At 63.7% G+C, this 57,671-nt stretch carries 30 protein-coding genes and 1 pseudogene (1 of these 31 running past the window's edge); 4 read left to right on the top strand and 27 right to left on the bottom strand.

The genetic code is table 11. The annotated features are described in order from the left end of the window. The 3 genes in view from REH59_RS08820 to REH59_RS08810 are tightly spaced (at most 12 nt apart) and all read right to left on the bottom strand, a layout consistent with a single transcriptional unit that may run on beyond the window. Positions 1-8,779: the 5' portion of a non-ribosomal peptide synthetase gene (locus REH59_RS08820; protein ID WP_320450484.1), read on the bottom strand. The gene continues 1,520 nt to the left of window position 1, outside the view; the window shows 8,779 of its 10,299 coding nt (coding positions 1-8,779); it begins with the start codon at positions 8,777-8,779; its stop codon lies beyond the left edge, outside the window. 12 nt (positions 8,780-8,791) lie between these two features. Continuing rightward, positions 8,792-12,181 (bottom strand): non-ribosomal peptide synthetase, encoded by a 3,390-nt coding sequence (locus REH59_RS08815; protein WP_014859541.1) that lies wholly within the window; start codon positions 12,179-12,181, stop codon positions 8,792-8,794. Continuing rightward, entirely contained in the window at positions 12,181-27,873 is a 15,693-nt protein-coding gene (locus REH59_RS08810; protein ID WP_265536622.1) for a non-ribosomal peptide synthase/polyketide synthase, read from the bottom strand. The genes REH59_RS08815 and REH59_RS08810 overlap by 1 nt, the downstream gene beginning before the upstream one ends. 248 nt (positions 27,874-28,121) lie before the next feature. Between REH59_RS08810 and REH59_RS08805 the strand changes: the two genes are divergently transcribed. After that, entirely contained in the window at positions 28,122-29,318 is a 1,197-nt protein-coding gene (locus tag REH59_RS08805) for a PepSY-associated TM helix domain-containing protein (RefSeq protein WP_003254197.1), read from the top strand. Then, positions 29,315-29,857 carry a hypothetical protein gene (locus REH59_RS08800; RefSeq protein ID WP_004573639.1) on the top strand — a complete coding sequence of 181 codons (543 nt, stop codon included), beginning with the start codon at positions 29,315-29,317 and terminating at the stop codon, positions 29,855-29,857. The genes REH59_RS08805 and REH59_RS08800 overlap by 4 nt, the downstream gene beginning before the upstream one ends. A 27-nt stretch (positions 29,858-29,884) precedes the next feature. On the opposite strand, the gene REH59_RS08795 is transcribed toward REH59_RS08800, so the two are convergent. The 11 genes from REH59_RS08795 to sdhC form a co-directional block, all read right to left on the bottom strand. Next, complete coding sequence (locus REH59_RS08795; RefSeq protein WP_003254200.1) at positions 29,885-30,634, bottom strand: DUF599 domain-containing protein; 750 nt, start codon at positions 30,632-30,634, stop codon at positions 29,885-29,887. A gap of 235 nt (positions 30,635-30,869) precedes the next feature. Next, positions 30,870-32,183, bottom strand: coding sequence for a branched-chain amino acid transport system II carrier protein (brnQ, locus tag REH59_RS08790; RefSeq protein WP_003254201.1), 1,314 nt, complete (start codon positions 32,181-32,183; stop codon positions 30,870-30,872). 403 nt (positions 32,184-32,586) lie between these two features. Next, positions 32,587-33,471 (bottom strand): succinate--CoA ligase subunit alpha, encoded by an 885-nt coding sequence (sucD, locus tag REH59_RS08785; RefSeq protein WP_003254203.1) that lies wholly within the window; start codon positions 33,469-33,471, stop codon positions 32,587-32,589. Then, on the bottom strand, positions 33,471-34,637 hold the full coding sequence (sucC, locus tag REH59_RS08780; RefSeq protein WP_003254205.1) for an ADP-forming succinate--CoA ligase subunit beta: 1,167 nt from the start codon (positions 34,635-34,637) through the stop codon (positions 33,471-33,473). Before sucC ends, sucD begins: the two co-directional genes overlap by 1 nt. 171 nt (positions 34,638-34,808) lie before the next feature. Further along, positions 34,809-36,245 carry a dihydrolipoyl dehydrogenase gene (gene lpdA / locus REH59_RS08775; RefSeq protein WP_003254207.1) on the bottom strand — a complete coding sequence of 479 codons (1,437 nt, stop codon included), beginning with the start codon at positions 36,243-36,245 and terminating at the stop codon, positions 34,809-34,811. A 93-nt stretch (positions 36,246-36,338) separates the two neighbouring features. After that, positions 36,339-37,562: a 2-oxoglutarate dehydrogenase complex dihydrolipoyllysine-residue succinyltransferase gene (gene odhB, locus REH59_RS08770; protein ID WP_003254209.1), complete on the bottom strand. Its 1,224-nt coding sequence runs from the start codon at positions 37,560-37,562 to the stop codon at positions 36,339-36,341. A gap of 42 nt (positions 37,563-37,604) precedes the next feature. Further along, positions 37,605-40,436 (bottom strand): 2-oxoglutarate dehydrogenase E1 component, encoded by a 2,832-nt coding sequence (locus tag REH59_RS08765; RefSeq protein WP_014859260.1) that lies wholly within the window; start codon positions 40,434-40,436, stop codon positions 37,605-37,607. 246 nt (positions 40,437-40,682) lie between these two features. Next, positions 40,683-41,387, bottom strand: coding sequence for a succinate dehydrogenase iron-sulfur subunit (locus REH59_RS08760; protein ID WP_003254212.1), 705 nt, complete (start codon positions 41,385-41,387; stop codon positions 40,683-40,685). An 11-nt stretch (positions 41,388-41,398) separates the two neighbouring features. Beyond that, positions 41,399-43,171 (bottom strand): succinate dehydrogenase flavoprotein subunit, encoded by a 1,773-nt coding sequence (gene sdhA / locus REH59_RS08755; RefSeq protein ID WP_014859261.1) that lies wholly within the window; start codon positions 43,169-43,171, stop codon positions 41,399-41,401. Positions 43,172-43,174: 3 nt separating this feature from the next. Further along, entirely contained in the window at positions 43,175-43,543 is a 369-nt protein-coding gene (gene sdhD / locus REH59_RS08750; RefSeq protein ID WP_003254214.1) for a succinate dehydrogenase, hydrophobic membrane anchor protein, read from the bottom strand. After that, positions 43,537-43,923, bottom strand: coding sequence for a succinate dehydrogenase, cytochrome b556 subunit (gene sdhC / locus REH59_RS08745; protein ID WP_008091902.1), 387 nt, complete (start codon positions 43,921-43,923; stop codon positions 43,537-43,539). Before sdhC ends, sdhD begins: the two co-directional genes overlap by 7 nt. Positions 43,924-44,275: 352 nt before the next feature. Here sdhC and gltA point away from each other — a divergent pair, with 352 nt between their 5' ends. Further along, the gene (gene gltA / locus REH59_RS08740) at positions 44,276-45,565 is read left to right on the top strand and encodes a citrate synthase (protein WP_003254218.1); all 1,290 of its coding nucleotides are present in this window, start codon (positions 44,276-44,278) and stop codon (positions 45,563-45,565) included. A gap of 175 nt (positions 45,566-45,740) precedes the next feature. Here gltA and REH59_RS08735 read toward each other — a convergent pair whose 3' ends face one another. The 9 genes from REH59_RS08735 to REH59_RS08695 form a co-directional block, all read right to left on the bottom strand. Continuing rightward, the gene (locus REH59_RS08735) at positions 45,741-46,346 is read right to left on the bottom strand and encodes an START domain-containing protein (protein WP_128573559.1); all 606 of its coding nucleotides are present in this window, start codon (positions 46,344-46,346) and stop codon (positions 45,741-45,743) included. A gap of 33 nt (positions 46,347-46,379) precedes the next feature. Then, a complete protein-coding gene (locus REH59_RS08730; RefSeq protein WP_003254220.1) occupies positions 46,380-46,634 on the bottom strand; it encodes a YkgJ family cysteine cluster protein in 255 nt (84 codons plus the stop codon). A 129-nt stretch (positions 46,635-46,763) separates the two neighbouring features. Further along, complete coding sequence (locus tag REH59_RS08725; protein ID WP_128573904.1) at positions 46,764-47,198, bottom strand: hypothetical protein; 435 nt, start codon at positions 47,196-47,198, stop codon at positions 46,764-46,766. Between the two features lie 64 nt (positions 47,199-47,262). Then, the gene (locus tag REH59_RS08720) at positions 47,263-48,705 is read right to left on the bottom strand and encodes a PLP-dependent aminotransferase family protein (protein WP_003254223.1); all 1,443 of its coding nucleotides are present in this window, start codon (positions 48,703-48,705) and stop codon (positions 47,263-47,265) included. 171 nt (positions 48,706-48,876) lie between these two features. Further along, the gene (locus REH59_RS08715; RefSeq protein WP_003254225.1) at positions 48,877-49,689 is read right to left on the bottom strand and encodes an OmpA family protein; all 813 of its coding nucleotides are present in this window, start codon (positions 49,687-49,689) and stop codon (positions 48,877-48,879) included. Then, the gene (locus tag REH59_RS08710; protein ID WP_014859265.1) at positions 49,686-50,039 is read right to left on the bottom strand and encodes a DUF4398 domain-containing protein; all 354 of its coding nucleotides are present in this window, start codon (positions 50,037-50,039) and stop codon (positions 49,686-49,688) included. Before REH59_RS08710 ends, REH59_RS08715 begins: the two co-directional genes overlap by 4 nt. Before the next feature lie 9 nt (positions 50,040-50,048). Further along, positions 50,049-50,870, bottom strand: coding sequence for a substrate-binding periplasmic protein (locus tag REH59_RS08705; protein ID WP_320450483.1), 822 nt, complete (start codon positions 50,868-50,870; stop codon positions 50,049-50,051). Positions 50,871-50,945: 75 nt separating this feature from the next. Further along, on the bottom strand, positions 50,946-51,887 hold the full coding sequence (locus REH59_RS08700; protein WP_004573654.1) for an electron transfer flavoprotein subunit alpha/FixB family protein: 942 nt from the start codon (positions 51,885-51,887) through the stop codon (positions 50,946-50,948). Position 51,888: 1 nt separating this feature from the next. Further along, the gene (locus REH59_RS08695; RefSeq protein WP_003254232.1) at positions 51,889-52,638 is read right to left on the bottom strand and encodes an electron transfer flavoprotein subunit beta/FixA family protein; all 750 of its coding nucleotides are present in this window, start codon (positions 52,636-52,638) and stop codon (positions 51,889-51,891) included. Positions 52,639-53,191: 553 nt separating this feature from the next. On the opposite strand from REH59_RS08695, the gene REH59_RS08690 reads away from it, so the two are divergent. Further along, entirely contained in the window at positions 53,192-54,856 is a 1,665-nt protein-coding gene (locus REH59_RS08690; RefSeq protein ID WP_003254233.1) for an electron transfer flavoprotein-ubiquinone oxidoreductase, read from the top strand. 71 nt (positions 54,857-54,927) lie between these two features. Here REH59_RS08690 and REH59_RS08685 read toward each other — a convergent pair whose 3' ends face one another. The 4 genes and pseudogenes from REH59_RS08685 to REH59_RS08670 form a co-directional block, all read right to left on the bottom strand. Continuing rightward, positions 54,928-55,329 carry a type II TA system antitoxin MqsA family protein gene (locus tag REH59_RS08685; protein WP_003254235.1) on the bottom strand — a complete coding sequence of 134 codons (402 nt, stop codon included), beginning with the start codon at positions 55,327-55,329 and terminating at the stop codon, positions 54,928-54,930. Between the two features lie 2 nt (positions 55,330-55,331). Continuing rightward, positions 55,332-55,627: pseudogene (locus REH59_RS08680) on the bottom strand (type II toxin-antitoxin system MqsR family toxin). 94 nt (positions 55,628-55,721) lie between these two features. Continuing rightward, positions 55,722-57,047, bottom strand: coding sequence for an MFS transporter (locus REH59_RS08675; RefSeq protein WP_014859269.1), 1,326 nt, complete (start codon positions 57,045-57,047; stop codon positions 55,722-55,724). A gap of 72 nt (positions 57,048-57,119) precedes the next feature. Then, positions 57,120-57,599 carry a hypothetical protein gene (locus REH59_RS08670; protein ID WP_012051716.1) on the bottom strand — a complete coding sequence of 160 codons (480 nt, stop codon included), beginning with the start codon at positions 57,597-57,599 and terminating at the stop codon, positions 57,120-57,122. Positions 57,600-57,671: the final 72 nt, after the last annotated feature.

The following is a 57,671-nucleotide window of genomic DNA, read 5'->3' as shown; positions in this document are numbered from 1 at the left end:
CACCGAAGGCCAGCCCATCGCTCACCCTGGAACGCAGCGGCAATACATTGACGAAGAAGCCGATCAGGCCTTCCAGTTCGCTGTGCTGGCGGCCTGCGGTGTCGGCCCCGACCAGTACGTCGTGGGCACCGCTGGTCTGGTGCATCAACCACTGGAACGCCGCCAGCAGCGTGCTGTACAGGGTCACCCCGGCCTTGGCCGCGAACTGGCCAAGCGCATCGGTCAATGCCGGCGACAGGCTAAAGTCCACCGCACCGCCGGCATGGGAGGCCTGCTCGCTGCGCGGCTGTTCCAGTGGCAGCTCAAGGCGGCCGGTATGGCCCGCCAAGGCCTGTTGCCAGTAGCTTGCCTGGCGCTGCAGCTCACCCGCCTGCTCGAGGGCCTGCTGCCACAAGGCAAAGTCTGAATACTGCAGCGGTAACGGCGCCAGAAGGTGGGTCTGCCCTGGGGCGCTGTGACGGTAGATTTCAACCAGGTCGCGGACCAGCACGCCCATCGACCAGCCATCGGAGATGATGTGGTGCATGGTGAAGAACAGCACATGTTCCTGGTCTGCCAGGCGCGCCAGACGGCAGCGCAACAACGGCGCATGCTCCAGTGCAATCGGTGTGCTGGCGTTGGCCAGGGTGGCTTCGGCAATGCACCGTTGCTGCTCCTGCGGGCTGAACCCGGACCAGTCGTCGAGGGCGATATCCACCTCGATCCGGTCGGCAATCAGCGCCAGCGGATCACCCTCGTCGTCCTGCACGTAGGCCGTACGCAACACTTCATGTCGCTGCGCCAGCGCGTTCAGGCTGTTGCGCAACACCTCGACCTGCAGCGGCCCTTGCAGGCGCAGGGCCAATGGCATGCCGTAAGCAGCGCTGCCCCCGGACAATTGCTCGGCAACCCACAAGCGCCGCTGCATCAACGACAACGGTGCGGTGGCTTTTTCTCCATGGGCCAATAGCTCGACACCGTGCGCGGTCGCAGCCTTGCCAGCGCCGCCGAGCGCTGCCAGCAGGCGCTCCAGCACCGGGTGATCGAACAGGTCACGCAACGTCACTTGCACACCCGGCAGCTTGCGCATCCGCGATACCGCCTGGGTCGCCAGCAACGAGTGACCACCCAGCTCGAAGAAGTGGTCGCCAAGGCCCACCCGCTCAAGGCCGAGCACCTCCTGCCAGATACCCGCAACGTGCTGCTCGAGCGGGGTTTGCGGCGCCCGGTAGGCCTGCTGCAGGGCGCTGTTGTCGGGCTTGGGCAAAGCCTTGCGGTCGAGCTTGCCGTTGGCCGTCACCGGCCAGGCCTGCACCTGCAGGATGTGCGTTGGCACCATGTAGTCCGGCAGGCTGCCCTTGAGCTGTTCGCGAAGGCTGTCGCGCAGTTCGGCGGCGTCCACTGCCATGCCCTGCTCTTCGGCCAGTACGTAGGCCACCAGCTGCTGGCCATGCCCGCTGTCCTGGGCCAGCACCACCGCCTCGCGCACCTGCGGGTGCTCCAGCACCCGTGCCTCGATTTCACCCAGTTCGATACGCAGCCCGCGCACCTTCACCTGATGGTCGATGCGCCCGCAGTACTCGATCACCCCGCTGTCGCGGTAGCGCGCCAGGTCGCCGGTGCGGTACAGCCGCTGGCCGTGGCTGCCGAACGGGTCGGGCACGAAACGCTCGGCCGTCAGCGACGGGCGACGATGGTAACCACGCGCCAGGCCCTGGCCACCGAGCATCAGCTCGCCCATGGCCACCTGCGGCAAGGCTTCGAACGCCGGGCCAAGGATGTGCGTGTACAGGTTGGCGATCGGCTGGCCGATCGGCACACTGTCACGACCCTCGTCGACACAGGTCCAGTGGGTGACGTCGATCGCTGCCTCGGTCGGCCCGTACAGGTTGTGCAGGCGGGCACCGGGCAGGTGGCTGAACACCTGCTGCTGGGTGTCCACCGCCAGCGCCTCGCCGCTGCAGATCACCTGCCGCACGCTGTGGCAGCGCTGCAGGCCCGGCTCGCGGACGAACACCTGCAGCATCGACGGCACGAAATGCAAAGTGGTGACCTGGTGGCGGTCGATGGTGTCGATCAGCCGCTCCGGCTCGCGATGCTCCCCCGGCGCCGCCAGGGCCAGCCGTGCACCGGTCATCAGCGGCCAGAAGAATTCCCACACCGACACGTCGAAGCTGAACGGGGTTTTCTGCAACACCGTGTCGGCGCTGTCCAGCGCATACGCCTGCTGCATCCACGCCAGCCGGTTGTACAGCGCCAGGTGGCGGTTGCCGGCGCCTTTCGGCCGCCCGGTCGAGCCGGAGGTATAGATCACGTAGGCCAGGTTCTCCGGGTGCAGCCGGCACGCCGGCACCTGCCGCGCGTAACCGCCCAGCTCGCCGGGCTGGTCCAGCAGCAGCACCTGCCCGGCAAACGCCGGCAACTGCTCGCGCAAGTGCGCCTGGGTCAGCAGCAGCTCAATGCCGCTGTCTTCGAACATGTAGGCCAGCCGCTCGGCCGGGTAGTCCGGGTCCAGCGGTACATAGGCGGCGCCGGCTTTAAGGATCGCCAGCAGGCCAACGACCATTTCCAGCGAGCGCTCGGCGGCGATACCCACCAGGCTTTCCGGGCCGACGCCCTGTTCGATCAGCTTGTGCGCCCATTGGCTGGACAGCTCGCTCAACGCCCGGTAGCTCATGCGCTGGTCGCCGAACAGCAGTGCCGTGGCGTCTGGCTGGCGACGCGCCTGCGCCTCGAACAGCTGGTGCACGCGCCAGTCGCCGGGGTAGTCGGTGGCGGTGTCGTTAAGGTCATGCAGCACCGCTTGCGTCTGCTGCGGGCTCAGCATCGGCAACTCGCCCAACGCCGTTTCGGCGCTGCTCTCAAGCATCTGCTGCAACACCTGCAACAGGTGCTCGCCAAGTTGCTCGGCCAACCGGGCACTGAACCGTGCCCGATCGGCTTTCAACTGCAGCGACAGGTGCGTACCCAGGTTAACCACCAGCGTCAGCGGGTAGTTGGTCTGTTCGTGGTTCGCCACCTCACCAAACACCAGGCTGCTGGTGGTATCGGCCTGCAGCGCTTCGGACACCGGGTAGTTCTCGAACACCAGGATGCTGTCGAACAGCGCTTCGCCGCCCTGCCCGGCCCAGCGCTGGATATCGAACAATGGCGTGTGATCGTACTCACGCAGGGCGATGTTCAGCGCCTGCACGGTGTCCAGCCAATCACCCAGCGCTTGCTCCGGGCGTGGGCTGGCAATGACCGGCAAGGTATTGATGAACAGGCCGATCTGCTGCTCGATGCCCTTGAGTTCGGCCGGCCGCCCAGCCGTGGTCGCACCAAAGGCGACGCAGGCCTGGCCGGTATAGCGCTGCAGCACCAGCAGCCAGGCCGCTTGCACCACGGTATTGACGGTGACCCTGCGCTCACGGGCAAAGGCGTCCAGGCGGGCGGTCTGCCGGACATCCAGTTGCTGTACCCGCTCGACCTGCCCCTGCCCTTCACTACCGGCTGCCCAGTCCGTGGCCCTGGCCAGCAAAGTGGGTGCATCCAGGTCTTGCAACTGGCGGGTCCAGAACGCCTGGCGGGCTGCGCCATCCTGGCGCTGCAACCAGGCAATGTAGTCACGGAAGCGCCCCGGCCCTTGCTCCGGCACGCTGCCGTGGTAGCGCTGCAGCACCTCGCCCAGCAGCCGGGTATTGCTCCAGCCGTCCATCAGGATGTGGTGGCTGGTGTAGATCAGGTGATAACGCTGCGCGTCCAGGCGAATCAGGGTCAGGCGCAACAGCGGCGGCCGGACCAGGTCGAAGCCGGCCGCGCGGTCTGCAGCAGCGAACGCCTCCAGCGCATCGGCAAGGTCGTCACGGCCACGCCAGTCATGCACCGCGAACGGCAATTGCGCCTCACGCTGAATGATCTGCAACGGGCTGGCCAGCTCACCCCAGATGAAGCTGCCACGCAGCAGGTCATGGCAGTCGACTGCCGCTTGCCAGGCAGCACGGAAGCGCTCGGGATCCACGCCAGTCACATCGACCCGCAGCTGGTTGATGTAATCCCCGCCCTGCTGCAGCAGCGTATGGAACATCATGCCTTGCTGCATGGGTGAAAGCGGGAAGATGTCTTCGACCATCGCTGGCGGCAGCGGCAGGCTGTCGAGCTGGGCCTGGGTCAGGCCGGCCAGCGGAAAGTCCGACGGCGTCATGCCGGCGTGTTCGCGCTGGCAGCAGTGTTCGACCAGGGCGCGCAGCTCGTGGCTGTATTCATCGGCCAGGCGCTGTACGGTGGCGACTTCGAACATGTCGCTGCTGAAGGTCCAGCCCAGGCTCAGCTCACCGGCGTAGACCTGGCCATTGAGCGTCAGCCAGTTACCCAATGACGCGTCCAGGCTTTGCTCATCGCCTTTGGGGTCTGCGCAGGGCACCAGCAGCGCCTGTTCATCGGTCGCCAGGTGGCCATCCAGCTGGCCCAGATAGTTGAAGGTGATGCGCGGCACCGGCAAGGCACGCAGGCACTCACGGCTGGCAGCGTCTGCCAGGTAGCGCAGCACACCATAGCCAATGCCCTTTTCGGGCACGGCGCGCAGCTGTTCCTTGACCTGCTTGATCGACCCATCCAGCGTTGCCGCCGGGCTCAGCCGCAGTGGGAACAGGCTGGTGAACCAGCCGACCGTGCGGCCCAGGTCGAGGTTGTCGAACAGCGCTTCGCGCCCGTGCCCTTCCAGCTCGATCAGGGTCGAGGGTTCGCCGCTCCAGCGGCAGATTACCCGCGCAAGCGCAGTCAGCAGCAGGTCGTTGACCTGGGTACGATAAGCGGCCGGGGCCTGCTGCAACAGCTGTCGGGTCAGCGCCTCGTCCAGGTGGCTGTAGACCGTGTGGGCGTACCGGTTGCTCAGGGTGCCAGCGCTGTTGTCCTGCGGCAGGCTGCCGCTGGCATGGCTCAACTGCGCCTGCCAATAGCCCAGTTCGGCCTGCAACGTGTCGCTGCCGGCGTAGGCCTGCAGCTGTTCGGCCCAGGCCCTGAAGGCACTGGTCTTGGCGGGCAACTGTGGCACCTGCCCGGCCGCACACTGTTGGTAGGCCCGGTGCAGGTCCTCCAGCAGAATACGCCAGGACACCCCATCGACGACCAGATGATGGATCGCCAGCAACAGGCGCTGACTGCCGTCCGCCAAGGTTGCCAGCACCGCGCGCAGCATCGGCCCATCGGCCAGGTTGAGGCTGCGCTGGGCCTCGGTGCCCAAAGCCTGCAGCTCACCGGCATCGGCCAGTGTCGCGCACCATAGCAAAGGTGGCTGTACCGGCCCGGCAGGCCGGTAGCTGGCCTGCCACTGCCCATCAACCTCGACGAAGCTCAGGCGCAGGCTGTCGTGGTGCGTGACCAAGGCCTGCAGCGCCTGCTCCAGTGCCTGTGCATCAAGCACTTGCAGCGGGCGGAACAGCACCGACTGGTTCCACTGCTGGCGGTCGGCAATGGCTGTGTCGAAGAAGGCATGCTGCACCGCCAGCATCGGGGTTGGCCCGTGCAATGGGCGCTGGTCGGCCTGTGCCGCACACCCCACCTGGGCGACTGCAGCCAGGTCTTGTACCGTCTGGTGCTGGAACAGGTCCTTGGTGGTGAAGCGGATGCCCGCCTGGCGGGCGCGGCTGACCACCTGGATCGAGACGATCGAGTCGCCACCGAGGGTGAAGAAGTTGTCGCTGCGGCCGACCCGCTCCAGCTTGAGCAGGTCCTGCCAGATCGCCGCGATCTGCTGTTCCAGCGGACCTTGCGGTGCACTGTAGGCCTGCTGCAGGGCGCTGTTGTCGGGCTTGGGCAAGGCCTTGCGGTCGAGCTTGCCGTTAGCCGTCACCGGCCAGGCCTGCACCTGCAGGATGTGCGTCGGCACCATGTAGTCCGGCAGGCTGCCCTTGAGCTGTTCGCGAAGGCTGTCGCGCAGTTCGGCGGCGTCCACTGCCATGCCCTGCTCTTCGGCCAGTACGTAGGCCACCAGCTGCTGGCCATGCCCGCTGTCCTGGGCCAGCACCACCGCCTCGCGCACCTGCGGGTGCTCCAGCACCCGTGCCTCGATTTCACCCAGTTCGATACGCAGCCCGCGCACCTTCACCTGATGGTCGATGCGCCCGCAGTATTCGATCACCCCGCTGTCGCGGTAGCGCGCCAAATCCCCGGTGCGGTACAGCCGCTGGCCGTGGCTGCCGAACGGGTCGGGCACGAAACGCTCGGCCGTCAGCGACGGGCGACGATGGTAACCACGCGCCAGGCCCTGGCCACCGAGCATCAGCTCGCCCATGGCCACCTGCGGCAGGGCTTCGAACGCCGGGCCAAGGATGTGCGTGTACAGGTTGGCGATCGGCTGGCCGATCGGCACGCTGTCACGCCCTTCGTCGACACAGGTCCAGTGGGTGACGTCGATCGCTGCCTCGGTCGGCCCGTACAGGTTGTGCAGGCGGGCACCGGGCAGGTGGCTGAACACCTGCTGCTGGGTGTCCACCGCCAGCGCCTCGCCGCTGCAGATCACCTGCCGCACGCTGTGGCAGCGCTGCAGGCCCGGCTCGCGGACGAACACCTGCAGCATCGACGGCACGAAATGCAAAGTGGTCACCTGGTGGCGCTCGATGGTGTCGATCAGCCGCTCCGGCTCGCGATGCTCCCCCGGCGCCGCCAGGGCCAGCCGTGCACCGGTCATCAGTGGCCAGAAGAACTCCCACACCGACACGTCAAAACTGAACGGGGTTTTCTGCAACACCGTGTCGGCGCCGTCCAGCGCATACGCCTGCTGCATCCATGCCAGCCGGTTATACAACGCCAGGTGGCGGTTGCCGGCGCCTTTCGGCCGCCCGGTCGAGCCGGAGGTGTAGATGACGTAGGCCAGGTTCTCCGGGTGCAGCCGGCACGCCGGCACCTGCCGCGAGTACCCGTCCAGTTCGCCGGGCTGGTCCAGCAACAGGACCTGCCCGGCAAACGCCGGCAGCTGCTCGCGCAGGTGGGCCTGGGTCAGCAGCAGTTCGATGCCGCTGTCTTCGAACATGTAGGCCAGCCGCTCGGCCGGGTAGTCCGGGTCCAACGGTACATAGGCGGCACCAGCCTTGAGGATCGCCAGCAGGCCAACGACCATTTCCAGCGAACGCTCGGCGGCGATACCCACCAGGCTTTCCGGGCCGACACCCTGTTCGATCAGCTTGTGGGCCCACTGGCTGGACAGCTCGCTCAACGCCCGGTAGCTCATGCGCTGGTCGCCGAACAGCAGTGCCGTGGCATCCGGCTGGCGACGCGCCTGCGCCTCGAACAGCTGGTGCACGCGCCAGTCGCCGGGGTAGTCGGTGGCGGTGTCGTTAAGGTCGTGCAGCACCGCTTGCGTCTGCTGCGGGCTCAGCATCGGCAACTCGCCCACCGGCTGTTGCGGCTGGGCTACCACACTGTGCAGCAGATGCTGCCAATGCTGCCCCATGCGCTCGACGCTTGGCGCGTCGAACAGGTCGGTGGCGTAGGTCAGCGATGCCCACAGGCCATCCGCGGTCTCGACCGTGTCCAGGGTCAGGTCGAACTGGGCGTTCACTTCTTCCCACGCCAGCACTTCCACGCTCAAGCCTGGCAGCTGTGTGGCCCCTGGCAGCCGGCGCTCGGCGCTGCGATGGTTGAACATGACCTGGAACAACGGGCTGCGGTTCAGGCTCCGTTCGACCTGCAGCGCATCCACCAGTTGCTCGAAAGGCAAGTCCTGATGCGCCTGGGCCTCCAGCGCACTGGCCTTGACCTGCTGCAACAGGCGGACGAACGGCTGGTGCGTATCGATGTCGGCCTTGTGCACCTGGGTATTGACGAAGAAGCCGATCAGGCCTTCGGTTTCCTTGCGCGTGCGGTTGGCGACCGGCACGCCGACGCGGATGTCCGACTGCCCGGTGTAGCGGTGCAACAGGCACTGGAAGGTCGCCAGCAACAGCATGAACAGGGTCACCCCTTCGCGCCGTGCCAGTTGCCGCAGGCCATCGGCCAGTGCCGGGCTCAGTGGCAGGTCGATGCGGGCGCCACGGTAGCTGCTGTGCAACGGCCGCGGGCGATCAGCGGGCAGCGCCAGCACAGGCTGCTCACCGCCCAGCTGGGCGGTCCAGTAGGCTAGCTGGCGCTGCCGTTCGCCGCCATCCATCCATTGACGCTGCCAGGCGGCATAGTCGGCGTACTGGATCGGCAACGCCGGCAGGCTGGCTGGCTGGCCGCTGCTGTACGCGCGATACAGGTGCACCAGCTCCTGCACCATCAGCGCCAGCGACCAGCCATCCGAGACAATGTGGTGCTGGGTGATCAGCAACACATGATCGTCCGGCCCCAGGCACAGCAGGCTGGCCCTCAGCAGCGGGCCCTGGGCCAGGTCGAACGGCTGGCGGATTTCTTCGGTGATACAGGTGCGCAGCCGCGCCGCCCGGTCCTCGCCGGGCGCCAGGGCCAGGGTGTGCTTGGCAATGCTCACCGGCGCGGGGGCATGGATCACTGGTGTGGTGCGCTCACCGTCAGTGGCGAAGGTGGTGCGCAGCGACTCGTGGCGCGCCACCAGCGCATCGAAGCTTTGCTGCAGGGCAGCCAGGTCCAGTGCGCCGCGCAGGTTCAGCGCACTGGGCAGGTGATAGGCGGCGCTGTCTGGCTCAAGGTGCCAAAGAAACAGCTGCCGCTCCTGGGCGAAGGACAGCGAAAGCGGCTCGGTCGGATCGCGTCGAAAAACAGGTGCCACGCTGTACAGATCGACACCTTGCTGCTTGAGCAGCACCGCCAGCGCCTTGCGTTGCTTTGCCGACAGTGTTGCTACCGATTCGATTAACTTTTGCACGCCCTTCCCCTGTCAAGAGATCAGATTTTCCAGATCTTCGGCTGATAGACGTTTGAGGGCCTCCAAGGATTTAGCCAAGGCATCGTTGACCGCCTGGGTGTGCGGCTGAGCACCAGCGATCTCGGCGCAGTAGGTTTGCAGGTCGTGGGTGGTGAACAGCGCCTTGACCGCTGTTTCCAGCTTCAACTGCTCACGCAGGCGCACGGTGACCTGGGTGGCCAGCAGTGAATGCCCGCCGAGGTCGAAGAAGTTGTCGGCAAGGCCGACCTGATCGACGTGCAGCACCTCCTGCCAGATCTGCGCCACTTGCTGCTGCAGCTCACTCTGGGGTGCCAGGTAGGCCACCCGGGCGACACTCAGGTCAGGGGCTGGCAGGCGGTTGCGGTCAAGCTTGCCATTGGGGGTGTGGGGGAAGGTTGCGACGAACGTCGTCCAGGTCGGCACCATGTACTCCGGCAACGCGCTGCGCAGTTGCCGCTTCAGCGCCTCGCCCAGTGCCTCCCGCGTTTGCGCATCGTCGACCACGGCCACGTCCTGCGGCACCAGGTAAGCCACCAGCTGCTGGCCACCAGGCCCTGGCCGGGCGACTACCGCCGCTTCGCGAATGGCGGGATGACGCGCCAGTTGTGCCTCGATTTCACCGAGTTCGATACGATAGCCACGCATCTTCACTTGCTGGTCGATTCGCCCGAGGTATTCCACCACACCCTCGGCCCGGTAACGCGCCAGGTCGCCGGTGCGGTAAAGCCGTTCACCGTTCCCGGCGAACGGGTCGGGGACGAAACGCTCGGCGGTCAGCCCTGGCCGCTGGTAATACCCGCGCGCCAGCCCCGCCCCGCCAATCAGCAGCTCGCCGGCAACGCCAACAGGGACTGGCGCCAGGTCCTCACCCAGCAGGTAGAGCCGGGTATTGTCCAACGGCCTGCCTAGCAACGCCTGCGGCCTGGCGGGCTGCAAGCGGTGCAGCGCCGACCAGATGGTGGTTTCGGTCGGCCCGTACAGGTTCCACAACGGCCCGCCCAGGGCCAGCAGCCGCTGGGCCAGGTCATCGCTCAGCGCTTCGCCGCCACACAGCTTCGTGCAGCCGGCCAGCACCTCGCCGCGGCCGCTGTCTAGCAGCATGCGCCAGGTCGAAGGGGTGGCCTGCAGCACGGTCACTGACTGCTGCGCTACCAGCTCCAGCACCCGCTGCGGGTCCTGTGCGGTATCCGGACCGGCCAGGACCACGCAGGCGCCCTGCACCAGCGGCAAGTACAACTCCAGCCCGAAGATATCGAACGAGAACGTGGTCAACGACAACAGGCGATCGCCGGTAGCCAGCCCCGGCGCCTTGGCCATGCTGGCGATGAAGTTGACCAGCGCGCCGTGGGGCACCATCACCCCTTTTGGCCTGCCGGTGGAGCCCGAGGTGTAGATCATGTAGGCAAGGTGCTCGGCCGACAGCTGCGGCTGCGGGTTGTGCACACCGTAGGCTGCCACGTTGCAGCCACTGCCCAGCGGGTGCTCGGGCGCCAGCAACAGGCACTGGACCGTGGCCGGTATCGGCAGGCGTGCCTGGAGCGACGGCTGGGTCAGCAGCAGCCTGATGCCGCTGTCCTCCATCATGTAGGCCAGCCGCTCGTCCGGGTAGTGGGGGTCCAGCGGTACATAGGCACCCCCGGCCTTGAGCACGGCCAGCAAGGCGACGAGCATCTGTGGCGAGCGTTCGAGGGCCACCCCGACTTTGACGTCCGGCCCCACGCCGCCTTCGATCAGGCGCCAGGCCAGGCGGTTGGCGTGTTCGTTGAGTTGCTGGTAGCTCAGCGTCTGGTCTTCGAACTGCACCGCCGGTGCATGCGGCGTGGCATGGGCACGCTGCTCGATCAGGTGCTGGATACAGGCGTCGGCAACCGGCACCGCCGTGTCATTCCAGGCTTGCCCGATCACGTCCAGCTCGCTGTCGCTGAGCAGTGGCAACGCAGCGATTCGCTGACCCGCGTCGGCCACGATGCCGTCCAGCAATTGCAGCCAGTGCCCGGCCATGCGCGCCACGGTCGTGGCATCGAACAGATCGGTGGCGTAGTTGAGCGAGGCGCCGATCTGCCCTGGCGCTTCGAAGGTTTCCAGGGTGAGGTCAAACGGCGCGGTGCGCGTTTCACCAGGCAAAGCCTCGATACGCAGCGCTGTGTCGCTGGCAGCCTGCTGGCCATTGCCCTGGCGCTGGTGGTTGAACATGACCTGGAACAACGGGCTGTGGCTCAGGCTGCGCCCCGGCTGCAAGGCTTCGACCAGTTGTTCGAACGGCAGCTCTTGATGGGCCTGGGCGTCGCTGGCGGCCTGGCGGGCTTGCTGCAACAGCGCGCGGAAGGTCTGCTGCGGCTCGAATTGCGCGCGCAGCACCTGGGTGTTGACGAAAAACCCGATCAACCCTTCGGTTTCTACCCGGTTGCGGTTAGCGATGGGCACACCCACGCGAATGTCCTGCTGCCCGCTGTAGCGCTGCAGCAAGGCCTGGAACGCGGCCAGCAACAGCACGAACAAGGTCACCCCTTCGTGGCGGGCCAGGTCTTGCAGGCGTTGGCACAGTTCGGCCGGCAAGCTGAAGTCGTGCCGTGCGCCGCGGTAGCTCATCAGCCCCGGGCGGGGCCGATCGGTCGGCAGTTCCAGCACCGGCTGCTGGCCACCCAGTTGCGCTTGCCAATAGGCCAGCTGCCGCTCGCGCTCACCGGCCTCCATCCAGCGCCGTTGCCAGATGGCATAGTCGGCGTACTGGATGGGCAGCGGCCGAACAGCCACGGCATGCCCTTGGCAGCAGGCACTGTAACCCTGCAGCAGTTCATCGACCATGACCTTCAGCGACCAGCCGTCAGCGGCGATGTGGTGCACCACCAGGCTGAGCACATGGTCCTCGGCCGCCAGGCGCAGCAACGCCACGCGCAACACGGGGCCGTGTTGCAGGTCGAACGGCTGCTCCCGATGGGCTTCGACGAAGGCCTGAATCTGCGCCTGCTCATCGCCCACACCGCGCTCACGGCATTCGATCGCTACCGTCAGCTGTGGGGCGATTTGCTGGCGTGGGCCACCGTCGCGGCTGTCATGGGTGAACGTGGTGCGCAAGCTCTCGTGCCGCGCCAGCAGCGCATCGAAACTGCCTTGCAAGGCCTGCAGGTTCAGCGGGCCATGCAGGCGCAGGCTGACCCCGATGTTGTAGGCAGTGCCCTGAGGCTCCATCTGCCACAGGAACCATTGGCGCTCCTGGGCAAACGACAACGGCACCACGGTGGTGTCGTCGCGCACCAGCGGAATGGGCAGGTTGGCCGGGGATACGCCCTCTTCAAGCATTTTCTGCAGGTATTGGCGACGCTTTTCCAGCGGCAGATTGATGAAGCGCTGAGCAATTTTCGTGGCGACTGCGGTGTCCATCACACCTCCTCCATTTCGTCCAGCAGAGCCGACAGCTTGCTGAGTGTTTGTGTGTCCGCCGGCGCAGATGCCTGGGCCAGCTGTTCGGCGAAGCTCGCCAGGGTCGGGTGCTGGAAAATCAGTTGCGGGGTCAGGCTCAGGCCGAGTTCCAGTTGCACCCGCGATACCACGCTCACGGCCAGCAATGAATGGCCGCCCAGTTCGAAGAAGTGGTCGTCCAGGCCCACTTGCTCAAGCTTGAGCACGTCCTGCCAGATGGCTGCCAGCTGCTGTTCAAGCTCGCTGCGCGGGGCGCGATAACCGTGCTGCAACAGGCTGGCATCGGCCTTGGGCAAGGCCTTGCGGTCGAGCTTGCCGTTGGCCGTCAGCGGCCACCGGTCGAGCAGCAGCAGGTGCGCCGGGACCATGTAGTCCGGCAGCGCTTCCTTCAACTGTTCGCGCAGCTGCGCGCGCAGCCCGGCCTGCTGCTCCAGTGCTACCTCGGCAGCGGGGATCAGGTAGGCCACCAGCTGCTGGCCGGTCGCGCCTTCCTGGGCCAGCACCAGGGCCTCGCGCACCTGCGGCTGGGCCTGCAGGCGGGCTTCGATTTCCCCCAGCTCGATGCGGAAGCCGCGGATCTTCACCTGGTGGTCGATGCGCCCGGCGTATTCGATCACCCCGTCGGCGTGGTAGCGCGCCAGGTCACCGGTGCGGTACAGGCGCCCGCCAGGGGCACCGAACGGGTCCGGCACGAAGCGCGTGGCGCTCAGGTCGCTGCGCTTGAGGTAGCCGCGCGCCAGGCCAGCGCGGCCCACGTACAGCTCGCCGATGCAGCCTTTGGCTACCGGGTTCAGGTCGCCGTCGAGCACATACCAGGACAGGTCGGGGATCGGCACGCCCATCGGGCTGCTGGCCGCCTTGCCCAGGTCAGCCAGCGACAGCGGCCGGTAGCTGACATGCACGGTGGTTTCGGTGATGCCGTACATGTTCACCAGCTGCGGCTGGCGGTCGCCGAAGCGTTCGAACCACGGTGCCAGGCTGTTGACGTCCAGCGCCTCGCCCCCGAACACCACGCTGCGCAGTGCCAGTGGCCGCTGCGGCTCGGCCGTGGTGGCCACCGCCATCAGTTGCTTGAACGCCGACGGGGTCTGGTTCAGCACCGTGACCTGTTCATCGGCCAGCAACTGGTAGAAGGCCTCGGGTGAACGGCTGGTGTGCTGCGGCACAATCACCAGGCGCCCGCCGTACAGCAGGGCGCCGAAGATTTCCCACACCGAGAAGTCGAAGGCATAGGAGTGGAACAGGCTCCACACGTCGTCGCTGCCGAAGCGGAAGTCGGCGTCGGTGGCCGTGAACAGGCGCAGCACGTTGCGCTGCGGCAGCAGCACGCCCTTGGGCTTGCCGGTGGAACCGGAGGTGTAGATCACGTAGGCGAGGTTGTCCGGGCTGACCGTGACCGGCGAGCAGGCCAGCGGGTCGGCCTGGGTGCTGTCATCGTTGCTTGCCAGGCTGAGCACGCGCACGCCTGCCGGCACCGGCAGGCTGGCCAGCACCTGGGGCTGGGCCAGCACGCGCTGCAGGCCGCTGTCTTCGATCATGTAGGCCAAACGGTCGGCCGGGTAGGCCGGGTCCAGCGGCACATAGGCACCGCCAGCCTTGAGGATGGCGAAGATGCCAACGACCATGTCCAGCGAGCGCTCGGCAGCCAGGCCGACCAGCACGTCGGGCCCGACCCCGTCGTCGACCAGGCGCCGGGCCAGGGCGTTGGCACGCTGGTTGAGCTGGGCATAGCTCAGGGCCTGGCCCTCGCAGGTGACAGCGATGGCATCGGGGGTGCGCTGCACCTGGGCCTCGATGCGGCTGTGCAGGGCCTGGTCGGCCGGGTGCTCAGCGGGGGCCGGGTTCCACTGGGCGAAGGTGGCCTGCTGCTGTTGCGCATCGAGCAGCGTCAGGCTGCCCAGCGCCTGGTGCGCCGAGGCCTCGACAATCTGCTCCAGCAACTGTCGCAGGTGGCCAGCCAGTTGCTCGACCTGCACGGCAGCGAAACAGCCACGGTCGTAGCCGAAGGTCACCGACAGCGTCTCGCCCTGGTTGACCGCCAGGGTCAATGGGTAGTTGGCCTGCTCATGGTTGTGCACTGCATCGAAACGCAGCCCCTCGGGTGCCGTTTGCTGGAGGATCTCCGAGACCGGGTAGTTCTCGAACACCATGATGCTGTCGAACAGCCCCTCGCCGCCGTGACCGGCCCAGCGCTGGATCTCGAACAATGGCGTGTGTTCGTGTTCACGCAATTGCAGGTTGAGGCTTTGCAACGCTTGCAGCCATTGCACCACGGGTTGTTCCGGGCGCGGGCTGGCAACCACTGGCAAGGTGTTGATGAACAGCCCGATGTGCGCTTCGACGCCGCGCAGCTCGGCAGGACGGCCTGCTACGGTGACACCGAATGCGACCGCCGCCTGCCCGGTATAACGCTGCAACAGCAACAACCAGGCCCCTTGCATCAAGGTGTTGAGCGTGACCTTGTGCTGCCGGGCAAAATCGCTGAGCTGGCGGGTTTGCTGGCGATCACGCAGCAAGACAACCTGCCCCTGCCCGGCCACGTCGGCTTCGGCCAATGGCTGGCCGGTCGCCAGGCTGCGGCTGAGCAGTGTGGGCTGTTCCAGGTCCGCCAGGCGGGCTTTCCAGAACTGCTCGCTGGCCTGCGCATCCTGGCGCTGCAACCAGCCGATGTAATCGCGGTAGCGCCCTGCCGGCGCCGCTGGGCGAGGCTCGCCGCGGGCCTGGGCGCCGTATTGTTCGAGTACCTCCCCCAGCAGCTGCGAATAGCTCCAACCGTCCATGAGGATGTGGTGGTTGGTATCGATCAGGTGGTAGCGATCGTCGCCAATGCGGATGACCTGGATGCGTTGCAGCGGCGCCTTGCCCAGGTCGAACCCGCGCAGGCGTTCGGCGTTGGCCAACTGGTCGAGCGCGGTGGGCAGCTCCCGCCGCTCGCGCCAATCCTGGTACACCAGCGCCACGGCCAGGTGCTTGTGGATCACCTGCAACGGTTGCTGCTGGCCCTGCCACAGCACACTGGCGCGCAGCACCTCGTGACGGTCGTAGACTGCCTGCCAGGCGGCCCGCAGCCGTTCGGCATCCAGCCCCTGCACATCGGCACGCATCTGGTTGATGTAGTCACCGCTGCCCTGCTCGTACAGCGAGTGGAACAGCATGCCTTGCTGCATCGGCGACAGCGCGTAGATGTCTTCGACTTGCGCCGCCGGTACCGGCAACGCATCGAGCTGGGCCTGGCTCAGGCCCGCCAGCGGGAAGTCCGAAGGTGTCATGCCCTGTTCACCGGCCTCGTTGGCCTGCAGGCAATGCTCGACCAGGCTGCGCAGCTCGCGCCCGTAATCGTCCGCCAGGCGTTGCACGGTCTGTTCGTCAAACAGGTCGAGGCTGAACGTCCAGCCCATGCGCAGCTCGCCGCCATAGACCTGGCCATTGAGGCTGAGCCAGTTTTCCAGCGGCGCGTCAGCGCTCTGCTCGGCGCCGACGCCCAGCCGGGAAGGTTGCAGCAAGGCATCACCGGCGCCATCGAAGCTGGCGTCGAACTGCCCCAGGTAGTTGAAGGTGATGCGTGGTGTTGCCAGGCCTTGCAGGGCCTGACGCTGCTCGTCACTGCCAAGGTAACGCAGCACACCGTAACCCAGGCCTTTGTTGGGGATGGCGCGCAACTGCTCCTTGACCTGCTTGATCGACGCGCCCAGCTCGCCCTCGACGCGCAGGCACACCGGGTACAGGCTGGTGAACCAGCCGACGGTTCGGCTGAGGTCAAGGTCGGCGGACAGTTCTTCGCGGCCATGCCCTTCCAACTGAATCAGCGTCGCGGCCTGGCCGCTCCAGCGACCCACCACGCGCGCCAGCGCAGTCAGCAGCAAGTCGTTGACCTGAGTACGATAGGTGGCCGGAGCCTCTTGCAGAAACTGCCGGGTCACTTCGCGGTCAAGTTGCGTGCTGACCGTGCGCGCACGTCGGCGTTGTTGCCCGGCGCCCGGGTGGTCGCAGGGCAGCTCGGCGTGGTCGTGCTGCAACTGCGCCTGCCAGTACGCCAGCTCGCTGCCAAGCCCTGCGCTGCCAGCATAGGCTTGCAACTGCCCGGCCCAGTCCCTGAGCGAACTGGTCTTGGCCGGCAGCACCACCGTTTGGCCCGCCACGCATTGACGATAGGCACGCTGCAAGTCTTCCAGCAGAATTCGCCAGGACACCCCGTCGACCAACAGGTGATGGATCACCAGCAACAAGCGCTGGCACTCGCCCGGTTGCGTTACCAGCACCGCACGCACCAGGTCGCCACTGCCCAGGCACAGGCTGGCCTGGGCCTGGTCGCACAGTGCCTCCAGCGCCTGCGCATCGGCACAGTCACGCTGCCACAACAGCGCGTGGCGCACGTGCGCTTCGCCGAAGCTGGCGCGCCAGCCCTGTTCGCTTTGGTCGAACTTCAGGCGCAAGCCGTCATGGTGTACCACCAACTGGTGCAGGGCGTGTTCCAGCCGGTCGGCATCCAGCGGCTGCAGGGCGTCCAGCAGCACCGACTGGTTCCAGTGATGGCGCTCGGGAATAGCCAGCGCGAAGAATTCGGCCTGGGCCGGCAGCAGGTGCAGCTCACCGCTGACCGGGCCCTGGTCGATCTGCTGCTGAGCGGCACCCCGCCGAGCGACACGCGCCAGGCCCTGCACCGTCTGCTGCTCGAAAACATCCTTGGGGCTGAAGGCGATGCCGGCCTGGCGGGCGCGCCCGACCACCTGGATGGAAACGATCGAATCGCCACCCAGTTCAAAGAAGTTGTCGTCCAGCCCCACCTGCTCAAGCTTGAGCACGTCCTGCCAGATCGCGGCCAGCTGCTGCTCCAGTTCACTGCGCGGGGCAACATAGGCCTGGCGTGCCTGACTCATGTCCGGCAGCGGCAGCGCCTTGCGGTCTACCTTGCCGTTCGGCGTCAGCGGCAGGCGCGCCATCAGCACCCAGTGCACGGGTACCATGTAGTCGGGCAGACGGGTTTTCAGGCTGGCTTTGAGCTGTTGCTTGAGCGCGTCGGCAGCCACAGCGTCATCCGCCACACAATAGGCCACCAACTGCGGCCCGTTGGCGCCGGGCTGGGCCATCACCACCGCCTCGCGTACCTGATCGCTGTCGAGCAACGCGGCTTCGATTTCGCCCAGCTCGATACGGAAACCGCGGATCTTGACCTGGTGATCGACCCGGCCGACGTATTCCAGCACGCCGTCGGCACGGCGCCGGGCCAGGTCGCCAGTGCGGTACAGGCGCTCGCCGGGCGCCCCGCAAGGGTGCGGAATAAAGGCCTGGGCAGTACGCAGTGGGTCGCCGACATAGCCACGGCCCACGCCGGTTCCTGCCACGCACAGCTCTCCGGTGACGCCCAGCGGCGCCAGCTCCAGCGCGGCGTCCAGCACATACAGGCGGTTGTTGTCGGTGGGGCTGCCAATGGGCAGGTACACGCCTTGCGTGCTCGCCAGGTCGACGCGGAAGAACGCCACGTCATCGGAACATTCGGCCGGCCCATAGGCATTGACCAGCCCGACATCGGGATAGCGCTGCAACCATTGACGAGCGAGCTCCGGCGCCAGCGCTTCGCCAGTGGGCAGCATCCAGCGCAGCGACGGCACGGCAATGGCCGGGGCCTGGAACATACCCTGGATCAACGACGGCACACTCTCGAGCACACTGATGCGCTGCTCGCGCACGTGCTGCAGCAAGGCTTCGGGATCATGGGCCAGTTCGTTTGGCACAATCTGCACACAGCCGCCAAACAGTGGCGCTGCAAGGAACTGCCACACGGAGATGTCGAAGCTCTGCGACGCAGTCTGGGCGATCACGTCGTCCGGCCCCAGGCCCAGGTAAGGCACCTTGCTCAGTTGGTTGTTGAGCATGCCCGCCTGCTCGACCATCACCCCTTTGGGCTGCCCAGTCGAGCCCGAGGTGTAGATCACGTACGCCAGGTGCTGCGGGCCACTGTAGCGCTGCGGATCGTGCTCGGCGCTGCCAGGCCGGTCGAGGGTTTCCAGCACCAGCAGCTGCGGCCGCCGTGCTTCGTCCAGTGCGTCCAGCAAGGCCTCGGCCTGCGCCTGGCACGCCTCGGTGCAGAGCAGCACCGGGGTGCGGCTCAAGGCGACAATATGGCTCAGGCGTTGTTGTGGCAGGCCAGGGTCCAGTGGCAGGTAGCCGGCGGCGGCCTTGAAGGTGCCCACCATCATGCCCAGCAGCTCAAGGCTGCGCTGCGCCAGCAATGCCACTGGCTGGTCAGGCCCGACCCCCAGCGCAATCAGCCCATGGGCCACACGGTTGGCACAGCGGTTGAGCTCGCTGTAGCTGTACTGCCGGTCGCCGCAGCGCGCAACGACCGCCTGCGGGGTACGGGCCACCTGCGCTTCGAACAGCTCGGCATAACTGTGCTGCAGCGGGTAATCGGCAGCCGTTTGGTTGACGTGCTGCAACAGCCCTTCGCGGGTGGCAGGGGCTACCAGGCAGAACGCGCCCAGGCAGCTGTCCAGCGGCAAGCTCAGGCACTGCTGCAGCACATGCTGGAAGTTGTCCGCCAGCGCAGCCAGCGCCGGGCGCTGCAGATGCTCCAGCGCATGGCTGTAGTGCAACTGCAAGGTCTGCCCTTGGCTGATCGACAAGGTCAGCGGGTAATGCGTCTGTTCGCGGCTGTAGACCTCGCCGAAGCTCAAGCCTGCCGGGGCACCCTGCTGCAGTGCTTCGGAAACGGGGTAGTTCTCGAAGACGAGGATGTTGTCGAACAGGGCCTCGCCGCCCTGCCCGCTCCAGCGCTGGATGTCGAACAGCGGAGTGTGTTCGAACTCGCGCATGGCCACGTTCTGCGCCTGCAGCTGCTGCAGGAATTGCGCGAACGGCAGCTGCGGGGCCGGGCTGGCAGTGACCGGCAAGGTGTTGATGAACAGGCCCACCTGCTGCTCGATGCCCTTGAGCGCCGCCGGGCGCCCGGCAACCGTGGCCCCGAACGTGACGCTGTCCTGCCCGGTATAGCGTTGCAGCAGCAACAGCCAGGCACCCTGCAGCAAGGTGTTGAGGGTGACCTTGTGTTGGCGCGCCAGTGCCACCAGCTGCCCGGTGGTGGCGGCATCGATCACCTGCACATGCTCGGCGTAGCCCTGCCCGGCTTCGGCCTGGGCCTCGTAGGCAATGGCCTGCGCCAGGCGGGTGGGCCCTTGCAGGTCGCGCAGACAGTCTTTCCAGAACGCTTCACCGGCAGCGGCGTCCTGCCGGCCCAGCCAGCCGATGTAATCGCTGTAGCGGCTGGTGACCGGTGGCAATGCCGAGGGCTGACCGTCGCCCAGCAGGGCGTACTGGTGCAGCACTTCGCCCAACAGCTGGGAGTTGCTCCAGCCATCCATGAGGATGTGATGGCTGGTATAGAGCAAGTGCTGTCGGGCCGGACCGGTGCGCACCAGCGCCAGGCGCAGCAACGGCGCCTGGCTGAGGTCGAAGCCCTGCTGGCGCTGGTCGAGTGCCAGTTGCTCGAGGGCAGCCTCAAGGCCTTCGCGCCCCTGCCAGTCGTGCACCACGAACGGCAGTTCAACGTGTTTGCGTACCACCTGCAGGGCCTGCTCGTGTTCCCAGTGGAACTGCGTGCGCAAGATATCGTGGCGCTGCAGTACAGCCTCCCAGGCACGGCGGAAACGCTCGACATCCAGGCCGTCGACATCGACGCGCATCTGGTTCACGTAATCCCCCGCCTGCTGCTCGTACAAGGCGTGGAACAGCATGCCCTGCTGCATCGGCGCCAGCGGATAGAGGTCGGCGATCTCGGCCGCGGGCACTGGCAGTTGGTCCAGCTGGGTCTGCGACAGGCGCGCCAGCGGGAAGTCGGACGGCGTTACACCGCACACCCCCGGTGTGCAGCAGTGCTCGATCAACGCCTGCAACTCGCGGGTGTAATCTGCGGCCAGGCGCTCAAGGGTGGCGCTATCGAACAGCTCGCGGCTGAACGTCCAGCCCAGGCTCAGCTCACCGCCGTACACCTGGCCATTGAGGCTCAACAGGTTGCCCAGCGGCGCCTGCGCGTCGTGATCGGCGCCCTTGTCTTCCTTGGCCGGCACGAACAGCGCTTCGGCCTGATCGAAGCTGCCATCGAACTGGCCCAAGTAGTTGAAGGTGATTTCCGGCAGCGGTGCATGGCCCAGTTGCTGGCGCGCCTCGGCGCTGCCCCATTGGCCCAGCACCCCGAAACCGATGCCGTTGTCGGGAATGCTGTGCAGGTGCTGCTTGACCTGCTTCAAGGTGTGGGAAAGCTCACTGGGCACCGCCAGCGTCAGCGGGAACACCGTGGTGAACCAGCCGAGCGTGCGGCTGAGGTCCAGGTCGTCGAACAGTGCTTCACGGCCATGACCTTCCAGCAGCACCGACACTTCGTCGCGCCCGGTCCAGCCTGCAATCACCCGCACCAAGGCTGCCAGCAGCAGGTCGTTGACCCGTGTGCGGTAGGCGGCCGGCGCCTCGCGCAGCAGCCGCTCGGTCCATGCCCGGTCCAGGCGGCTGTAAACCGTGTGGGCGTGGCACTGCTGATTGGCTGCGGCCAGGTCGCTGACCTGCCGACGTGGCAGTGCGGCGCGCCCCTGCAACTGCTCGCACCAGTAGCCAAGCTGGCCCTGCATGTGCGCTGCATGCCCCCACAAGCGCTTGGCCCATGCCTGCATGGAATGGCTCTTGGCGGGCAGGTTCGGCTGGTTACCCGCAAGCACGGCAGCGTAGGCCTGTTGCAGGTCCTCCAGCAGGATGCGCCATGACACCCCATCCACCACCAGGTGATGAACGACCAACAGCAAGCGCTGGCTGCCGTCCGCCAGCGTTGCCAGCAAGGCACGCAGCAATGGCCCGTTTTCCAGGTCAAGGCTGCGCTGCGCCTGCTCTACCAAGCTTTGCAACGTACCTTCGTCGGCCACCGCGGCCTGCCATAGCAGCGCCGCCTGGGCGCACTGGGCAGGGCTGCGGTAGCGCGCCTTCCAGCTGTCATCGGCGGGCGCAAAGCTCAGGCGCAAGGCATCATGGTGCTCGACCAGGGCGTGCAGGGCCTGGTCCAGGTCAGCAGCGTTCAAAGGCTGCCGTGGTTCAAGCAGGATCGACTGGTTCCAGTGGTGACGTGCCGGAATCTCCTGGGCAAAGAACAGCTGGTGCACCGGTAGCAGCACCTGCTCGCCACTGAGCGGCCCCTGGTCGGCTTGCACCTCGCATGCGCCGACCTGGGCAACGCTGGCCAGTGCGGCCACGGTCTGATGCTCGAACAGATCACGGACACTGAACAGCAGGCCGTCCTGCCGCGCCCGACTGACCAGCTGGATCGAGATGATCGAGTCGCCCCCGAGCTCGAAGAAGTTGTCACTCACGCCCACCTGCGGCAGCTTCAGCACGCGCTGCCACAACGCGGCAAGACGTTGCTCCAGGGCATTGCGTGGCGCCACGTAGGCCTGCTGCAGGGCGCTGAAGTCGGGTGCCGGCAGTGCTTTGCGGTCGAGCTTGCCGTTGGGCAGCAACGGCAGTTGCTCCAGCACCAGCCAGTGGGTCGGCAGCATGTAGTCCGGCAGGCTCTGGCGCAGCGCCGCCTTCAGCTGCTCGCGCTGCTCGGCCGGCCCGTGTGCGGCAATGCTATCGGCCAGCACCAGGTAAGCCGCCAGCTGCTTGCCGCTTGGGCCGTCGACGGCTACCACCACGGCCTCGCGCACCTCGGCGCAGGCCAGCAGGCACGCCTCGATTTCGCCCAGTTCGACACGGAAGCCGCGGATTTTTACCTGGTTATCGATCCGCCCCAGGTAATCGAACTGCCCGTCGGCGCGCAGGCGAACCTGGTCACCGGTGCGGTACAGGCGCGCACCCTCGGTGCCAAACGGGTCGGGCACGAAGCGCTCGGCCGTCAGCCCCGGGCGCCCCAGGTAGCCGCGGGCCAGGCCGGCACCGCCCAGGTACAGCTGCCCGGCCACGCCTGCTGGCAGCAGGCCCAGGGCGGCGTCCAGCACACACGCACTGCGCTCGCCGACAGGCTGGCCGATCGGTGCATAGGCGCTGTCGCAATGATCCCCGGCGCGGGTACGCCAGACCATCGGCGTGACCACGGTCTCGGTGGGGCCATACCCATTGATCATCACCTGGGGTTGCAGGCTTTGCTGCACCCGCTCGTAAGTCGCCCGCGGCATGGCATCGCCGCCAAAGCTGTAAAGACGAACCGGTGGAGGGTTACCGGCATGCGCCGCATGCTCGGCCAGCTGTTGCAGGTAGGCCGGCGGGAATCCGGCCATGGTCACCCCATGCCGGCGTATCTCCTCGTAGGTGCGCTCGGGGCTCCACAGCTCATCGTCGCGCAGCAGCAGGCTGCCACCCATGACCAGCGAGGTCAGCCAGCGTTCATGAGCACCGTCGAAGGCAAACGACAGGAAATGCAGCTCACGGTCCGCCGGGGTCATTTCGTACCATTGGCCAGTGGCCAGGCAGTGCATGGCCAGCGGCCCGTGTGCGACCGCAACGCCTTTGGGCTGGCCGGTAGAACCCGAGGTGTAGATCACGTAGGCCAGGTTTTGCGGGTTCAATGCCACGGTGGGTGCATGGTCGGCGCCCGGCTGCTCAACCCGTTGGTCGAGCAGCAGCGTACGCATGCCGGCCTGCACGTCCAGGCCCGGCAGCACCCGGCTGTGACTGAGCAACAGGTCGATGCCGCTGTCCTGCATCATGTAGGCCAGGCGCTCTGCCGGGTACTGGGGGTCCAGCGGCAGGAACGCGCCCCCGGCCTTGAGAATGCCCAGCAAACCGACAACCATGTCGAGCGAACGCTCCAGGGCGATGCCCACCAGCACGTCGGGGCCGACACCCAGCGCCCGCAGGCGGTGTGCCAGCTGGTTGGCCCGGGCCTCAAGCTGGCCGTAGCTCAGTTGCTGGTCGCCGATCAGCAGCGCTACCGCTTGCGGTTGGCGCCGGGCCTGCTCGGCAATCAGCTGGTGAACCGCCGCCGGCGCGGCCGCGAGCCCCGCCTGTTGCCAGCCCTGCAACAGTGCCGCCTGCTCCTGGGGCGCCAACAACGGCAGCTCGCCGACAGCCTGGGCTGGGTCGGCAGCAAGGCCGCGCAGCAAGTTGCACCAGTGCTCAGCCATGCGTTGCAGGGTAGCGGCTTCGAACAGCTCGGCAGCGTAGAGGAACGACACGTTGATCGCCGCGTCGGTCTCCAGCGTTTCCAGGGTCAGGTCGAATTGCGCGGTGCCACCCTGCAGGGTCATTTCCTCGGCATGCAAACCTGCCAGGCTGGTGCTGCCAACCTGCTGGCCGGCAATGCTGAGGTGGTTGTACATCACCTGGAACAGCGGGTTGCGGTCCAGCGAGCGTTGCGGGTTCAAGGCCTCGACCAGGCGGTCGAACGGCAGGTCCTGATGCGCCTGGCCGGCCAGCGCCGTGGCCTTGACCTGGCTGAGCAGCGCCGCGCCGCTCATGGCCGGGTCGACTTCGACGCGCATGACCAAGGTATTGACGAAAAAGCCCAGGACGTTTTCCAGCTCTTGCCGGCTGCGGTTGCTCACCGGTATGCCGATGCGCACATCGGGTTGTTCGCAGTAGCGTTGCAACAACAGGGCAAAAGCCCCGAGGAACAGCTGGAACAGGGTCAGCTCATGCTCACGCGCCAACTGCCGCAAGCGCTGCGCCAGTTCGCTGTCCAGGGCGAACGCGACGCGCCCCAGCCGGTGGTCTTTCAGCGCGCTGCGCGGGTGGTCGATTGGCAGTTCCAGGATGGGCTGCTCGCTTCCCAGCTGCCCGCGCCAGTAGTCCAGCTGGCGCTGGAGCTCGCCCTGGTCGAGCCAGTGCTTGTGCCAGGCGGCGTAATCGGCGTACTGGATCGGCAGCCTGGCCAATGCCGGCGCCTCGCCCCGGTGCAAGGCCTGGTACAGGGCAACGAACTCACGCACCATCACGCTCATCGAACCACCATCGGAAATGATGTGGTGCAAGGTGACCACCAGCAACTGGTCCTGCTCGCCCAACTGCAGCACCTTGGCGCGCCACAACGGGCCGGTGCCCAGGTCGAACAGCCGCTGGGTCTCGGCCAGTACCTGAGCCTGTATGTGTGCCAGCTCGGCCGTTGCCGGCAGTCGGTCCCAGGTTAGCGGTAATTCACCCGCAGGCTGAATGCGCTGCAGCAACACGCCATCGCGCTCGACGAACGTCGTGCGGAAGGCTTCATGGCGTTCGCAGAGGATCGCGAAGGCCTGGGTCAATGCGGCGCGATCCAGTTCGCCACGCAGGCGCACGACCATAGGTGTGTGGTAGGCGGTGCTGTGCGGCTGCATCTGCCAGAACAGCCATTGCCGCTGCTGGGCATGCGACGCGACCAGGGGCTGGTCACGCGGCACCGCGGCGATCGGCTCGACGTGCTGCGCGCCAGCGCCCAGTACCTGTTCGGCAAAGCCCTGTAGCGAGTTGCTTTCGAAAAGGCTGCGCAACGGTACGTCACGCCCCAGGATGCGCCGGACCCGGGCGATGATCTGCGTCGCCAGCAGGGAATGCCCACCCAGGGCGAAGAAGTTGTCGTCAAGCCCGACCTGGGCAACGTTCAGCACGTCCTGCCAGATCAGCGCCAGCTGCTGCTGCAAGGTGGTCTGCGGGGCACGGTAGGCCTGTGCCGGGCCTTCGTCAGGCACCGGCAAGGCACGTAAATCGAGCTTGCCGTTGAGTGTCAGTGGCATGCCGGGCAATGCCATGAAGCGGCTCGGCAGCATGTAGTCCGGCAACTGCCTGGCCAGCGCCGCTTGTACGTCGGCAAGCACCTGCGGGGCGTCGGCCTGGCTGTCGGGCACCACGTAGGCAACGATACGGGCCGCGCTGCCGGTGCCGTGGATAACGGCCACGGCGTCGTGCACACGGGGCTGGCGCTTGAGGGTGTCGGTGATTTCACCCAGTTCGATGCGGTAACCGCGAATCTTCACCTGATGGTCGACCCGCCCCAGGTAATCGACCTGGCCGTTCGCCAACTGCCGCGCCAGATCGCCGGTACGGTACACCCGGCTACCGGCGGCCCCGAACGGGTTGGGCACGAAGCGTTCGGCGGTCATCGCCGCGCGGCGGTGATAGCCTCGCGCCACCCCTGCACCGGCAAGATACAGTTCGCCCTGGCAACCGGTGCTCAGCGGTTGCAGCGAAGCGTCCAGCACATAAGCCTGCATGTTGGCCAACGGCCGCCCAAGCGGCGCACGCCCCGTCGCCGGTGGCGCCTCGACCGCATCAGCGAGCGCGCCCACGGTGGTTTCGGTTGGGCCGTAATGGTTGAACAGCGTGCAGTGCGGGGCCAGCTGCGCCAGTTGCGCCATCAGCCCGGCGGGGCAAGCCTCGCCGCCCAGCACCAGCGCACGCTGCGGCAGTGCCCGGGCCGGGTGCGGGCCATCGAGCAATGCCTGCAGGTGGGAAGGGACAATTTTCAGCACGTCCACGGCGTGTGCGTGCATGTAGGCGGCGAAACGCTCGGCGTCCAGGCTGATGTCCAGGGCAATCACATGCAGGCAGCTGCCGCTGCACAGTGCGCCGAACAGGGTGGTATGACCAAGGTCGGCCGCCAGCGTGGAAACCACCGCCATGCTCGCGACCCGGCCCAGCGCCAGGCGCTGCAAGGCCGCCTGCACGTAGTTGGCCAGGGCGCCATGGCTGATGGTGACACCCTTCGAACGCCCGGTAGAGCCCGAGGTATAGATGACATAGGCCAGGTTATCGGCATTCAGCTGTGCAGGCGGAGCCGTCGTACTGAAGCGCGCCAGCTCCTCTGCTGCCTGGTCGAGCACCAGGTAGCGCACTTGTGTGTCCTGCGGTAGACGGGGCAGCAGCGCCTGCTGGGTCAGCAGCAGTTGAACACCGCTGTCGTCGAGCATGTAGGCAAGCCGCTCTTGCGGGTATTCGGGGTCGAACGGCACATAGGCACCGCCGGCCTTGAGGATGGCCAGCAGGCCAACGATCATCTCCACCGACCGTTCGACTGCAATACCCACCCGTACTTCAGGCCCGACGCCCCACTCGATCAGTTGGTGTGCCAGCCGGTTGGCATCGGCATCGAGTTCGGCATAGCTCAGCTGCCGGTCGCCGAACACCAGTGCCGGGGCCTGCGGCTGCTGCGCCACCTGCGCGGCGAACAGCGCAAGTATGTTGTCGACGGCGAACTCGTTGGCGGCCGGTTGGCTGGCCTGCAGCAGCCGCTGCCGCTCGCCGGCACCCAGCAGCGGTAAATCGCCGATGGCCGCCAGCGGGTCGGCGGCCATGGCCTGCAACAGGTTCAGCCAATGGCTCGCCATACGTTCGATGGTGGCCGGGGCGAACAATTCGCGGGCATAGGTGAAGGCGGCCTGCACCTGGCCATCGCGCTCCACGGTATCGAGGGTGAGCTCGAACTGGACACTGCGCTCGTGGCGCTCCAGCACGTGCAGCTCAAGGCCTGATTCGCTGCGCAAGGCGCCGATGTCGGCGACGTTCGCCTGATGGTTGTGCAACACCTGGAACAACGGCGTATGGCTGAGGCTGCGCTCGACTTGCAGGCCTTCGACCAAACGCTCGAACGGCAAATCCTGGTGGCTCTGGGCCGCGCGGGTGGTTTCGCGGATATCGGCCAGCAATTGGGCGACGGACATCTGCGGGTCGAGCTCGGTGCGCAACACCTGGGTGTTGACGAATACGCCAATCAGCCCCTCGACTTCTTCGCGATTGCGGTTGGCGACCGGCACCCCGACACGGATGTCCTGCAGGCCACTGTAATGTTGCAAAAGCAGCTTGAAACCGGCCAACAGCACACTGAACAAGGTGACCCCTTGCTGACGCGCCAGGCCCGCCAGGCGCTCGCTCAGGCCCTGTGGCACCGCGATGGGCAGGCGCTGGCCCTGGCGGCTGGCATGCCGCGGGCGCGGGTAGTCGGCAGGCAACTGCAATACCGGGTGCTGGTCGCCCAGCTTGGCCTGCCAGTAAGCCAGCTGTCGCGCCTGCTCCCCGGCCTCCAGCCAACGCCGCTGCCACAGCGCATAGTCACTGTACTGGATCGGCAACTCAGGCAGCACCGGCACCTGCCCGCGAACCAAGGCGTCGTAGCCGTGGACGAATTCCTGGATGAGCACGTTCATCGACCAGCCGTCGGCGACGATATGGTGCAGGGTCAACAGCAGCACATGCTCCTGTGCCGCCAGCTTCAACAAGCGTACGCGAAACAGCGGGCCCTGCTGGAGGTCGAAGGGCAAACCGGCTTCGTCCCGCACCGCCTGCGCGACGGCGGCGTCGCGGGCTTCGGCGGCCAGCGCCTGAAGGTCGTGTTCTTCAATGACGATGGCCGCTGGCTGCACCACTTGCACCACGTCGTCACCCTGGGTCTGGAACACAGTACGCAGGGCCTGGTGACGCTGCAGTACCTGCTCGAACGCGCGCTGTACCGCCGAGGTGTCCAGCGCCCCTTTCAGCACCACCGCACTGGGCAGGTTGTAGGCGGCACCGTGTGGGTCCAGTTGCCACAGAAACCACATGCGCTGCTGGGCATAGGACAGTGCATGGCGATCGTCGACGGCGACGTCTGCAGGGATCGGAAATTGTGAAAAGTCGATACCCTCGCTGGCCAGGGTTTCGAGAAACAGCCGCCGCTTTTCCACCGGCAGCTCAATGAAACGGCGGGCGAGCTTCAGGGACTTCTCAACATTCATCGGGTTTCATCCGTGCACATGGGTTTCGAGTAACAACTCGGCTATCCCTACGAAACGGATGGAACACCGGGAAAATTAACCCGTCACGGCCACCGGCAAAGGCAGGCTCAGCGGGGGCCTGGGGTTCGCCATGACAGACGGTTTTCCGGTTTGCCTGCCCTCGCGCGTCATAAGGGTACCGGCGGGATTTTCCTCATACCGCGAGGGATCGACGCGCAAGCCCCCCAAACCACAAGGCACCGGCCCCTATGTCCAAAAAGTCACGCTCGAAACTCTGGTTCCTGGTTCACAGCTGGCTGGCCCTGCCCATCTGGTTCTTCGTGCTGATCGTCTGCTTCACCGGCACCCTGGCAGTGGTCAGCCAAGAGCTGGTGTGGCTGGCCAAACCGGAGATACGCGCGGCGAAGCCGAGCGATGATGCGCCACTGCTGACTTACGACCAGGTGCTCAAGGCCCTGCGTGAAGCCCGCCCCGATCTGGATGTGCAATACATCATGCGCCCGGACGAGTCGCACTTCGCGCTGCAGGTGCAGGTGGTGCAACCGGACAACACCACCCAGAACCTCTACGTGAACCCCTATACAGGCAAGATCCAGGGCATCAGCCCTTCCTTCGACTTCCGCCAGTTCACTCGCGCCTTGCATGGCTGGTGGCTGGTACCTTTCGGCAACGGCTACCCGTGGGGGTGGTACCTGGTCTCGCTGCTGGGCTTGCCGATGCTTGCCTCGCTGGTCACCGGCCTGGTCGTCTACAAGCGCTTCTGGAAAGGCTTTCTGAAACCTACCCTGCGCTTTCGCCAAGGTGCGCGCATCTTCTGGGGTGACTTCCATCGCCTGAGCGGTATCTGGTCGATCTGGTTCATTGCCGTGATCGCGATCACCGGCACCTGGTTCCTGATCCAGGCGTTGCTGGCCGACAACCACATCTCGATCTCAAGCCGCGACGTCCCCGCCGTGGTGGCCCGCGAGGACGTACCGCTGCTGCAGGCTGGCGAAGCGCCCCGGCTGGTCAGCCTGGAGCATGCCATCGAAACGGTGAAGGCGCAGATCCCCGGCTTCGAGGCATCCTTCGTGCGCCTGCCCGGCAATGCCTATGACACCTTCAACATCCGTGGCCGCGGCTGGTACCCGCTGATGTTCCAAAGCGCCAGCATCAACCCGTACACAGGCGTGGTCGCCACCTCGCACACCCTGGATGATCGCACGTCGCTGGAGTTCGTCACCGAATCCATGCGCCCGTTGCACACAGGCGACTTCGGCGGGCTGTGGGTCAAGATGATCTGGTTCGTTTTTGGCCTGGTGCTGACCTTGATGGTGCTCAGCGGCCTGTTGATCTGGAGCAAGCGCACCGCACAGGCCACTGCAGCCGCACTGAAACGCAAGCCGCGCAGCGCACCAACGGCCAACGCCGCGCAAGACGCCCACCTGCCGGAGACCGCCCGATGAGCCGAGCCACCACCACCGACGCACCTTCGGCCTCACGCCGCCTGTGGCTGAAATGGCGCTTTCACCTGAACATCCTGCTGATACTCATCCCCTTGGGGTTCATGCCCAGGTATTTTGCCGACCAGGCGTTGTTCAAAGGTGAAGCCGGGCTGGGTGAGCGTGAGGCGGGTGTGGTCGCAGTGGGCCCATGGAGCCTGCGCCTGGCCGAATTCCGTGCGTCGGCGCCCCGCCAGGAAGGCCCGGCCGGGTATTTCAAGAGTTTCAGTGCGGCGCTGTGCAACCACTGTATCGGCGAAGTGAAGGCCACCTACCTGCGGGTGGGTAAGCCACGCAGCCTGCGCGCGGCCGGGAGCATCTTCTTCGGTTCACCCTACAGCATGGGCGCTTCCGTCCCGGTTCCGGCCAAGACCCGACCCAACGCTGAATTGTGGATCACCATGGAAGGCTGGGATGGCAGCGTGCACCAGGCTTCGATTCCCCTCAGCCAGGCCTCGCCGGCGACAGTTGCCTGGCTGCAGGCGCAGGTTGGCAGCCGCTAGACAACCCGGCGGCGCCCCCTGATCGGGTCAAGCGTTGCCAGCGGCGCTTTCCTTGCCCGCGTCCGTGGGGGCGCTTTCAGTGGGCGTGAAGACCATCACTTCCAGTACATCGGAATGGAACTCCCGGCGGTACAGGATCAATACCACGCCCACACTCACCACCATGAATAGCCAAGGGCTGATGAACCAGGTCAGCATGGCCATGCCGAAGTAATACGAGCGCAGGCCGAAGTTGAACTGGTTGGCGGCCAGTGACAGCACCCGCGCCGCGCGGGAGGCGAACGCCTTGCGCTCCAGCTCATTGACCAGCCGTTCGCCGATCATCGGCGCCGACCCCACCAGCACGGCGGCAAAGTTGTATTGGCGCATGCACCAGCTGAACGTGAAGAAGGCATAGACAAATACCATGGCCAGGCACAGCAGCTTGATCTCCGACATGCCCTGGGATGTTTGCTGAACCAGCGGCAGGTCGGCCAGCAACGACAGTGCCCGGTCGGAGGCACCGAGCACGGTGAGGATGCCAGCCAGAATGATCAGGGTGCTGGAGGCAAAGAACGAAGCGTTACGCTCCAGGTTACCGATCACGCTGGCATCAGCGATGCGGTTGTCGCGCAGCAGCATGCGGCGCATCCAGTCTTCGCGGTACAAGTGCAGCACACTGGCCAGGCACGCGGTGTCGCGCCCCTTCCAGATCGCATAGCGGGTATAGCCACCCCAGCACAGGGCGAACCAGGCGATGGCCAGCAGGTTGTTGAGGTTGCTTTGGATGAAGTTCATGCAGGGTTACCGAAAGGGCCATGTGCCTAAAGGATAGGGACCGGATTTCGACGCTGGCAAGCGGCAAAAGGCACACCTGCACCCTGAAAAATGCATTACCTGCTGCGAAGCGGCCGAAACAGGCAAACAGCAAAAAGCCCCGCATCCTTTCGGAGACGGGGCTCTCTTGTTTTCACCCTTGGCGGGCACCCTTCGGCTTGTGGCCGGTGCCGCCCTCAGGCTTTGACTTGTCCGGTCAGGCCAGCGCCTCGCGCGGCTTGCCGAGCATGCGGTCGCAGGCCACGGCACCCACCAGGGTCACCACCGAAGGTACCAGCCAGGCCATGCCGGCATCACTCAATGGCAGGTGCGCCATGAAGTCTGGCAACACGTGGGCAAGGCTGCTGCCCTTGATCGCATCGACCATGCCGAACAACAGCGATACCAGCATCACCGGTGCCAGGATGCGCGTTGGCGAGTTCCACAGGTCTTTCACGAAGCTCAGGCCAACCACCACGATGCACGGCGGATAGATGGCGGTGAGCACCGGGATCGAGAACATGATCAGCTTGGTCAGGCCAAGGTTGGAAATCAGCAGCGAGAAGCCGGCGAGGATCACCACCAGCGCGCGGTACGACAGCGGCAGGATCTGGCTGAAGTACTCGGCGCAGGCACAGGTCAGGCCAACCGCGGTTACCAGGCAGGCCAGCGCGATCAGCACGGCCAGGAAGCCGCTGCCCAGGGAGCCGAAGGTGTGCTGTACGTAGGCATGCAGCACCGCCGCACCGTTGGTGGCGTCCGCCGCGATGTCGTGGCTGGTGGCACCCAGGCGGAACAGGCTGATGTAAACCAGGGCCAGCCCGACACCGGCGATCAGGCCGGCGATGATGGCGTAGCGGGTAATCAGCCTCGGCGACTCGACACCGCGCGAGCGAATGGCATTGACAATGACGATACCGAACACCAGGGCACCCAGGGTATCCATGGTCAGGTAGCCATCGGAGAAGCCCTTGGAGAACGCAGCGGCGGCATAGGCAGGCTGTGCGTCACCGATGGTACCGGCGGGCAAGGCGAAGGCAGCGATGCCCAGTACGGCCAGGGCAATGATCTTCAACGGTGCCAGGAAGCGGCCCACGGTGTCGAGCAACTTGCCAGGGTACATGGACACGGCCAGCACGACGATGAAGTACACCAGGCTGTAGATGAACAGCGCCAGCGGGCTTTCACCGGTCAGCGGTGCAACGCCCACTTCGAACGACACGGTCGCGGTACGCGGGGTGGCGAACAGTGGGCCTACCGACAGGTAGCACACAGCAGCCAGCAAGCCACCGAAGAACTTGCCGATCGGGCTGCTCAGGGCATCCATGCCGCCACCGACCTTGGCCAGGGCGACCACGGTGATGACCGGCAGGCCGACGGCAGTCACCAGGAAGCCCAGTGCAGCCATCCATACATGCGGGCCAGACTGCAGGCCGACGATAGGCGGGAAGATGATATTGCCTGCACCCACGAAAAGCGCAAACGTCATAAAGCCAAGCGCCAGGATATCCTGGCCTTTGAGAACTTTCATTTAAGGTAGTACCACACTGCTGAAATCGGGATTCGAGAGGGGATTTCCCTTTGGGTAAGGGGAAATGCTGCCCGGCTTGATAGGCCAGACCCGTTTAGCGTGTCGTTCCCTTTTGGGGTACGGGCACAGAGTGAACGCGTAATGTAACTGTTTTGTCAGTCAAACGCACTGGCACAGTGCTGCTTGTCCGATGTGCGTACATGTTTGTCGTCTGCGCGACCGAGGACAGCAGGCATTATCCTCGGATTGAAACATTCGTCTGCGTGAAAATTCCTATTAAACCTGTCGAAGAATCTCTATCGCCAGCACCGGCCTCTTCGCGGGTAAACCCGCTCCTACGAACCCCACATACGACAAAGGCCACCCGAAGGTGGCCTCTGTGCGCGTGGGGGGTGTAGCAGTATTACTTCTTGGCTTCCCAGCCAGTCAGCTCGGCCAGGGCCTTGCCGATGTCAGCCAGCGAACGCACGGTTTTCACACCCGCGTCCTGCAGGGCGGCGAACTTCTCGTCCGCAGTACCCTTGCCACCGGAGATGATGGCGCCAGCGTGGCCCATGCGCTTGCCCGCCGGTGCGGTAACACCGGCGATGTAGGAAACGACAGGCTTGGTCACGTGGGCCTTGATGTAGGCCGCGGCTTCTTCTTCAGCCGAACCGCCGATCTCACCGATCATCACGATCGCTTCGGTCTTCGGGTCTTCCTGGAACAGCTTCAGGATGTCGATGAAGTTGGAGCCCGGAATCGGGTCACCGCCGATGCCGACGCAGGTCGACTGGCCGAAGCCGGCGTCGGTGGTCTGCTTCACAGCTTCGTAGGTCAGGGTGCCGGAACGCGAAACGATACCGACCTTGCCTGGCAAGTGGATGTGGCCTGGCATGATGCCGATCTTGCACTCGCCCGGGGTGATGACACCTGGGCAGTTAGGGCCGATCAGGGTCACGCCCAGCTCGTCGCACTTGACCTTGGCATCCAGCATGTCCAGGGTAGGAATGCCTTCGGTGATGCAGACGATCAGCTTGATGCCGCCAAAGGCAGCTTCCAGGATCGAGTCTTTGCAGAACGGAGCCGGTACGTAGATGACCGAAGCGTCAGCGCCGGTAGCTTCCACGGCTTCCTTGACGGTGTTGAACACCGGCAGGCCCAGGTGGGTGGTGCCACCCTTGCCTGGGGTTACGCCGCCGACCATCTTGGTGCCGTAGGCAATGGCCTGTTCGGAGTGGAAAGTACCCTGCGAGCCGGTGAAGCCCTGGCAGATGACTTTGGTATCTTTATTGATCAGGACGCTCATTACTTGCCCTCCGCAGCTTTGACAACTTGTTGAGCAGCGTCGGTCAGGCTGGTTGCCGCAATGATGTTCAAACCGCTTTCTGCCAGTACTTTAGCGCCCAGTTCGGCGTTGTTGCCTTCGAGGCGAACGACGACCGGAACTTTAACGCCGACTTCTTTCACTGCACCAATGATGCCTTCGGCAATCATGTCGCAGCGAACGATGCCGCCGAAGATGTTGACCAGAACGGCCGCGACATTGCTGTCGGACAGAATGATCTTGAACGCTTCGGTAACGCGCTCTTTGGTAGCACCACCGCCAACGTCGAGGAAGTTGGCCGGCTTGCCGCCGTGCAGGTTGACGATGTCCATGGTACCCATGGCCAGGCCGGCACCGTTGACCATGCAGCCGATGTTGCCTTCAAGGGCAACGTAGTTCAGTTCGAACTTGGCAGCGTGGGCTTCACGGGCGTCGTCCTGCGACGGGTCGTGGAAGGTTTTCAGCTTCGGCTGACGGTACATGGCGTTGGCGTCGATGTTGATCTTGGCATCGAGGCAGTGCAGGTCGCCATCGGCCTTGATCACCAGCGGGTTCACTTCCAGCAGCGCCAGGTCATGATCCTTGAACAGCTTGGCCAGGCCAACGAAGATCTTGGCAAACTGTTGAACTTGCTTGCCTTCCAGGCCCAGCTGGAAAGCCAGCTCGCGACCCTGGAACGGCTGAGCGCCGACCAGTGGGTCGATGGTGGCCTTGAGGATCTTCTCAGGCGTTTCGTGAGCGACTTTCTCGATGTCCACGCCACCTTCGGTGGAAGCCATGAACACGATACGGCGGCTCGAACGATCGACTACAGCGCCCAGGTACAGCTCTTTGGCGATGTCAGTGCAGGATTCGACCAGAATCTTGGAGACGGGTTGACCGTTGGCATCGGTCTGGTAGGTAACCAGATTCTTGCCCAACCACTGTGCAGCGAACGCCTTGGCGTCTTCCTTGCTGCGAACCAGCTTTACGCCGCCCGCTTTACCGCGACCACCCGCGTGAACCTGGGCTTTTACAACCCACTCGTTCCCGCCGATCTTGTCGCAGGCTTCTGCAGCTTGCTCAGGGGTGTCGACTGCGAAACCCTTGGAAACTGGCAGGCCGTATTCAGCGAACAGCTGCTTACCCTGATACTCGTGAAGATTCATGCTTTTTACCGTCTTCGTTAGGTACTGCGCTTCGGCGCTGCGCCATCAGTGGCGCCGCACCACCTGTGACCGTTGACCCCGGGTTTCCCGTGTGATCCGGTCCGGCGGACTTTCCGCGGTGAGTCATGCACGCAAGACTCACGACGGGCAGCCCGCCGTGGTTTCTTATAATTAACGCTTCTTACGGTTGGCCACGTGAATGGCGCCGCCATTCACCGCCAGCGCTGCTTCATGCAACGCTTCGGACAGGGTTGGATGGCTGAAGACCATCATGCCCAGATCCTCGGCACTGGTGCCGAATTCCATTGCGATTGCGCCCTGCTGCACCAGTTCGGCAGCCGATGGGCCAATCACGTGAACACCCAGAACGCGGTCGGTCTTGGCATCGGCGATGACCTTGACGAAACCACCGGTGTCGTTGGCAGCCATCGCACGGCCGCTGGCCGCGAACGGGAAGGTGCCCACGTTAACCTCAACGCCCTCGGCCTTCAAGGCCTGTTCGGTCTTGCCGACCCACGCGATTTCCGGGTGGGTGTAGATGACCGATGGGATCAGGTCGTAGTTCATCTGGGCCTTGTGGCCCTTGATGCGCTCAACGACCATGATGCCCTCTTCCGAAGCCTTGTGGGCCAGCATCATGCCGCGTACCACGTCACCGATGGCGTACACGCCAGGAACGCTGGTGGCGCAGTAATCGTCGACGAAGATGTAGCCACGCTCGTCGATGGTCACGCCGCTGTCGGCAGCCAGCAGATCGGTAGTCACCGGGCGACGGCCGACGGCAACAATCAGCTTGTCGAAGGTGATCTTCTGCTCGCCTTCGGCGTTGGTGTAGGTCACTTCGACTTCATTGCCGTTGACTTTCGAGCCGGTGACGCGAGCGCCCAGCTTGATGTCCAGGCCTTGCTTGGTCAGGGTCTTCTGGGCTTCTTTCGACACGGCGGTGTCGGCAGCCATCAGGAAGGTGTCCAGGGCTTCCAGGACGGTCACTTCAGCACCCAAGCGAGCCCATACCGAGCCCAGCTCCAGGCCGATCACGCCTGCACCGATAACGCCCAGGCGCTTCGGTACGGCCTGGAATTCCAGGGCGCCGGTGGAGTCGACGATGACGTTCTGGTCGACCGGGGCCGGCGGAATGTCGATCGGGCGCGAGCCGGAAGCCAGGATCACGTTCTCGGCTTCGATGACTTCGGTGGTGCCGTCAGCTTTGGTGACTTCGACTTTCTTGCCGGCCAGCAGCTTGCCGTGGCCCTGGATCGAAGTGACGCCGTTGGCCTTGAACAGGGTGGCAACGCCACCGGTCAGGTTCTTGACGATGCCGGCCTTGCGGCCAACCATCGCGGCGACGTCCATCTTCACTTCGCCAGTGGAGATACCGTGGACGTTGAAGCTCTCTTTGGCTTCCTTGTACTTCCAGGAGCTGTCCAGCAGCGCCTTGGAAGGAATGCAACCTACGTTCAGGCAGGTGCCGCCCAGGGCCAGTTTGCCCTCGGCGTCGGTGTACTTCTCGATACAGGCAGTCTTCAGACCAAGTTGGGCAGCCTTGATGGCAGCCACATAGCCGCCTGGGCCTGCACCGATTACCACTACGTCGAATTTCTGGGTCATAAAAGATTCCTTATCAGCTACAAGCTACAAGCCGCGAACCGCGCGGCCTGGCTTCTTGCGAAGCCAGGCCCGGCACGGTACGCAGCCAGAGGGTTAGATGTCCAGCAGCAGGCGGGACGGATCTTCCAGCAGGTTCTTGATAGTGACCAGGAAGGTTACCGCTTCCTTGCCGTCGATCAGGCGGTGATCGTACGACAGCGCCAGGTACATCATCGGGCGAATCACGACCTGGCCATTGATGGCCATCGGGCGCTGGATGATGTTGTGCATGCCGAGAATGGCGGCCTGCGGCGGGTTGACGATCGGGGTCGACATCATCGAACCGAAGGTGCCACCGTTGGTGATGGTGAAGGTGCCACCGGTCATCTCTTCGATGGACAGTTTGCCGTCACGGGCCTTCTTGCCGAAGGTAGCGATGCCGTTCTCGATTTCAGCCAGGCTCATCGACTCGGCGTTACGCAGCACCGGCACCACCAGGCCACGGTCGCTGGACACGGCAACACCGACGTCGGCGAAGCCGTGGTAGACGATGTCGTTGCCGTCGATCGAGGCGTTGACAGCCGGGAAGCGTTTCAGCGCTTCGGTAGCAGCCTTGACGAAGAACGACATGAAGCCCAGGCGCACGCCATTGTGGGTCTTCTCGAACAGGTCCTTGTACTTCGAACGCAGGGCCATGACTTCGGTCATGTCCACTTCGTTGAAGGTGGTCAGCATCGCCATGTTCGACTGGGCTTCGACCAGGCGCTCGGCGATCTTGGCACGCAGGCGGGTCATTGGCACACGCTTCTCGGTACGGTCGCCAGCGGCGACGACAACCGGGGCAGCGGCAGCAGCGGCAGGCTTGGCAGCCGGTGCAGCGGCAGGTGCCGACTTCTTGTTGGCAACAGCAGCAACCACGTCTTCCTTGGTGACGCGACCGCCTTTACCGGTGCCTGCCACAGTAGCCAGGTCGATGCCGTTTTCTTCAGCCAGCTTGCGCGCAGCCGGGGCAGCGATCGGGTCATCTTCGCCGGCGTCAGCGCTGGCAGCGGCCGGAGCCGCTGCTGGTGCGGCGGCCGCGGCAGGCGCGGCGGCAGCACCGCCTTCAACGATCGAACCCAGCAATTCGTCGGACAGGACGGTGTCGCCCTCGCCCTTGACGATGTCGCCCAGCACGCCATCGGCAGTCGCCAGTACTTCCAGGACAACCTTGTCAGTCTCGATGTCGACGATCAGCTCGTCACGCTTGACGGCTTCGCCCGGCTTCTTGTGCCAGGTGGCAACGGTGCCATCGGCAACCGATTCCGGGAAGGTTGGGGCTTTGATCTCGATAGCCATTATCTGTGTTTCCTTAAATTCGGTTTCAGGTGCGCGAAGGCGTTAGACAGTGAAGGCGTCTTGCAGCAGTTTTTCCTGCTGTTCGGCGTGCTTCGAAGCGTAACCACAGGCTGGCGCGGCAGAAGCGTCGCGACCGGCGTATTCCAGGACCAGTGCCTTGTTGTGGCGGCCCAGGATACGGCGCATGTGGTGCTGGCTGCTGTACCAGGCACCCTGGTTCATCGGCTCTTCCTGACACCAGACCGCATGCTTGAGGTTGGTGTAAGGGGCGAGGATTTCGACCAGATCGTCCTCAGGGAACGGATACAGCTGCTCGATACGCAGGATGGCGATGTCTTCGCGGCCTTCGGCACGGCGTTTTTCCAGCAGGTCGTAGTAGACCTTGCCGCTGCACAGCACCAGACGCTCGACCTTGGCCGGATCGATTGCGTCGATTTCCGGGATCACGGTCTGGAACGAGCCTTCTGCCAGGTCTTCCAGGGTCGAGATGGCCAGCTTGTGGCGCAGCAGCGACTTCGGCGTCAGGACGACCAGCGGCTTGCGCAGCGGGCGAATGACCTGGCGACGCAGCAGGTGGTAAATCTGTGCCGGCGTCGTCGGTACGCAGACCTGGATGTTGTGCTCGGCGCACAGCTGCAGGTAACGCTCCAGACGCGCGGAGGAGTGCTCCGGCCCCTGCCCTTCATAGCCGTGTGGCAGCAGCATGGTCAGGCCACACAGGCGGCCCCACTTGTGCTCACCACTGGTGATGAACTGGTCGATCACCACTTGCGCACCGTTGGCGAAGTCGCCGAACTGGGCTTCCCAGATCACCAGCGCGTTCGGCATGGTGGTGGAGTAGCCGTATTCGAAGGCCAGTACCGCCTCCTCGGACAGGAACGAATCGTACAGATCGAAACGTGGCTGGCCTGGGAACAGGTTCTTCAACGGAATGTAGGTGCTGGCGTCCTTCTGGTTGTGCAGCACCGCGTGACGGTGCGAGAAGGTGCCACGGCCGATGTCCTGGCCGGTCATGCGGATCGGGTGACCTTCGAACTGCAGGGTGGCGTAAGCCATGGTCTCTGCATAACCCCAGTTGATCGGCAAGCCACCGGCCTGCATCTTCTGACGGTCTTCGTAGATCTTCGACACCTGACGCTGGACCACGAAACCTTCCGGCAGCTCGAGCAGCTTGGCCGACAGATCCTGCAGGGTCTTGAGGTCGAAACGGGTGTCGTGACGCGCGGTCCAGGCATGGCCCAGGTACGGACGCCAGTCGACGAACAGCTCGCGGTTCGGCTCCTTGACCAGGCTTTTCACCACGTGCAGGCCATTGTCCAGCGCGTTGCGGTACTCGTCGATCTTGGCCTGAGCGCGCTCGGCGTCGATGCGACCGGCCTGGATCAGCTGCTCGGCATACAGCTCACGGGTAGTGCGCTGCTTGCTGATTTGCTGGTACATCAGCGGCTGGGTGCCGTTCGGCTCGTCAGCCTCGTTGTGGCCACGGCGACGGTAGCAGACCAGGTCGATGACCACGTCACGCTTGAACTGCATGCGGTAGTCGATGGCCAGCTGGGTGACGAACAGCACGGCTTCCGGGTCATCGCCGTTCACGTGCAGGATCGGTGCCTGGATCATCTTGGCAACGTCGGTCGCGTACTCGGTGGAGCGCGCATCCAGTGGGTTGCTGATGGTGAAACCAACCTGGTTGTTGATCACGATGTGCACGGTCCCGCCGGTCTTGAAACCGCGGGTCTGCGACATCTGGAAGGTTTCCATGACCACGCCCTGGCCAGCGAACGCAGCGTCGCCGTGGATCGAGATCGGCAGCACCTTGTCGCCAACGGTGTCGTTGCGGCGGTCCTGACGGGCGCGCACCGAACCCTCGACCACCGGCGAAACGATTTCCAGGTGGGACGGGTTGAACGCCATGGCCAGGTGCACTTCGCCACCCGGGGTCATCACGTTCGAGGAGAAGCCCTGGTGATACTTCACGTCACCGGAGCCCAGCTCGTTCATCTTCTTGCCTTCGAACTCGTCGAACAGCTCGCGCGGGTTCTTGCCGAAGGTGTTCACCAGCACGTTCAGGCGGCCACGGTGGGCCATGCCGATCACGACCTCCTTGGCGCCGTAAGAGCCGGAACGCTGGATCATTTCATCCAGCATCGGAATCAGGCTCTCGCCGCCTTCAAGGCCGAAACGCTTGGTGCCCGGGTACTTGGTGCCCAGGTACTTTTCCAGGCCCTCACCGGCGGTCACGCGCTCGAGCAGGTGGGCCTGCACATCAGCGGAAAACTCCGGACGGCCGCGCACGCTTTCCAGGCGCTGCTGGAACCAGCTGCGCTGCTCGGAATCGACGATGTGGGTGAATTCGGCGCCAATGGTGCGACAATATGTCTTCTGGAGTGCATCGAAGATGTCGCGTAGGCTCGCCTCCTCTTTGCCGATGAACAGGTCGCCGGCACGGAAGGTCGTATCAAGATCGGCATTGGTCAAGCCGTAGTGATTGATCGACAGGTCTACGGGCGCAGGGCGCTGCCACAACCCCAACGGGTCGAGCTTGGCAGCCTGATGGCCGCGCATACGATAGGCCTGGATCAGTCGCAGAACTTCAACCTGCTTCTTCTCGTGTTCACTGCTCACGCTCCCGGCGGAAACCGGTTGAGCGCGGCGCTGGTTCTTTGCCAGCAGTACGAAATGGTCGCGGATTGTCGAGTGCGATACATCAGTAGCGGTGCTGCCGTCGGCTGGCAACTTCTGGAAGTAAGTGCGCCACTCTTCTGGCACAGCGTTAGGGTCGTGCAGGTAGAGCTCGTAGAGCTCTTCCACATATGCAGCGTTACCACCTGAAAGGTGGGCGCTATCCCACATGCGCTGCATCACGCTTTCTTGCATGCTTGGTCACCCTCGATTAGGGGACTGATCGGCGAGAGCCACAGCAAACCTGGAAAAGTCCGAAAACAGCGACTGAACCACGCCACTTGGATCCTGCTGATTTTCCGGGTACCAGCCCGGAAAGCCCCTGCTGGTCTCATATCTTCATAGGTAATGAACGCGGGCTTTGTGGGCCCTTGTTCGGGTTTTACCTCAGTGCGGGCTCACCACCCGCACCTCGGCTTACTGCAGGTACAACGCTTTGTATCAGGTGCCGCTTTGCAGCAGCATGTTACGTACGTGACCGATTGCCTTGGTCGGGTTCAGACCTTTCGGGCAAACGTTTACGCAGTTCATGATCCCGCGGCAGCGGAATACGCTGAACGGGTCATCCAGGGACGCCAGGCGCTCCTGAGTCTTGGTATCGCGGCTGTCGGCAAGGAAGCGGTAGGCTTGCAGCAAGGCTGCCGGGCCCAGGAACTTGTCCGGGTTCCACCAGAACGACGGGCAGGAAGTCGAGCAGCACGCGCACAGGATGCACTCGTACAGGCCGTCCAGCTTGTCACGGTCTTCCGGCGACTGCAGGCGCTCGATGGCCGGGGCCGGGGTGTCGTTCTGCAGGAACGGCTTCACCTTCTCGTACTGCTTGTAGAAGATGCTCATATCGACCACCAGGTCACGAATGACCGGCAGGCCTGGCAGAGGACGCAGAACCAGCTTGCCGCCCTTCACCACCGCCGACAGCGGGGTGATGCAGGCCAGGCCGTTCTTGCCGTTCATGTTCATGCCGTCGGAACCGCAAACGCCTTCACGGCAGGAGCGACGGTACGAGAAACCCTCGTCCTTTTCCTTGATCAGTGCCAATACATCCAGCACCATCAGGTCCTTGCCGCCGGTATCGACGTCGAACGACTCCATTTTTGGCGCCGAGTCGGTGTCCGGGTTGTAACGATAAACTTCGACTTTCAACATAGCAGCCACCCTTAGTAAGTCCGGACTTTTGGTTCGAAGGCTGGAACAGTCTTCGGCGCAAAGTTGACGCCGCGCTTGGCAACGCGCTTCTCACCCGGGTAGTACAGGGTGTGGCACAGCCAGTTTTCGTCGTCACGGTCTTCGAAGTCTTCACGGGCGTGAGCGCCGCGGGACTCTTTACGGGCTTCCGCCGCGATGGCGGTAGCTTCGGCAACTTCCAGCAGGTTCTGCAGCTCCAGCGCTTCGATACGCGCGGTGTTGAAGGCCTGGGACTTGTCGTTGATCTTGACGTTGGCGATACGGTCACGCAGACCGGCCAGTTGCTCGATACCCTTCTGCATGTATTCGCCAGTACGGAATACACCGAAGTAGTTCTGCATGCAGCTCTGCAGCTCGCGCTTCAGGCTGGCAACGTCTTCACCGCTGGTACGCTCGTTGAGCTTGTTCAGGCGGTTCAGGGCAACATCGACGTCGGTGTCGCTGGCGTCGCGGTATTCCACGCCTTCGCTCAGCGCCTTCTCCAGGTGCAGGCCGGCAGCACGGCCGAACACCACCAGGTCGAGCAGCGAGTTGCCGCCCAGGCGGTTGGCACCGTGAACCGATACGCACGCCACTTCACCTACGGCGAACAGGCCCGGGATGATGCGATCCTGACCGTCAGCGTCCATGGTGATGGCCTGGCCATGGATGTTGGTGGCAACGCCGCCCATCATGTAGTGGCAGGTTGGAACCACCGGCACCGGCGCGACCACAGGGTCGACGTGGGCGAAGGTCTTGGACAGTTCGCAGATACCTGGCAGGCGGCTGTGCAGCACTTCCTCGCCCAGGTGGTCCAGCTTCAGCAGTACGTGGTCCTTGTTCGGGCCCACGCCGTTGCCGGCGATGATTTCCTTGACCATGGAACGGGCAACCACGTCGCGGCCGGCCAGGTCTTTGGCGTTCGGCGCGTAACGCTCCATGAAGCGCTCGCCGTGGGCGTTGATCAGGTAGCCACCTTCACCGCGGCAACCTTCGGTGACCAGTACACCGGCGCCGGCGATACCGGTCGGGTGGAACTGCCACATTTCGATGTCCTGCACCGGCACGCCTGCACGCAGGGCCATGCCGATACCGTCACCGGTATTGATCAGGGCGTTGGTGGTGGACGCGTAGATACGGCCTGCACCGCCAGTGGCCAGTACGGTGGCCTTGGACTTGATGTACAGGGTTTCGCCGGTTTCGATGCAGATGGCGATCACACCCACGAATGCGCCGTCCTGGTTCTTCACCAGGTCAACTGCGTAGTACTCGTTGAGGAACGTGGTGCCCGCTTTCAGGTTGCCCTGGTACAGGGTGTGCAGCAGCGCGTGACCGGTACGGTCCGAAGCGGCACAGGTACGGGCGGCCTGGCCACCTTTACCGAAGTCCTTGGACTGACCACCGAACGGGCGCTGATAGATGCGGCCGGTTTCGGTGCGCGAGAACGGCAGACCCATGTGGTCCAGTTCGAAGACCGCAGCCGGGCCTTCCTGACACATGTATTCGATAGCGTCCTGGTCACCGATGTAGTCGGAACCCTTGACGGTATCGTACATGTGCCAGCGCCAGTCGTCGTTCGGGTCGGCCGAAGCGATGGCGCAGGTGATGCCGCCCTGGGCGGATACGGTGTGCGAACGGGTCGGGAAGACCTTGGTGACTACGGCAGTCTTGTGGCCGCCTTGAGCCAGTTGCAGCGCTGCGCGCATGCCGGCGCCGCCGCCACCGATGATGATGGCGTCGAAGGAAATGGTTGGAATGCTAGCCATGGATCAGATACCCCAGAGAATCTGCACACCCCAGACGAAGTAAGCGAACATCGCAACGCCGCATACCGCCTGGAACAGGAAACGAATCGCAGTTGCCGACTTGCCGAACGACATAGGCGTCAGGTAGTCGGTTGCAATGGTCCACATGCCAACCCAGGCGTGAGCGCCCAGGGCAACGAGGGCCAGCAGACTGAAGATCCGCATCGCGTTGTTGGAGAACAGACCATGCCACTGGGTGTAGTCGATGCCTGGGTGGGCGACCACGTAGCCGATCAGGAAGAGGAAGTAAGCCGCGAGAACGACCGCAGAAACGCGCTGCGCCATCCAGTCATAGAGGCCCGAACGCGACAGGTTCGTGACATTGGTTACCATACCCAAACTCCCACCAGAACGATCAGCACCACGGAGATGACGATCACGATTTTCGAGCCCAGCTTGCCGCCTTCCAGCGTCTCACCGATACCCATGTCCATGATCAGGTGACGAACACCTGCCACGAGGTGATAAAGCAGGGCGGACAGCAGACCCCAGGTCACGAACTTGGCCAGCGGGCTGGTCAGACACGCCTTCACCTCACCGAAGCCTTCCTCGGAACCCAGCGACTTGCCCAGTGCATAAAGCATGATGGCAAGGCCGATGAACAGGATGACGCCGGAGATACGGTGCAGGATGGACGTGTACGCAGTGACGGGGAGCTTGATGGTCCTTAGGTCTAGGTTTACAGGTCGTTGGCTTTTCACGGCTTTTTTCACACTGAAGAGCCCCTAGCGAATCAGGGCAAAGTTGTTGGTAAGTGTACTGGTCAGGTACCCACCACCCAGGGAACGGCGACCCCCAGCAGTTCGGGCTTGCAAGCCCCTGGCGGTCGGGTGCCGAGTATAGACAGTTAGGCTGCTTATGACAACGTGACGGGGTAGCCCAAATAGCGCATTGCCTTTAATGAACAAAAGGCGTAAATGGGCGAGAATTTCGGGAAAAATCAGGCTTGAATGCCTGATTCAACAAGCCTTTAGGCAAATTGACATCTGAATTTATCCCTCTATAGTGGTGCGGGCCCTGCGTGGGGGGTCTGTCTGATGATTTCAAGCATTAATAGGAGGCCACATGGCTGACAAAAAAGCGCAGTTGGTCATCGAGGGCGCTGCCCCCGTCGAGCTGCCCATTTTAACCGGCACCGTTGGTCCTGATGTAATCGACGTCCGCGGGTTAGGGGCCACTGGTCACTTCACCTTCGACCCAGGTTTCATGGCGACTGCCTCGTGCGAGTCGAAGATCACCTATATTGACGGCGACAAAGGTATCCTGCTGCACCGCGGCTACCCGATCGAGCAACTCGCCGAACAGTCCGACTACCTCGAAACCTGCTACCTGCTGCTCAACGGCGAACTGCCGAATGCCGAGCAGAAGGCCCAGTTCGTCAGCACCGTCAAGAACCACACCATGGTTCACGAGCAGCTGAAGTCCTTCTTCAACGGCTTCCGCCGCGACGCTCACCCGATGGCGGTGATGTGCGGCGTAGTCGGCGCGCTGTCGGCGTTCTATCACGACTCCCTGGACATCAATAACCCGCAACACCGCGAAATCTCCGCGGTGCGCCTGGTCGCCAAGATGCCGACCCTGGCTGCGATGGTTTACAAGTACTCCATGGGCCAGCCGATGATGTACCCGCGCAACGACCTGTCGTACGCGGAAAACTTCCTGCACATGATGTTCAACACCCCGTGCGAGATCAAACCGATCAGCCCGGTGCTGGCCAAGGCAATGGACCGGATCTTCATCCTCCACGCCGACCACGAGCAGAACGCCTCCACCTCCACCGTTCGTCTGGCCGGCTCGTCGGGTGCCAACCCGTTCGCCTGTATCGCCGCCGGTATCGCTGCACTGTGGGGCCCGGCCCACGGCGGTGCGAACGAAGCCGTACTGACCATGCTGGATGAAATCGGCGATGTTTCGAACATCGACAAATTCATCGCCAAGGCCAAGGACAAGAACGACCCGTTCAAGCTGATGGGCTTCGGTCACCGCGTGTACAAGAACCGCGACCCGCGCGCCACCGTGATGAAGCAGACCTGCGACGAAGTCCTGCGCGAGCTGGGCATCAAGAACGACCCGCAGCTGGAACTGGCCATGCGCCTGGAAGAGATCGCCCTGACCGATCCTTACTTCATCGAGCGCTCGCTGTACCCGAACGTCGACTTCTACTCGGGGATCATCCTCAAGGCGATCGGCATTCCGACCAGCATGTTCACCGTGATCTTCGCCCTGGCACGTACCGTGGGCTGGATCTCGCACTGGAAAGAAATGCTCTCCAGCCCGTACAAGATCGGCCGTCCGCGCCAGCTGTACACCGGCGAGCAGAAGCGCGACATCGTTGCTCTGAAAGACCGCAAGTAAGCTGCAGTAGCCGAACGCAAGAAGGCTGCCCTCGGGCAGCCTTTTTTATTTGTCCCGTACCGGCCTCTTCGCGGGCTTGCCCGCTCCCACAGGTACTGCACAGATCTCGAGGGCTGCGCTGTACCTGTGGGAGCGGGCAAGCCCGCGAAGAGGCCGGCACAGACACCACAAAACCTCAGTTTTTCTCCGCCCGCTCGCGCAGCCCTTTCAGGGTATTGAACGGCGCATCCACCACGAACTTGTTGGCCACCATTGCCGGCACGCTGCCGCCCGGCTCGGTGTGCACCTGGTAGGTCACCTCCGTGCTGTCGCCCTTGGGCACCAGCTTCCAGAAGCCCTCAACCTTGGCCACCCGCACAAAGCCCTTCTCTTCCGGCAAATAGGTCGGCTCTTCCTTCAGGTTACGCACCAGGCTGCCGTCCGTCTCCTTGACCGTGGTCACATGCAAAACCGAATCACGCGGCGTCACCGGCCAGGGTGTATTGAACTGGGTGTAGGTCCAGGTCTGGCCACCTTCTTGCTTGAGCAATTTCTGCAACTTGCACTCATGAATCCATGCGCAGGCACCCACCACATCTTCCTGCAACGCCTGCACCTTGGCCAGCGGCGCCTTGATCACGGTAACGCCCTGATAGGCCTTGTACTTGGAACCCGCCACTTCGCTGAGGGATACCTTGATCCCGTCCTCGTTCTTGGCCACTTGCCAGTTTTCAGCCCAGGCCACAGGCGACAGCAGAACACCCACGCCACACAGCAGTGCAATACGCTTGAACGATCTCATCATGTTTATCCTTGTTGTCGAAGATCCAGCCTGTCACGCCGCCGTCATCTGCTCCCACCAGCCAAGAATCCTGATTGCCTCGTCACGATCACTGCCGCACACCTCGGCATCCGCCTTGAAGCCACCGCACACCGCCGGCCGCTCGGGCTTGCCGAACAGGTCGCAAAGGTTGGCCGCAGTCAGGTGCAGGCAGCGCTCACCCGCCGGCTTGCCATTGGGCATTCGCGGCATCGCAGAAGTGATGGACGGGGCGATGCAGCAGGCACCACAGCCCTCACGGCATTTCATGGCTATTCACCAAAATCAGGACTCCCTGGAACAAAACGGGACGAACGTCCCTGGATAGTAACCGCTCAAACAGTCGTTTGAAATTGCTGGCACGATGAAATCTGCTGTGACCCAGCAGTCAGTTCTCGCCTATTGGCGATACTCGAAATCGATGGCAGCGCCCTCCACCTCACGACGGCTATCATTGCGCAGTTGCAGCTGCATTTCGTTGTTGATCAGCCGGCCATTGAGCTGGAACGGGCTGTCATTGGTCTCTGGCTTTTCTGTGAACATGGGCGGCAACAAAGCTTTGCGCCGCTGGATTGGGGAAAGCGTGCCCACATTCGGCTCAAGGTTGTTGACCATCTCGACGGGCAAGCTAAGGTCCAGCCCTGTCTTGGGCAATGGCTTGGCAACCGCTTTGCTGACCGGCTTGTGCGCGGGCTTGGCTGTCGCCTTTTTTGGCACGTGCTTACCCTGAGCCGCCTGAACCTCGTTTGCCGGTTGCGCAGCCAAGGCAGGGGCGACCGGGCAGCAAAACGGCAAAAGGCACACGATCAGAACAAAGCAGCGCAAAACGTTCATGGCAAATGGACAGACTGGCAGGAAAAATGCGTATGCTCCCTGTTCCATAGGCAGCTTGCAAGCCTTACAAAAGCGTAACCGCAGTCTCCCTGCACAACTGCTGCGCCAGCAAACCGAGCGTAATCACAGCCCGCTCGGCCTCCTTATTCCAAGGTATGCCGCAGTTGAGTCGGACACAGTGGTTGAACTGCTCTGTGTTACTGAATATAAGTCCTGGCGCAATGCTGATGCCCTGCTCCAGCGCACGCACATGCAGCTCCTGGGTATTGACCCGACCCGGCAGGCTCACCCAGAGAATGAAGCCGCCTGTCGGCCGGGTCATCTGGGTACCCTCGGGGAAGTGCTGCTGCACTGCCAACTGATAGGCACTGAGGTTCTTGCGATATTCCTGGCGTATGTAGCGCAGATGCCGGTCGTAGCCGCCATTCTCCAGGTAGGCTGCCACGCCCATCTGCGTCACGCTACAGGCCGAGTGGGTGGTAAACGTCTGCAGGCGCTGAATCTCGTCCTGGTAACGCCCGGCGATCATCCAGCCCACCCGCACGCCAGGGGACAGGGTCTTGGAGAAGCTCGAACAGTAGATTACCCGGTCCAGCCGGTCGAACGCCTTCAGCGCCTTGGTCTTGCCCTGCTCGAACATCAGCTCACCGTAGATGTCATCCTCGATGATCTGGATATCGAAGTCGGAGGCCAGGCGCAGCAATTGCTTTTGCCGCTCTTCGGGAACGGTGCCGCCCAGCGGGTTGCTCAAGCGCGCAGTGAGCACCAGCGCCTTGATCGACCATTGGTTAGCCGCCAGTTGCAAGGCTTCGAGGCTGATACCGGTGGACGGGTCACTGGGGATTTCGATCACTTTCAAACCCAGCAGGTCAGCCAGCTGCAGCAAGCCGTAATAGGTCGGTGACTCGGCGGCGATCAGGTCACCTGGGCGGGTGAGCACCCGCAGAGACATCTGCAGGGCATCGACACACCCATGGGTCACGATCACTTCGCGCGGGTCGACCAGCACGCCGGCATCGCGCATGCGTATGGCAATCTGTCGGCGCAGCGGCTCGAAACCGGGGCTGAACATGTAGCTGAAGGCGCGCGGGCTGTGGAAGCGCGTCACCTTGGCGATTTGCTGATGCAGGGCGCGCACTGGCAGGTAGTCGACATGCGGCACTGCAGCGCCAAACGGGAACACACCATCGCGGCGCGCCTCAGTCAGCACCTGCTGGATGATGCTGGCGCGCGTGACCAGGCCGGGGCGTTCCACCCGGGCGATGTCCGGGGTTTGCGCGGTCAAGGCAGGGGTCTGGTGCACGTAATAGCCAGACTGCGGCCGCGCCCGGATAAGCCCTTGGTCCTCAAGATTGGCATAGGCCTGCAACACCGTGGCATGGCTGACGTTGAGCTGGGCGCTCATCTTGCGCACGGAAGGTACCCGCTCGCCTGGCTGGTAGACACCGCGACGGATATCATCGGCCAGTTGCTGGGCGATACGCTGGTACAGCAGCAGGTTGGTCATGTCGACATGCTCGTTATTCTTGTACGGGTCACTGACGGTAGAGAATACCGTAACAGTTGCAAAGTGTACTGGGACAGATTGCAACATAGTCGACAATACAACAGCGTGACCGCTATCGAAACGATTAAACCGACATAAAACGGGCCGCAAAGCGGCCCGTTTCGACAAGACTCAGCGCGCTGGCGCGAGCCGACCCTTGTCATCGGAGAATACGATCTCCACTCGTCGGTTTTGCGCCCTGCCCCGCTCCGAAGCATTGGCCTCGATCGGGTACTGGTCGCCATAGCCCTCGACCTGCAGGCGCTTTTCATCGATGCCCAGGTCCACAAGCATGTCGGCCACGGACTGCGCCCGGTCGCGCGACAGCTTGAGATTCTCCTCGCCCGCGCCAGTACTGTCGGTATAGCCCTCGATACGCACTACCCGGCGCGGGTTGAGCTGCAGGAACTGCACCAGCTTGAGCACAGTCCGACTGGCCGAGTTCTTCAGGTCGGCACTGCCGGTATCGAACAGCACATCGCCCAAGGTCATCACCAAGCCACGGTCGGTCTGCTCCGAAGCCAACGCGGCAATCTGCGACTCGACCCACTTGCCCTGCTGCTGCACGCTGGCCAGCTTGGCCTCACGCAAGGCCAACTGCAGGCGCTGGCGCTCCAGGTCGAGCTTGGCCTGGCGCTCCTGGTTCAGCGCCAGCTTGGCATGCTCGCGGGCAATCTCGCTGTAGCGCTGGCTGAGGTAAGCATAATGCCGCACATCAGAACCGGTGCCGATGTAACTGGACAAGCGCTCGGCGCGAGCCAGCGACTCACCCGCCCGAATCACGTCACGCGGCGCGCTGCGCAGCACATCGGAATCATCTTTGACCCCCTGGAAGGCGACGGTGGCCTCATCCAGCGCGGCACTGCTGCGCTGGCTGGCACAACCTTGCAAACCTGCCGTCAGCGCCAACAATGCCAGTGCAGCCAAAGGCGTACGACGGATCATGGCTGCACCTCCAGTTGCTTGCGCAAGCGCTTGACCCGCGACTGCAGCACCTGCAGCTGCTCTTCGCTCTTCTGGTTCAGCACCTGGGCCTCGGCCAGGCGCGCATCCAGCTCGGCTTGCTCAGCGCGCATGCGCGCATCGCGGTAGTCCTGGGTAAGCATGTTGGCCTTGGCGCGGGCCAGCTTGTCTTCAGCCAGTTTCAGCGTTTCGACCTGCTCAGTGGCGCCGACGGCCTTGGCCTGGTCCAGTGCCTGTTCGGAAATGCGCATCTGCTCTTCAGGGGCCGGGTCATTGGCGCAGCCAGCCAGGCCGAGCACGGCCAGGGCAAGGATTAGTGGTTGGGTTCTCACGCAATCTTCCTAGTGTTTGGGGGCGTCCGCCGGTACCTGCATCTGCGCTTTCCAGCGCTCGACATTACGTTGCAGCACAGCTTCGGATGCACCAGAGATCGGCAATTCTGTCAGTTTTTTTGCCAATTGCCCACGCAACCAGCTGTCATTGCACGCCGAGTTGTGCGACAGCGCCAGGTACAGGCCCGGCCTGTCCACCGGCAAGCCGCGGGCTATCAGGTCATTGCTCATGCCCAGGCTCTGGGCCATGGCCATACCGGAGTAACGGCCAGCCAGCACATAATCCACCTGGCCGAGTAACAGTTTCTGGAACGCCTGGGTCAGGTTCTGCGCCGGCACCAGCTTGAGCTGGGCCTTGGCGAACGCAGTAAAGGCCGGGGTCAGGCGCGCACGCTCGGACAAACTGCCCTGGTACCTGGCCAGGTCGGCCGGGCCATCAAAGGTCACCGCTGCATCATGGCGGGTCCACACCAGGTACTCATTGAGCTGCAACGGCGGATGGATGTAGTCCAGCGCGGTCAGTTGCTCCACCTGCATGGGGGTGTCGAGCAGCAGGTCCATGCGCCCACTGCGCACCTCTTCCAGCGCCTGATCACGGCGACCGGCACTCAGCACCTCGACCTTCACACCCAGCTCTCCTGCCACCTGGCGCAACAGGTCAACGTTGGCGCCGATCAGGTGCTTCGGATCTTTCGGGTCTTGCCACAAATAGGGCGGCGCATCAGGGCTGCCGGTCGCCACCAAGCGCTCGCACTTGCCTGCGGCCATGGCCAGTGGTGACACCAACAGCGCCACACATGCCAGCACCCTGCCCGTTCCGCGCAACGTCATCCCTCACCCCTCAAGCCATAAAAAAACCCGACCCTCAAAACGAGGGCCGGGTTCTTTATAAGTGAAGCAGGCGGATCAGACCAGCTTTTCCAGCTCCGGAACCGCTTCGAACAGGTCAGCGACCAGGCCGTAGTCGGCCACCTGGAAGATCGGCGCTTCTTCGTCCTTGTTGATCGCCACGATCACTTTGGAGTCTTTCATGCCGGCCAGGTGCTGGATCGCGCCGGAGATACCGACGGCGATGTACAGCTGTGGCGCAACGATCTTGCCGGTCTGGCCGACCTGCATGTCGTTCGGCACAAAGCCTGCGTCGACCGCGGCGCGCGAAGCACCGACGGCGGCGCCGAGCTTGTCGGCCAGGCTGTACAGGTGTTTGAAGTTGTCACCGTTGCCCATGCCACGGCCGCCGGAAACGACGATCTTGGCTGCGGTCAGCTCTGGGCGGTCGGACTTGGCCAGCTCTTCGCCAACGAAAGCCGAAATACCGGCGTTGTGCGCAGCGCCAACAGCCTCGACGGCAGCCGAACCACCTTCGGCGGCCACGGCGTCGAAGCCGGTGGTACGCACGGTGATCACCTTGATGGCCGCGCTCGATTGCACGGTGGCAATGGCGTTACCCGCGTAGATCGGGCGCTTGAAGGTGTCGGCGGACTCGACCGAGATGATCTCGGAGATCTGGTCCACGTCCAGCAGCGCGGCAACGCGCGGCAGGATGTTCTTGCCATTGGTGGTAGCCGGGGCCAGCACGTGGCTGTAACCCTTGGCCAGCTCGACGATCAGCGGCGCGACGTTTTCCGGCAGGACGTGGGCGTAGGCGGCGTTATCAGCCACCAGCACCTTGGCAACACCAGAGATTTTGGCAGCGGCTTCAGCAACGCCACCGACGTTCTGGCCTGCGACCAGCACGTGCACATCACCACCGATCTTGGCGGCTGCGGCGACAGTGTTCAGGGTGGCCGGGGCTACGGCACCGTTCTCCGGACCTTGTAGAAGGTCAGCGACAACCAGGATAGTCATATCAGATTACCTTCGCTTCGTTCTTCAGCTTCTCGACCAGTTCGGCCACCGATTTGACCTTGATGCCAGCGCTGCGGGCAGCCGGGGCTTCAACCTTCACGGTCTTGTTGGTGGAGGCGAGGGAAACGCCCAGTGCGTCTGGAGTAACAGTCTCCAGCGGCTTCTTCTTGGCCTTCATGATGTTCGGCAGCGACGCATAGCGTGGCTCGTTCAGGCGCAGGTCGGTGGTGACGATCGCGGGCAGGTTCAGTGCAACGGTCTGCAGGCCGCCATCGATTTCACGGGTGACATTCAGCTTGTCGCCAGCGACTTCGACCTTGGACGCAAAGGTACCCTGGGCGAAGCCAGTCAGGGCGGCCAGCATCTGGCCGGTCTGGTTGTTGTCACTGTCGATGGCCTGCTTGCCGAGAATGACCAGCTGCGGCTGCTCCTTGTCGACAACGGCCTTCAGCGCCTTGGCCACGGCCAGGGAGTTCAGTTCGTCAGCGGCTTCTACCAGGATGGCACGGTCGGCACCCAGGGCCAGGGCAGTACGCAGTTGCTCCTGGGCGGTGGTCGGGCCGACGGAAACCACGACGATCTCGGTCGCAACGCCTTTTTCCTTCAGGCGTACGGCTTCTTCCACGGCGATTTCGCAGAAGGGGTTCATGGACATCTTGACGTTAGCAAGGTCGACGCCGGAGTTGTCCGCTTTGACGCGAACCTTGACGTTGTAGTCGACCACTCGTTTGACAGCTACAAGAACCTTCATGGATTCCTCGTTACTCTCCGGTGAATAGATAGTCGCCTGGGGCAGAGCCCAGCGATGCGCGTGGGTACAAGGGCACCTCTAAAGACGTATCGGGAGGCAGCAACTTCACAGTGACCAAACAGTCTTGTTCGGACTCTTGCGACAAATCCTCACGGGTCATTTCCTGTCGTGGCGTGTAAACTCCACTACAAACCGGCCTAAGCCCGCAAAACCCTGCTCCACACCTGGTCTTTAGAGGTGTACCTGCGCCCGGCTGCAAGCCTACGGCGAACGTAAAACCGCTCGTATCTTGACCGTAACACCCATTCCGGTCAATACGGCAAATCGGTCACCCTCCAGCCGCGTTCCTGTGATTTTACTGGCCTGCGGCAAATTCAAACAAACGTTTGTATTGGACCCGCCAAGTGGTGTAGATATAATGCGCGGCCAAGACAAAACGGTGTAGTCCGTCATTTGCCCAGCTACAGTTCCGCCGTTGCGTAGAACCGCTGCGAATGCCCCGCACCCATAAGACAAAGCAACAGCACGAGCCTTGATGAGTAGGAGAGAACCAGTGGAACGCGAATACATGGAATTCGACGTGGTCATCGTCGGCGCCGGCCCGGCGGGCCTGTCCGCCGCCTGCCGCCTGAAGCAGAAGGCCGCCGAAGCCGGTAGCGAAATCAGCGTCTGCGTGGTGGAGAAAGGCTCTGAAGTCGGCGCCCACATCCTCTCTGGCGCAGTGTTCGAGCCCCGCGCCCTGAACGAGCTGTTCCCCGACTGGAAAGCACTCGGTGCACCGCTGAACACCGAAGTGAAGCGCGACGACATTTACGTGCTCAAGGATGCCGGCAGCGCGACCAAGGTGCCTGACCTGTTCGTGCCCAAGACCATGCACAACCATGGCAACTACATCATCTCGCTGGGCAACCTGTGCCGCTGGCTGGCCCAGCAGGCCGAAAACCTTGGTGTAGAGATCTACCCGGGCTTCGCCGCTCAGGAAGCGCTGTTCGACGACAACGGCGTGGTCCGCGGCATCGTCACCGGCGACCTCGGTGTCGACCGTGAAGGCAACCCCAAGGACGGCCTGTACACCCCGGGCATGGAGCTGCGCGCCAAGTACACCCTGTTCGCCGAAGGCTGCCGTGGCCATATTGGCAAGCAACTGATCAAGCGCTTCAACCTCGACAGCGAGTCCGACGTCCAGCACTACGGCATCGGTCTGAAGGAAATCTGGGAAATCGACCCGGCCAAGCACGAACAGGGCCTGGTGGTGCACACCGCCGGCTGGCCGCTGGACGTGGTGGCCAAGGAAAACACCGGTGGCTCGTTCCTCTATCACCTGGAAAACAACCAGGTGGTGGTCGGCCTCATCGTCGACCTGTCCTACGCCAACCCCTACCTGTCGCCGTTCGACGAATTCCAGCGCCTCAAGCACCACCCGGTGATCAGCCAGTACCTCGAAGGCGGCAAGCGCATCAGCTACGGCGCCCGCGCCTTGGCCAAGGGCGGCATCAACTCGCTGCCGAAAATGGTCTTCAATGGTGGCGCGCTGATCGGTTGCGACCTGGGCACCATGAACGTGGCCAAGATCAAGGGCAGCCACACCGCGATGAAGTCCGGCATGCTTGCTGCCGAAGCAGTGGCCGACGCATTGATCGCCGGTAGCGAAGGCGGCGATCAATTGAACAGCTATGTCAGCGCCTTCAAGGCCAGCTGGCTGTACGAAGAACTGTTCGCCAGCCGCAACTTCGGCCCGGCCATGCACAAGTTCGGCCCGCTGCTGGGCGCGGCGTTCAACTATGTCGACCAGAACTGGTTCGGTGGCAAGCTGCCGTTCACCCTGCACGACACCAAGCCGGACTATGCCTGCCTCAAGCTGGCCGCCGACTCGAAAAAGATCGACTACCCGAAACCGGACGGCAAGCTCAGCTTCGACAAGCTCAGCTCGGTATTCCTCTCCAGCACCAACCACGAAGAGGAACAACCCTGCCACCTGAAGCTGACCGATCCGAGCGTGCCGATCGCCAGCAACCTGCCGCTGTACGACGAGCCAGCCCAGCGCTACTGCCCGGCCGGCGTGTACGAAGTGGTCACCCAGGAAGACGGCAACAAGCGTTTCCAGATCAACGCGCAGAACTGCGTACACTGCAAGACCTGCGACATCAAGGACCCGGCCCAGAACATCACCTGGGTCACCCCTGAAGGCGCTGGCGGGCCGAACTACCCGAACATGTAAGGCCCCTGCCCTTGCGGCAACAAAAAGCCCCCGGTCCTTATGGGCCGGGGGCTTTTTGTTGGCTGCCATTATCAGGCAGTACGCACTTCCTCAAAGAGTTCTGGATGGCGATCCAGCAGCTTGAGCAGTTTCACCAACGCCACTGGCGGTGTGGTCTTGCCGTTTTCATAGCGGGAGAACGCATTGACCCCACCACCGAAAATTTCCCCCGCTTCACGCTGGTCGAGGTCGAACTTTCTGCGTATGGAGGCAATAAAGGAAGGATCCACAACATTTGCGTTGACCTGGCGCTCGAATGCCGTCATCAAGTGACTGACGCGCATGGCTTCATCATGACTCAGTACACATTCACCACATGCGGAGCAGTAATCGCCACTTACCTCAGGGATCACTGTCATCTCGCCTTTGTAGCTATAGGGCATGCCCTGAATGTCAGGTGCAAGCTCCGAGCCGCCGCATATTGGACATCTCATGGTTACAACTCCTTGAAAGACACGATGAGCACGTCGTCTACCACGGACAATTCAAATAAACGTACCCAATTGCTGTAAGCGGGCGATACACATCCTGCCAAACCCGGTGGTCAATATGGCTGGTCATGCTCTTGTAGAAATCAGTGCGCTTCAAGCTGGTGATCACCTCAAGCATGCCCGGAAAATCCATTCCCAGCGCCTTGGCGCCTTTCAATGCAGCACCCGTAGGGCGGATTCGCCTTGCCGCAGCCAGGGCTTTTACCCGCTCCAGCGGGCAATGAGGCATTCTCTTTTCCATGAGAAATTAACCTTCCAGGTTAAATTTGGCTAATAGGTTATTCCAATAGCCCCCACCTGGAAGTCTGCCCCAATGCCCCGCAGCCGTTACCGGCTCATTTGTCGCCGCACATGACCGGTATCGGCTCCGCCGCAAACACCAATGGCTCACGACGCCCGAAATACAGGGCCGTCAGCAGCCCCACCGCGCCCATGATCAGACAAAACCCGACACACACCCATGGGCTCCACGGCATCAGCGCAATCAGTGCCAGCGGCGTGGTACTGGCCCACAGTGCGTAGGCCACGTTGTAGGTGAAGGAAATGCCCGATACGCGGATCTGCGCCGGGAACAGCCCCACCATCACCGAGGGCACCACCCCCACCACGCCGCAGCTCAACCCCGCCAGCGCATAGGCCAGCCAGGTCATGCCCCACTGCCCCACCAGGCTGGCGTACAACGCGCCGATACCCAGCGGCAGCAACAGGCTATACAGCATCAGCGCGCGCCAGGCACCCACACGGTCGACCAGCAGCCCGGCCAGCACGCAGCCCATGTTGAGGAAGACGATGCCCACACTGCTGAGGGCGAAGGTATGCCCGGCAGTCATGCCGAAGCGCTGCTGCATCACCGTCGGCGTGATCACCACCAGCACCACCACCGCCGAGGTCAGCACACAGGTCAGCAACGCGGCAGGGATCAATGCCCGGCGGTGTTCACCCAGCACTCGCCGCAGCGGAAAACTCACAGGTTGCTCCTGGCGCGCGCGCAGGGCGAGGAACACCGGTGTTTCACTGAGCCAGCGGCGCAGCCACACACCCACCACACCGAACACCCCACCCAACAGGAACGGGTAGCGCCAGGCGTAATCGAGGATTTCCTGCGGGGTGAACAGTTGCGCCACCAAGGTTGCGGTCAGCGCCCCCAGCAGGTAGCCGAAAGTCAGCCCGGCCTGCAGAAAGCCCAGGGCATAACCGCGCCGCCCGTTGGGCGCGTGCTCGGCAACGAACGTCCAGGCGCTTGGCACTTCACCGCCTACGGCAGCCCCCTGGAGGATGCGCAAGGCCAACAGGATCAGCGGGGCGGCATAGCCGATGTCGGCATAGGTCGGCATCACCCCGATCAGCAGACACGGCAGGGCCATCATCAGGATGCTCAGGCTGAATACCCGCTTGCGCCCCAGGTGGTCGGCGAAGTGCGCCATCAGGATGCCGCCCAGCGGCCGCGCCAGATAGCCGGTGACGAAGATTCCGAAGCTTTGCAGCAAGCGCAGCCATTCGGGCATCTCGGGCGGGAAGAACAGCTGGCTGAGGGTCAGCGCGAAGAACACGAAAATGATGAAGTCGTAGATTTCCAGCGCGCCACCCAGCGCCGCCAGGCCCAGGGTCCGATGGTCGCCGCGGCTGAACCGGGGCGGGCGAGCGGTATCGATGGCAGTCATGGCAGGGTCCGCAGATCGGCAAAGGGCAAGAGCATATCAAATAGCTGCCCGATTGCCCCGCCGGCGGCACCGCTAGCGGTTGAACACCGTATGCGCGAAGTTGGCTCGCGGCCGTGGCCGCGCTGTACTGGCCGGCAGGGTGCCCGGCAGCGGTAGCCTGCCGACCACCATCGGTGCGTCGATGATTGCCATGAACGTCTCCAGCGCCTCGTTATCGGGCGCCTGAGGCAGGCTCAGGCTGACCGCCTGGCGCTCGGCCTGCGGCACTGCTGGCACTTTCAACTGGCTCGAATGGTAAAGCAGGGCATGCTGGATCTGTGTGCTGACACGGCAGAAGCGCTCCAGATCGACGCCACAATGGCTGGCCAGCTCAATATTGCCCAGCAACAGGTGAAAGGGCTGCAAGGCGCACTGCACCAGGCGCTGCAGCTCCTCGAAGCTGGCCACTGGGGCTATCCGGTAATAGCCCAAACCATTGAGCAACCGCTCCAGCTGCAGGCGCTGGCACGGGTGTGTATCGGCGATGAGAATGCGCAGGGTCTTGTTTACCATGGTCGGACCTAGGCCATTGGGTAATGGGCACGCTCCATGACCCTACTGCGCCGGTAACGGCTAATGCCAAGG

The sequence above is a fragment of the Pseudomonas sp. BO3-4 genome, assembly GCF_034044115.1.
GTDB lineage: Bacteria > Pseudomonadota > Gammaproteobacteria > Pseudomonadales > Pseudomonadaceae > Aquipseudomonas > Aquipseudomonas alloputida.
This window is presented reverse-complemented; position numbering and strand designations above follow the sequence as displayed.

Bases quoted from the DNA above. Each gene is read 5' to 3' on its own strand.
- REH59_RS08795 (WP_003254200.1), bottom strand. From the start codon at position 30,634: ATGAACTTCATCCAAAGCAACCTCAACAACCTGCTGGCCATCGCCTGG.
- REH59_RS08675 (WP_014859269.1), bottom strand. From the start codon at position 57,047: ATGACTGCCATCGATACCGCTCGCCCGCCCCGGTTCAGCCGCGGCGAC.
- REH59_RS08695 (WP_003254232.1), bottom strand. From the start codon at position 52,638: ATGAAGGTTCTTGTAGCTGTCAAACGAGTGGTCGACTACAACGTCAAG.
- REH59_RS08685 (WP_003254235.1), bottom strand. From the start codon at position 55,329: ATGAGATGTCCAATATGCGGCGGCTCGGAGCTTGCACCTGACATTCAG.
- REH59_RS08670 (WP_012051716.1), bottom strand. From the start codon at position 57,599: ATGGTAAACAAGACCCTGCGCATTCTCATCGCCGATACACACCCGTGC.
- gltA (WP_003254218.1), top strand. From the start codon at position 44,276: ATGGCTGACAAAAAAGCGCAGTTGGTCATCGAGGGCGCTGCCCCCGTC.
- REH59_RS08765 (WP_014859260.1), bottom strand. From the start codon at position 40,436: ATGCAAGAAAGCGTGATGCAGCGCATGTGGGATAGCGCCCACCTTTCA.
- sdhA (WP_014859261.1), bottom strand. From the start codon at position 43,171: ATGGCTAGCATTCCAACCATTTCCTTCGACGCCATCATCATCGGTGGC.
- REH59_RS08720 (WP_003254223.1), bottom strand. From the start codon at position 48,705: ATGACCAACCTGCTGCTGTACCAGCGTATCGCCCAGCAACTGGCCGAT.
- sucC (WP_003254205.1), bottom strand. From the start codon at position 34,637: ATGAATCTTCACGAGTATCAGGGTAAGCAGCTGTTCGCTGAATACGGC.
- REH59_RS08705 (WP_320450483.1), bottom strand. From the start codon at position 50,870: ATGACGTTGCGCGGAACGGGCAGGGTGCTGGCATGTGTGGCGCTGTTG.
- REH59_RS08700 (WP_004573654.1), bottom strand. From the start codon at position 51,887: ATGACTATCCTGGTTGTCGCTGACCTTCTACAAGGTCCGGAGAACGGT.
- REH59_RS08815 (WP_014859541.1), bottom strand. From the start codon at position 12,181: ATGGACACCGCAGTCGCCACGAAAATTGCTCAGCGCTTCATCAATCTG.
- REH59_RS08735 (WP_128573559.1), bottom strand. From the start codon at position 46,346: ATGAGATCGTTCAAGCGTATTGCACTGCTGTGTGGCGTGGGTGTTCTG.
- REH59_RS08725 (WP_128573904.1), bottom strand. From the start codon at position 47,198: ATGAACGTTTTGCGCTGCTTTGTTCTGATCGTGTGCCTTTTGCCGTTT.
- REH59_RS08810 (WP_265536622.1), bottom strand. From the start codon at position 27,873: ATGAATGTTGAGAAGTCCCTGAAGCTCGCCCGCCGTTTCATTGAGCTG.
- REH59_RS08730 (WP_003254220.1), bottom strand. From the start codon at position 46,634: ATGAAATGCCGTGAGGGCTGTGGTGCCTGCTGCATCGCCCCGTCCATC.
- REH59_RS08715 (WP_003254225.1), bottom strand. From the start codon at position 49,689: ATGATCCGTCGTACGCCTTTGGCTGCACTGGCATTGTTGGCGCTGACG.
- brnQ (WP_003254201.1), bottom strand. From the start codon at position 32,183: ATGAAAGTTCTCAAAGGCCAGGATATCCTGGCGCTTGGCTTTATGACG.
- REH59_RS08760 (WP_003254212.1), bottom strand. From the start codon at position 41,387: ATGTTGAAAGTCGAAGTTTATCGTTACAACCCGGACACCGACTCGGCG.
- lpdA (WP_003254207.1), bottom strand. From the start codon at position 36,245: ATGACCCAGAAATTCGACGTAGTGGTAATCGGTGCAGGCCCAGGCGGC.
- sucD (WP_003254203.1), bottom strand. From the start codon at position 33,471: ATGAGCGTCCTGATCAATAAAGATACCAAAGTCATCTGCCAGGGCTTC.
- sdhD (WP_003254214.1), bottom strand. From the start codon at position 43,543: ATGGTAACCAATGTCACGAACCTGTCGCGTTCGGGCCTCTATGACTGG.
- odhB (WP_003254209.1), bottom strand. From the start codon at position 37,562: ATGGCTATCGAGATCAAAGCCCCAACCTTCCCGGAATCGGTTGCCGAT.
- REH59_RS08800 (WP_004573639.1), top strand. From the start codon at position 29,315: ATGAGCCGAGCCACCACCACCGACGCACCTTCGGCCTCACGCCGCCTG.
- REH59_RS08805 (WP_003254197.1), top strand. From the start codon at position 28,122: ATGTCCAAAAAGTCACGCTCGAAACTCTGGTTCCTGGTTCACAGCTGG.